Annotated in this window: 49 protein-coding genes, 1 riboswitch and 2 other annotated features (2 of these 52 only partly in view); of the genes, 44 read left to right on the forward strand and 5 right to left on the reverse strand. The window is 49.6% G+C overall.

The window, feature by feature from the left end; all coding sequences use genetic code 11:
- The 10 genes from ispG to cobA form a co-directional block, all read left to right on the forward strand.
- Nucleotides 1-653: the 3' portion of a flavodoxin-dependent (E)-4-hydroxy-3-methylbut-2-enyl-diphosphate synthase gene (ispG, locus tag CZ379_RS11325; protein ID WP_110931723.1), read on the forward strand. The gene continues 472 nt to the left of window position 1, outside the view; the window shows 653 of its 1,125 coding nt (coding positions 473-1,125); its start codon lies beyond the left edge, outside the window; its stop codon occupies nucleotides 651-653.
- A gap of 656 nt (nucleotides 654-1,309) precedes the next feature.
- A complete protein-coding gene (lonB, locus tag CZ379_RS11330) occupies nucleotides 1,310-3,019 on the forward strand; it encodes an ATP-dependent protease LonB (RefSeq protein ID WP_110931724.1) in 1,710 nt (569 codons plus the stop codon).
- Nucleotides 3,020-3,385: 366 nt separating this feature from the next.
- A complete protein-coding gene (gene lon / locus CZ379_RS11335) occupies nucleotides 3,386-5,722 on the forward strand; it encodes an endopeptidase La (protein ID WP_110931725.1) in 2,337 nt (778 codons plus the stop codon).
- 16 nt (nucleotides 5,723-5,738) lie between these two features.
- Nucleotides 5,739-6,359 carry a ribosome biogenesis GTP-binding protein YihA/YsxC gene (gene yihA / locus CZ379_RS11340; RefSeq protein ID WP_110931726.1) on the forward strand — a complete coding sequence of 207 codons (621 nt, stop codon included), beginning with the start codon at nucleotides 5,739-5,741 and terminating at the stop codon, nucleotides 6,357-6,359.
- Between the two features lie 210 nt (nucleotides 6,360-6,569).
- Nucleotides 6,570-7,157 (forward strand): non-ribosomal peptide synthetase module, encoded by a 588-nt coding sequence (locus CZ379_RS11345; RefSeq protein WP_110931727.1) that lies wholly within the window; start codon nucleotides 6,570-6,572, stop codon nucleotides 7,155-7,157.
- 312 nt (nucleotides 7,158-7,469) lie between these two features.
- Nucleotides 7,470-7,868, forward strand: a complete 399-nt coding sequence (gene speD / locus CZ379_RS11350) for an adenosylmethionine decarboxylase (RefSeq protein ID WP_110931728.1) — start codon at nucleotides 7,470-7,472, stop codon at nucleotides 7,866-7,868.
- A gap of 241 nt (nucleotides 7,869-8,109) precedes the next feature.
- On the forward strand, nucleotides 8,110-9,522 hold the full coding sequence (gene hemA / locus CZ379_RS11355) for a glutamyl-tRNA reductase (protein ID WP_110931729.1): 1,413 nt from the start codon (nucleotides 8,110-8,112) through the stop codon (nucleotides 9,520-9,522).
- 285 nt (nucleotides 9,523-9,807) lie between these two features.
- Complete coding sequence (locus tag CZ379_RS11360) at nucleotides 9,808-10,461, forward strand: precorrin-2 dehydrogenase/sirohydrochlorin ferrochelatase family protein (RefSeq protein WP_234404889.1); 654 nt, start codon at nucleotides 9,808-9,810, stop codon at nucleotides 10,459-10,461.
- A 2-nt stretch (nucleotides 10,462-10,463) separates the two neighbouring features.
- Nucleotides 10,464-11,432, forward strand: a complete 969-nt coding sequence (hemC, locus tag CZ379_RS11365; protein ID WP_110931731.1) for a hydroxymethylbilane synthase — start codon at nucleotides 10,464-10,466, stop codon at nucleotides 11,430-11,432.
- Nucleotides 11,433-11,441: 9 nt separating this feature from the next.
- Nucleotides 11,442-12,986 (forward strand): uroporphyrinogen-III C-methyltransferase, encoded by a 1,545-nt coding sequence (gene cobA, locus CZ379_RS11370; RefSeq protein WP_110934333.1) that lies wholly within the window; start codon nucleotides 11,442-11,444, stop codon nucleotides 12,984-12,986.
- Here the strand turns inward: cobA and CZ379_RS26640 are convergent.
- Nucleotides 12,983-13,333, reverse strand: a complete 351-nt coding sequence (locus CZ379_RS26640) for a hypothetical protein (RefSeq protein ID WP_110931732.1) — start codon at nucleotides 13,331-13,333, stop codon at nucleotides 12,983-12,985. The two genes, cobA and CZ379_RS26640, sit on opposite strands and share 4 nt — an antisense overlap.
- 111 nt (nucleotides 13,334-13,444) lie before the next feature.
- On the opposite strand from CZ379_RS26640, the gene hemB reads away from it, so the two are divergent.
- From hemB to murC, 10 genes are all read left to right on the forward strand, one after another.
- Nucleotides 13,445-14,449 (forward strand): porphobilinogen synthase, encoded by a 1,005-nt coding sequence (gene hemB / locus CZ379_RS11380; protein WP_110931733.1) that lies wholly within the window; start codon nucleotides 13,445-13,447, stop codon nucleotides 14,447-14,449.
- A gap of 72 nt (nucleotides 14,450-14,521) precedes the next feature.
- A complete protein-coding gene (hemL, locus tag CZ379_RS11385) occupies nucleotides 14,522-15,823 on the forward strand; it encodes a glutamate-1-semialdehyde 2,1-aminomutase (protein WP_110931734.1) in 1,302 nt (433 codons plus the stop codon).
- Between the two features lie 11 nt (nucleotides 15,824-15,834).
- A complete protein-coding gene (locus tag CZ379_RS11390; RefSeq protein WP_234404890.1) occupies nucleotides 15,835-16,728 on the forward strand; it encodes an RluA family pseudouridine synthase in 894 nt (297 codons plus the stop codon).
- Nucleotides 16,729-16,898: 170 nt separating this feature from the next.
- On the forward strand, nucleotides 16,899-18,260 hold the full coding sequence (locus CZ379_RS11395) for a LysM peptidoglycan-binding domain-containing protein (protein ID WP_110931735.1): 1,362 nt from the start codon (nucleotides 16,899-16,901) through the stop codon (nucleotides 18,258-18,260).
- Between the two features lie 435 nt (nucleotides 18,261-18,695).
- The gene (locus tag CZ379_RS11400) at nucleotides 18,696-20,876 is read left to right on the forward strand and encodes a glycoside hydrolase family 6 protein (RefSeq protein WP_110931736.1); all 2,181 of its coding nucleotides are present in this window, start codon (nucleotides 18,696-18,698) and stop codon (nucleotides 20,874-20,876) included.
- A gap of 372 nt (nucleotides 20,877-21,248) precedes the next feature.
- Nucleotides 21,249-23,459: an endo-1,4-beta-xylanase gene (locus CZ379_RS11410; RefSeq protein ID WP_110931738.1), complete on the forward strand. Its 2,211-nt coding sequence runs from the start codon at nucleotides 21,249-21,251 to the stop codon at nucleotides 23,457-23,459.
- 28 nt (nucleotides 23,460-23,487) lie between these two features.
- Nucleotides 23,488-25,818, forward strand: a complete 2,331-nt coding sequence (locus tag CZ379_RS11415; RefSeq protein ID WP_199925578.1) for a glycoside hydrolase family 9 protein — start codon at nucleotides 23,488-23,490, stop codon at nucleotides 25,816-25,818.
- Between the two features lie 144 nt (nucleotides 25,819-25,962).
- Nucleotides 25,963-26,248 (forward strand) — a binding site (T-box leader).
- 82 nt (nucleotides 26,249-26,330) lie between these two features.
- Complete coding sequence (locus tag CZ379_RS11420) at nucleotides 26,331-29,000, forward strand: valine--tRNA ligase (protein WP_110931739.1); 2,670 nt, start codon at nucleotides 26,331-26,333, stop codon at nucleotides 28,998-29,000.
- 118 nt (nucleotides 29,001-29,118) lie between these two features.
- Nucleotides 29,119-30,495: a bifunctional folylpolyglutamate synthase/dihydrofolate synthase gene (locus CZ379_RS11425; RefSeq protein WP_110931740.1), complete on the forward strand. Its 1,377-nt coding sequence runs from the start codon at nucleotides 29,119-29,121 to the stop codon at nucleotides 30,493-30,495.
- 59 nt (nucleotides 30,496-30,554) lie between these two features.
- A complete protein-coding gene (murC, locus tag CZ379_RS11430; protein ID WP_407668702.1) occupies nucleotides 30,555-31,874 on the forward strand; it encodes a UDP-N-acetylmuramate--L-alanine ligase in 1,320 nt (439 codons plus the stop codon).
- A 69-nt stretch (nucleotides 31,875-31,943) separates the two neighbouring features.
- Here the strand turns inward: murC and CZ379_RS11435 are convergent, their stop codons facing one another.
- The 4 genes from CZ379_RS11435 to CZ379_RS11450 are packed head-to-tail and all read right to left on the reverse strand — an operon-like array spanning nucleotide 31,944 to nucleotide 35,810.
- Nucleotides 31,944-32,753 carry an energy-coupling factor transporter transmembrane component T family protein gene (locus CZ379_RS11435; protein WP_110931742.1) on the reverse strand — a complete coding sequence of 270 codons (810 nt, stop codon included), beginning with the start codon at nucleotides 32,751-32,753 and terminating at the stop codon, nucleotides 31,944-31,946.
- The gene (locus CZ379_RS11440; RefSeq protein ID WP_199925579.1) at nucleotides 32,750-34,573 is read right to left on the reverse strand and encodes an ABC transporter ATP-binding protein; all 1,824 of its coding nucleotides are present in this window, start codon (nucleotides 34,571-34,573) and stop codon (nucleotides 32,750-32,752) included. The genes CZ379_RS11435 and CZ379_RS11440 overlap by 4 nt, the downstream gene beginning before the upstream one ends.
- Nucleotides 34,573-35,172: an ECF transporter S component gene (locus CZ379_RS11445; RefSeq protein WP_110931744.1), complete on the reverse strand. Its 600-nt coding sequence runs from the start codon at nucleotides 35,170-35,172 to the stop codon at nucleotides 34,573-34,575. The genes CZ379_RS11440 and CZ379_RS11445 overlap by 1 nt, the downstream gene beginning before the upstream one ends.
- Before the next feature lie 2 nt (nucleotides 35,173-35,174).
- Nucleotides 35,175-35,810 (reverse strand): YkoF family thiamine/hydroxymethylpyrimidine-binding protein, encoded by a 636-nt coding sequence (locus tag CZ379_RS11450; protein ID WP_110931745.1) that lies wholly within the window; start codon nucleotides 35,808-35,810, stop codon nucleotides 35,175-35,177.
- Nucleotides 35,811-35,938: 128 nt separating this feature from the next.
- Nucleotides 35,939-36,053, reverse strand: a riboswitch (TPP riboswitch).
- Between the two features lie 137 nt (nucleotides 36,054-36,190).
- Here CZ379_RS11450 and CZ379_RS11455 point away from each other — a divergent pair.
- From CZ379_RS11455 to CZ379_RS11570, 24 genes are all read left to right on the forward strand, one after another.
- The gene (locus CZ379_RS11455; protein WP_234404891.1) at nucleotides 36,191-37,300 is read left to right on the forward strand and encodes an SPOR domain-containing protein; all 1,110 of its coding nucleotides are present in this window, start codon (nucleotides 36,191-36,193) and stop codon (nucleotides 37,298-37,300) included.
- 177 nt (nucleotides 37,301-37,477) lie between these two features.
- Nucleotides 37,478-38,089, forward strand: coding sequence for a Maf family protein (locus CZ379_RS11460; protein ID WP_110931747.1), 612 nt, complete (start codon nucleotides 37,478-37,480; stop codon nucleotides 38,087-38,089).
- Nucleotides 38,090-38,235: 146 nt separating this feature from the next.
- A complete protein-coding gene (gene radC / locus CZ379_RS11465) occupies nucleotides 38,236-38,925 on the forward strand; it encodes a RadC family protein (protein WP_110931748.1) in 690 nt (229 codons plus the stop codon).
- Between the two features lie 39 nt (nucleotides 38,926-38,964).
- The gene (locus tag CZ379_RS11470) at nucleotides 38,965-39,996 is read left to right on the forward strand and encodes a rod shape-determining protein (RefSeq protein WP_110931749.1); all 1,032 of its coding nucleotides are present in this window, start codon (nucleotides 38,965-38,967) and stop codon (nucleotides 39,994-39,996) included.
- Nucleotides 39,997-40,128: 132 nt separating this feature from the next.
- Nucleotides 40,129-41,004 (forward strand): rod shape-determining protein MreC, encoded by an 876-nt coding sequence (gene mreC / locus CZ379_RS11475; protein ID WP_110931750.1) that lies wholly within the window; start codon nucleotides 40,129-40,131, stop codon nucleotides 41,002-41,004.
- Nucleotides 41,004-41,537, forward strand: a complete 534-nt coding sequence (mreD, locus tag CZ379_RS11480) for a rod shape-determining protein MreD (RefSeq protein ID WP_110931751.1) — start codon at nucleotides 41,004-41,006, stop codon at nucleotides 41,535-41,537. Before mreC ends, mreD begins: the two co-directional genes overlap by 1 nt.
- Before the next feature lie 76 nt (nucleotides 41,538-41,613).
- The gene (gene minC / locus CZ379_RS11485; RefSeq protein ID WP_110931752.1) at nucleotides 41,614-42,276 is read left to right on the forward strand and encodes a septum site-determining protein MinC; all 663 of its coding nucleotides are present in this window, start codon (nucleotides 41,614-41,616) and stop codon (nucleotides 42,274-42,276) included.
- A 3-nt stretch (nucleotides 42,277-42,279) separates the two neighbouring features.
- Nucleotides 42,280-43,074, forward strand: a complete 795-nt coding sequence (gene minD, locus CZ379_RS11490) for a septum site-determining protein MinD (protein ID WP_110931753.1) — start codon at nucleotides 42,280-42,282, stop codon at nucleotides 43,072-43,074.
- Between the two features lie 6 nt (nucleotides 43,075-43,080).
- A complete protein-coding gene (locus CZ379_RS11495) occupies nucleotides 43,081-44,229 on the forward strand; it encodes an FtsW/RodA/SpoVE family cell cycle protein (protein ID WP_199925580.1) in 1,149 nt (382 codons plus the stop codon).
- Between the two features lie 178 nt (nucleotides 44,230-44,407).
- The gene (locus tag CZ379_RS11500; RefSeq protein WP_110931754.1) at nucleotides 44,408-45,328 is read left to right on the forward strand and encodes a M23 family metallopeptidase; all 921 of its coding nucleotides are present in this window, start codon (nucleotides 44,408-44,410) and stop codon (nucleotides 45,326-45,328) included.
- Nucleotides 45,321-46,178 (forward strand): M50 family metallopeptidase, encoded by an 858-nt coding sequence (locus CZ379_RS11505; RefSeq protein ID WP_110931755.1) that lies wholly within the window; start codon nucleotides 45,321-45,323, stop codon nucleotides 46,176-46,178. The genes CZ379_RS11500 and CZ379_RS11505 overlap by 8 nt, the downstream gene beginning before the upstream one ends.
- Nucleotides 46,179-46,240: 62 nt before the next feature.
- On the forward strand, nucleotides 46,241-47,434 hold the full coding sequence (locus CZ379_RS11510) for an Rne/Rng family ribonuclease (RefSeq protein WP_110931756.1): 1,194 nt from the start codon (nucleotides 46,241-46,243) through the stop codon (nucleotides 47,432-47,434).
- A gap of 75 nt (nucleotides 47,435-47,509) precedes the next feature.
- Nucleotides 47,510-47,592, forward strand: a sequence feature (ribosomal protein L21 leader region).
- Between the two features lie 13 nt (nucleotides 47,593-47,605).
- Nucleotides 47,606-47,917 (forward strand): 50S ribosomal protein L21, encoded by a 312-nt coding sequence (rplU, locus tag CZ379_RS11515; RefSeq protein WP_110931757.1) that lies wholly within the window; start codon nucleotides 47,606-47,608, stop codon nucleotides 47,915-47,917.
- Between the two features lie 14 nt (nucleotides 47,918-47,931).
- Nucleotides 47,932-48,264 carry a ribosomal-processing cysteine protease Prp gene (locus CZ379_RS11520; RefSeq protein WP_110931758.1) on the forward strand — a complete coding sequence of 111 codons (333 nt, stop codon included), beginning with the start codon at nucleotides 47,932-47,934 and terminating at the stop codon, nucleotides 48,262-48,264.
- Nucleotides 48,265-48,282: 18 nt separating this feature from the next.
- A complete protein-coding gene (gene rpmA, locus CZ379_RS11525) occupies nucleotides 48,283-48,594 on the forward strand; it encodes a 50S ribosomal protein L27 (RefSeq protein ID WP_019638294.1) in 312 nt (103 codons plus the stop codon).
- Nucleotides 48,595-48,769: 175 nt separating this feature from the next.
- Nucleotides 48,770-49,534, forward strand: a complete 765-nt coding sequence (locus tag CZ379_RS11530; RefSeq protein WP_110931759.1) for a Spo0B domain-containing protein — start codon at nucleotides 48,770-48,772, stop codon at nucleotides 49,532-49,534.
- On the forward strand, nucleotides 49,525-50,835 hold the full coding sequence (gene obgE, locus CZ379_RS11535; RefSeq protein ID WP_110931760.1) for a GTPase ObgE: 1,311 nt from the start codon (nucleotides 49,525-49,527) through the stop codon (nucleotides 50,833-50,835). Before CZ379_RS11530 ends, obgE begins: the two co-directional genes overlap by 10 nt.
- Before the next feature lie 280 nt (nucleotides 50,836-51,115).
- The gene (locus tag CZ379_RS11540) at nucleotides 51,116-51,553 is read left to right on the forward strand and encodes an ACT domain-containing protein (RefSeq protein ID WP_110931761.1); all 438 of its coding nucleotides are present in this window, start codon (nucleotides 51,116-51,118) and stop codon (nucleotides 51,551-51,553) included.
- 62 nt (nucleotides 51,554-51,615) lie between these two features.
- Complete coding sequence (locus CZ379_RS11545) at nucleotides 51,616-52,902, forward strand: homoserine dehydrogenase (protein WP_110931762.1); 1,287 nt, start codon at nucleotides 51,616-51,618, stop codon at nucleotides 52,900-52,902.
- A 37-nt stretch (nucleotides 52,903-52,939) separates the two neighbouring features.
- Entirely contained in the window at nucleotides 52,940-54,010 is a 1,071-nt protein-coding gene (gene thrC / locus CZ379_RS11550) for a threonine synthase (RefSeq protein WP_110931763.1), read from the forward strand.
- Nucleotides 54,007-54,975 carry a homoserine kinase gene (thrB, locus tag CZ379_RS11555; RefSeq protein ID WP_110931764.1) on the forward strand — a complete coding sequence of 323 codons (969 nt, stop codon included), beginning with the start codon at nucleotides 54,007-54,009 and terminating at the stop codon, nucleotides 54,973-54,975. The genes thrC and thrB overlap by 4 nt, the downstream gene beginning before the upstream one ends.
- Nucleotides 54,972-55,871, forward strand: a complete 900-nt coding sequence (gene pheA / locus CZ379_RS11560) for a prephenate dehydratase (protein ID WP_110931765.1) — start codon at nucleotides 54,972-54,974, stop codon at nucleotides 55,869-55,871. Before thrB ends, pheA begins: the two co-directional genes overlap by 4 nt.
- Nucleotides 55,871-56,749: a branched-chain-amino-acid transaminase gene (ilvE, locus tag CZ379_RS11565; RefSeq protein ID WP_110931766.1), complete on the forward strand. Its 879-nt coding sequence runs from the start codon at nucleotides 55,871-55,873 to the stop codon at nucleotides 56,747-56,749. Before pheA ends, ilvE begins: the two co-directional genes overlap by 1 nt.
- Before the next feature lie 158 nt (nucleotides 56,750-56,907).
- On the forward strand, nucleotides 56,908-57,671 hold the beginning of the coding sequence (locus CZ379_RS11570; RefSeq protein ID WP_110931767.1) for a LysM peptidoglycan-binding domain-containing protein. The gene runs 799 nt beyond the window's last position; only the first 764 of its 1,563 coding nucleotides appear in the window; its start codon is at nucleotides 56,908-56,910; the stop codon falls past the right edge of the window.

The raw sequence follows: 57,671 nt of genomic DNA on the forward strand, positions 1-57,671 counted from the left end.
TGTTCCACATCGGAATTTTGGAAGAGCTTGATTTTCACGATATCATTGTGTCGCTCAAAGCATCCGACGTACCGATGGCTATTGCTGCCTACTCCAAAGCGGCCGAGGTCATTCCTTATCCGCTGCATCTTGGCATTACTGAGGCAGGGACGTTGTTTTCGGGCACCGTTAAAAGCGCTGCTGGTATAGGTGCGCTGTTATCGATGGGCATTGGTTCTACGCTTCGCATTTCCTTGAGCGCTGATCCTGTAGAAGAAGTGAAGGTCGCTCGGGAACTGCTTAAGACCTTTGGTTTAATTTCGAACGCTGCCACCTTGGTTTCCTGTCCGACCTGCGGCCGTTTGGACATCGATCTGTTTGCGATCGCCAACGAAGTAGAGGATTATATAGCCAATCTAAAAGTACCGATTAAAGTGTCTGTGCTTGGCTGCGCGGTGAATGGGCCAGGTGAAGCGCGTGAAGCCGATATCGGGATTGCCGGAGCACGCGGCGAAGGTCTCCTGTTCCGTTACGGGGAAATGATTCGCAAAGTGCCGGAAGCGGATTTGGTATCGGAATTGAAGAAAGAAATCGACCACATCGTGGAAGTCTATGAAGCAACAGGGGAAATTCCCGGCCGTAAAGAGCATCGGGCGGCTAACGCTAAGGCATAAGCAATCAATGGGCATTAATTAGGTATAATACCGGGGGGCTAAGCGGGCTGCCTGCATATAGTTCTCAAATAGTATGAGCATCATCCAAGCATGGCTAAGTTTTTGAGTTAAATATGCGTTAGTAGAAAGCGCCAGATAAGCAACAGAAACCGTAAACTGTACACAGTGCAGTTTACGGTTTTTTGATTTTTTATGATTGTGGGGCACATTGTATTTATAAGCTTCCTTCTATCACGGGGGATTTTTAGCCCATTGGGAACTTCATGTTAGTCGTAGATCTCTCTATTCATAGTAGCTCCGTTCAACAGCAGTTGGCGTTACAGGTAATTTGACGAAATGCATGACAACGAAATGCATTTTACACAGTTAGTTAACCTCTTTTCTTCGAAAATACTTGTGCTGGATGGAGAAATACATTTAAAACACCTTGATCTTGTCGCGTCTCCTTATGCCAATTTAAGTCAGATTGTAATTGTCTAAAGTCAGTCAGATCCGCAACGCACTGAAGAAATTCCGCCAGTCGAGCTCTAATTCTTAAGTAAGCAATGAAGAAGAACGTTATTCTTAATTACATTTTTAGCTTACATTTGCGTTTTATGAAGAACGAATAGGGCAATACTACCATGTATCAGTAAAAGTGTGGGAGGCTCTGTGTGATGGAACTAAATGTGATTTTGATGTCTGTTCAGATGTTTTTTGCCGTGGTGATCGGTCTTTATTTTTGGAATCAACTTCGTAGCCAGAGGGGAAATCGCACCGCGGTAGATAGAGAATCGCGGAAAGAGATGGAGAAGCTGCGCAAATTGCGGGCGGTTTCATTGACGAAGCCATTGGCGGAGCGTACCCGTCCCGCTACAATGAATGACATCGTCGGTCAGAAGGATGGGCTTCGGGCACTTAAGGCAGCATTGTGTAGCGCTAATCCCCAGCATGTCATTATTTATGGCCCGCCAGGGGTCGGCAAGACAGCTGCGGCTAGAGTAGTGATGGAGGAAGCGAAAAAAAATCCGATATCTCCATTTAAAGCTGACGCCAAGTTTATTGAAATGGATGCGACGATTGCCAGGTTTGATGAGAGGGGGATTGCCGATCCGCTCATCGGGTCGGTACATGATCCGATTTATCAAGGGGCGGGCGCTATGGGGGTTGCGGGAATTCCCCAGCCGAAACCGGGTGCGGTGACGAAGGCGCATGGCGGCATCCTGTTTATTGACGAAATTGGGGAGCTTCATTCCATTCAAATGAATAAAATGTTAAAGGTGCTTGAGGATCGCAAGGTATATCTGGAAAGTGCCTACTATAATTCTGAGGACTCCGGGACTCCGGCGTATATCCACGATATATTCCAAAATGGATTGCCTGCCGATTTTCGCTTAGTTGGAGCGACGACGAGGTCTTCGCATGAAATACCTCCGGCTCTTCGCTCACGCTGCATGGAAATTTACTTCCGTCCGCTGCTGCCGGATGAGATCGCACAAATTGCTGAGGATGCGGTAAAAAGAATCGGCTTCCAGCCCTGTCCCGAGGCGATCGAGGTTATCAAGAAATTCGCGACCAATGGGCGGGAAGCCGTTAATATGGTTCAGCTTGCCGCAGGTCTTGCTTTGACCGAACAGCGTGACCATTTGCTTGCCTCGGATCTGGAATGGGTTGCTACAAGCAGTCAGCTTGCACCGCGCCCGGATCGTAAAATCAATGAGCAATCGGAAATCGGTGTAGTTAATGGGCTTGCCGTATATGGGCCTAATATGGGGACATTGCTGGACATTGAAGCTACGGCTGTCCCCGTCCAGAAAGGCAAGGGCGTCTACACCATCACGGGTGTGGTCGATGAGGAAGAGATTGGCGGCGGCAACCGGACGCTGCGGCGGAAGAGCATGGCCAAAGGCTCGGTGGAGAATGTGCTGACTGTATTGAAAAGCATCGGACTCCATCCGGCAAACTATGATCTTCACATCAATTTTCCCGGAGGAACGCCGATCGACGGCCCTTCCGCTGGAATGGCTATAGCTACAGCGATTGCTTCGGCGATCAAGCGAGTGCCTGTAGATAATCGGATTGCGATGACAGGCGAGCTTGGCATACACGGGAAAGTGAAGCCAGTCGGCGGAGTGGTCGCCAAGGTCGAAGCAGCTTTTCAAGCAGGAGCGACAACCGTGCTCATTCCTAAGGATAACTGGCAGACGCTATTTGAAGGCCTGCAGGGATTAAGGGTCATTCCGGTAGAATCGATATCGGAGGTATTCCGCCATGTATTTGGAGCAGAAGCAGAGAAGAATTTTGACCTGTCGCTAAGCGGGGATTCTTTCGTTCCGGCACCGGCTCCGTTTCTTCACGCAGAATCCCCGCGAGGAGGCACGCTTTAGTTTTAGTCCTAGGAGGTCTAAAAGTTCCGCATTGAAATCTGCATGGATAGAGCCCTAAGTCTACTCTCAATGGATTCCGTTTGGAGAGGAGTCCTAGGTCTTTTCTTAACGGATTCTGCTTCAATGGGAGTCTAGGTCTATTCGTGTCGAAACCTGCTGGAATAGAAGTCCTAGGTGTATCCGCATCAAAATTTGCTTGGAATCTGACCCGCAGCTAGGCATCGCTGGGGCTTATTAGAGGGCTTTACAGTCGGAATAGCTTACAGGGGCGGCTGCATGTAGCAGCCGCTCTTCGTTGGTGTTTTCAAGAAACATTTGCTAAAATAGGACTAATATCTAACGAGAACGTTTGGAGGTGCGAAAGCGATGGGATCCCTTAAATCCAAAAGCCGTCGTTTTCCTTTGTTGCCCTTACGCGGTCTTCTCGTCTATCCGAGCATGGTTTTGCATTTGGATGTAGGCCGGGAGAAATCCGTTAAGGCATTGGAAAAAGCGATGGTAGACGACAATTTGATTCTCCTCTGTTCTCAATCCGAAGTGAACATTGAAGAGCCGACCCAGGAAGATATTTTTCGTATTGGTACAGTTGCGAAAGTTCGGCAGATGCTGAAGCTCCCTAACGGAACGATCCGTGTACTTGTTGAAGGAGTCGAACGCGCCGAAATTATTGAATATTTGGACAATGATGAGCATTACGAGGTGCTTGCGCAGGAGCGTCCTGAAGAGGAAAGACTTGATCCTGAGGTGGATGCGCTGATGCGTACCGTATTGACTCAATTCGAACATTACATTAATTTGTCCAAAAAAGTCACGCCGGAGACGTTGGCCGCAGTGTCTGATATTGAAGAGGCTGGGCGTCTGGCGGATGTCATCACAAGCCACTTGTCGCTTAAGATCAAGGATAAACAGGAAATTCTAGAAACGATCGATGTAAGAAAACGGCTGGAGAAGCTGCTGGATATTTTGAACAATGAGCGTGAGGTGCTGGAACTGGAGCGCAAGATCAGCCAGCGCGTCAAGAAGCAAATGGAGAAGACGCAGAAGGAATACTATTTGCGCGAACAGATGAAGGCGATCCAGAAGGAACTCGGCGAGAAGGAAGGCCGTACGGGCGAAGTAGAGGAACTTCGCGCCCAACTGGTGGAGAAGAATCCGCCGGAGCATGTTCAAGAGAAGATCGAGAAAGAAATCGACCGGCTTGAGAAAATGCCTGCTAGCTCTGCGGAAGGCGGTGTCATTCGCAACTATGTTGATTGGCTGCTTAGTTTGCCTTGGCACGAGAGAACAGAAGACGACCTTGATCTGGCCAAAGCAGAGCAAGTGCTTAACGAGGATCATTACGGCCTGGATAAGCCGAAGGAGCGCGTGCTGGAGTATTTGGCCGTGCAGAAGCTGGTGAAGAAGCTTAAAGGGCCGATACTCTGTCTAGTCGGGCCGCCAGGAGTCGGAAAGACCTCGCTAGCTCGCTCGATTGCAAGATCGCTTGGTCGGGAATTCGTGCGGATTTCATTGGGTGGCGTAAGGGATGAAGCCGAAATTCGCGGCCATCGCCGCACTTATGTGGGAGCGATGCCGGGTCGTATCATTCAAGGCATGAAAACGGCAGGCACGTTGAATCCCGTATTCCTGCTTGATGAAATCGATAAAATGGCTTCCGATTTTCGCGGTGACCCTTCTTCGGCACTGCTTGAAGTGCTTGATCCCGAGCAGAACAATACGTTTAGCGACCACTTTATTGAACTGCCTTTCGACTTGTCGAACGTGATGTTCGTAACGACAGCGAATGCGGTGCATAACATTCCCCGTCCGCTGCTGGATCGGATGGAAATGCTCTATATTCCGGGATACACCGAACTGGAGAAGCTGCAGATCGCTTCCCGTTATCTGCTTCCCAAGCAGAAGCGAGATCATGGGCTCGCCCCGGAGCAGCTGGAGATTAGTGAGGAAAGCTTGCTTCGTACAATTCGGGAATATACTCGGGAATCGGGCGTGCGTAACTTGGAGCAGCAGGTCGCAGCTTTATGCCGCAAAGCAGCCAAGAAAATCGTATCCGAGAACGTGGAGAGCATTGTCATTGAACCTGATGAGATCAAGGACTATCTGGGCGTTCCGAAATACAGGTACGGCGTGGCGGATCTGGAGGATCAAATCGGCACCGTAACAGGTCTGGCCTGGACGGAAGTCGGCGGTGAAACCCTCGTGATCGAGGTAACGGTCGTTCCGGGAACCGGGAAGCTCACCTTGACCGGCAAACTTGGCGATGTGATGAAGGAGTCGGCTCAAGCCGCATTCAGCTACACAAGATCAAGAGCCGCAGAGCTGAATATCCCGCTTGATTTCCATGAGAAGAACGATATTCACATTCATATTCCAGAAGGAGCCATACCGAAAGACGGCCCTTCCGCCGGCATTACGATAGCCACGGCGTTGATTTCCGCGCTGACGAACCGCTTCGTCTCCAAAGATGTCGCGATGACCGGAGAAATCACGCTGCGTGGACGTGTGCTGCCGATCGGCGGCTTGAAAGAAAAGTCGCTGGCAGCCCACCGGGCCGGGTATAAGAAAATACTGCTGCCTAAAGATAATGAACGCGATTTGCGCGATATCCCGGACAGTGTGAAGGAAGACGTTGTATTTGTCCCTGTGTCCCATATGGATCAGGTGCTGGAACACGCCCTCGTAGACCAATCCGGGATCCATTAGAGAGGAATTTTAACGTATGAAAGTAACGAATGCAGAATTTGTGATCAGTGCGGTACGCCCTGATCAATATCCAGGAGACGCCCTGCCGGAAATTGCTCTGGCCGGGCGCTCCAACGTTGGCAAATCATCGCTGATCAACCGGATGATTAACCGCAAGAACCTGGCGCGAACCAGTTCGACGCCGGGAAAGACGCAGCAATTGAACTATTATCGCATTAACGATCAATTGTATTTCGTCGATTTACCAGGCTACGGATATGCCAAGGTATCGAAGACACAGCGTCAGGTATGGGGGCAGATGATCGAGAAGTACTTGCTAGAGAGGGATCGCCTGAAGCTGATCCTTCTTGTCATTGATTTAAGGCATCCCCCGACGAAAGACGATGAAATGATGTATGATTGGCTGAAGCATTACGACCTGCCGATTTGCGTGGTCGGCACGAAGGCGGATAAAATACCGAAATCGCGCTGGCAGAAGCATATTAAAATTATTAAGGAGTCACTTGTTCTGCGAGCGAGGGATGAGTTTGTCATGTTCTCTTCGGAAGAGGGGATCGGCAAGGACGAGCTCTGGAGCCATATCAGCCGCCATATTCTACAAGAGGAACAGGCGGCAGAGAAGGACGTTCAAGAATGAAAAATTAATAATAATCGGTGGATGATAAAGGGATTTGAAGAAGTTTCAGCAGGAAAGTGAGCATGCAGGGGGATTTTTGCAGCTGAGAACGGATTAATCCGTTTTTTTCTGAAATATGGCGGGAATTCACGTTTTGAACGCTGAGCAATACCTTGAATGAGTAGTGTATAATTATGATTAAGGATTGCTAAAAGAATTGAGGAGATTTTTATGGCTCAGCGGTTAGCCACAGAATATGTTAATGCCAGTTTACGATTGTCGGAAGTTCAGATGTCCCAGTTTATTCACAAGGTATATGATCCTCATGTGCGCCAGCGGGTTAAGGTATTGGATAATGGCGGCCAAGAGGTGGTGCTGGAGGATGATAGCGGAGAAGAAGTTCATCTGCCTTTTGACCGTAAGGACGGATATTATGTCTGTGAATTGTCTTTCCGCTTGGAAAAACCCCATTTAACCAATGTTATGCGATTGTTGTTTGCTGCTTTCAAAGGCTCGGGCATGGTTACACGCATTTATAACGGATTCATGATGATGTATTATTATCAAGAGGGTCGTGTACGTAAAATCGTAGAGTATTCACGTGATTCCTACAAGTTGATCTATGAGCATAAGGATACGGTCGGCGAGCTTCAGCGCATATATCGCAATAATGATGTCGAGCGGGAAATTGAATGGATTCATCGTGATGTGAACGCCCTGTTGGATCAGCGCTTTGTTGCACAAGACTCCGCGGAACTGCAGCGGATTGACGGAGAACTGCGCAAGCATACCCGTCGATTGTTCGTTCTCGAAGCCTAAACGGCTATAAATAATAAATTATAGACGGCTGTCACCAGGGACAAGGAAATGACATAAAGTGGTAAGGAAGGCTACCCTAAAGCTAGGGTAGTTTTCTTTTCCGGCAAACAAACAAAACTTTTTTTGCGAAAAGTGTTGCATTTGTTACGGATAGATGGTATTTTTAATCTCGTTGAAAAGAATATAGGAACCAGGATTCACTCAGGACATGGAGATGTTGCGAGAGATTTTTCCCTCGGGAAGTGAATGACGTAGGTCCTAGCGGATGAAATTTTTTCAAACATTTTATTCCTAGGAAGGGGGAGCCGAAGGATGGAATATTCAACTTTCGGAAGACACGTTGCTGTTGATACTTGGGGAGTCGACTTTGAGGTACTGAACAATGCAGAGCTATTGCAAGCTCATTTGGTGGAAGCTGCTGAATCTTGTGGAGCCACGGTATTGTCCGTGCAATCCAAACAGTTCGAACCGCAAGGTGCGACGGTACTTGTGTTGTTGTCGGAGAGCCATCTCTCGATTCATACGTATCCTGAGAGAGGGTTTGCTGCTATTGATTGCTATACTTGTGGGGAGACAGTTGATCCGCAATTGGCAATCGATTACCTGGTGTCCGTATTGAAGCCGGAGAAAGTGTACGCGAAGAAGATCATTCGCGGGATGGGTGAACTTGAGGTTGTAACGCCGGATATGAATCAAGTGGAGTTCGTATAAAGAAGAAATCAAAGACTCAGTGGTTTCGTAACTCATAGTTTGCGGAAAATTGGGCACAATAAGATAACCATGGAGCAATTCCATGGTTATTTGTTTTTTTGCGGAATAACCTGGATATTTTCATAAAGAGTTCATAAAAGGCTCATCAAACGATCAGGTAATCTGCTATTCGTGTGATATAATTAACATAGTTTGTTTTCGAATGATGGTATGACATCTTAATAAGGCAGGTGAACTTGCAATGCACATCGTCGTAGTCGGGTTGAACTATCGAACAGCGCCTGTGGAAGTCAGAGAACGTTTTACTTTTGCCGAACGGGATTTGCCGCAAGCGTTGCAAGAGTTGAAACGCACCAAGAGTGTATTGGAAGGCGTCATTATAGCAACCTGCAACAGAACGGAAATTTATGTCGTCGTTGACCGTTTGCATATGTGCGGCTACTTTATCCGCAGCTTTATGGAACAATGGTTCGGGATTCCGAGACAAGAGTTTACCCAGCATTTGTATATGTATGAGGATGATCAAGCCATTCGCCATTTATTCCGGGTCGCATGCGGCCTTGATTCCATGGTGCTTGGCGAGACGCAAATACTAGGTCAGGTTCGCAGCTCCTTTTTGCTATCTCAAAGCGAGAAGGCTACAGGTACATGGTTTAACATGCTCTTTAAACAGGCGATAACTCTTAGCAAAAGAGCCCATTCAGAAACGGCGATCGGCGAGAGCGCCGTATCGGTGAGCTATGCCGCCGTTGAGCTCGGCAAACGGGTCTTCGGCAGCTTCGAGGGCAAGAAGGTGCTTATCCTTGGCGCAGGCAAAATGAGCGAGCTTACGGCGAAGCATCTAAGCGGAGGCGGTGCAGCTGAAGTATTGGTTGCCAATCGAACTTTCGGCCGTGCCCAGGAGTTGGCCGCCAAATTTGACGGCATTCCCTGCTCGATGCAGGAAGCGATGCAGCGATTGCAGGATATTGATATTCTAATTAGTTCTACTGGGGCGGATGGCTATGTAATTACATCGTCCCAAGTTCAAAACGGTATGAAGCAGCGGCCGGAGCGGCCACTGTTTATTATAGATATAGCTGTGCCTCGCGATATTGATCCTTCGATAGGAGAGCTCGATAATGTGTTCCTGTACGATATCGACGACCTGGAAGGAATCGTTGAGAGCAATATGGAAATGCGCCGCAGCGAAGCTCTCAAAATCGATTGGATGATTGAAGAGGAGATGGGTGTATTCGCCAACTGGCTGCAGACACTGGGAGTTAGACCGGTGATTCGCGCCCTTCAGGAGAAGTCGTCTTCGATTCACGAGAGCACGATGGAAAGTCTGTTCAATAAGCTGCCTGAGCTGGATGAACGGCAGCGTAAGGTCATTCGTCGCTTGACCAAGAGTATCGTGAATCAAATGATGCATGATCCGATTAACCGGATCAAAGAGCTTGCGGGAGAAGAGCAGGGCGCGGATGCGCTTGAGATGTTCACGCAAATATTTGCGCTGGAAGAGCAGCTTGAAGCGCTGTCCGAATCCTCTGCTTCAAAGGATAAGCAGATTGATGCGATCCAAGAAGCTCCTTCCCAGGAACAAAAGGAGAAGAAGAAAGAGCCGTTATTGGAAGAGGAGCCTGCTCTTTCACTCGTGCAAGTGTCAGTATAAAACGATACGCATTTCTAGATCTTCATCCTTGAATATATGCCGGGATCATATTTGTATGCCCTGAGCCTTCTGTTTTATTTCTCGTATTGCATTAGGGTGCAATCCGGAAACGGAGGGTGCAGGGCATTTTTGATTTGCGGGAGGCTAGCCCCAGGCGGCTTGCAGTTAAACATAATTCAACCGGGGAACGTGGCAAAATAAAGGATGGTAGGTTATGCTATTATCAATATAAAATCACGATAAAATAAGATTCTTTTTCCATGTTTGGATTGAGGAGTGGTAGCCATGGCTATGCCGCATTATATACCTGTGATGCTGAACTGTGCGGGAAGACGCTGCGTCGTCGTGGGCGGCGGGAAAATTGCCGAGAGAAAAGTAAGTGCGCTGCTGGCCTCATCGGCGGAAACGATTGTGATTAGTCCCTTGCTAACCCCTTATCTGACGTCCTGTTATGAGAAGGGACAGATATATTGGGTAGAGCGGGGATACCGGGAAGGGGATTTGCAGGGGGCTTTTGTAGCCTATGCGGCTACGGATAATGGCCAGATTAATAAAGCCGTCGTAGCGGAAGCAGAATGCCGGGGAGTGCCTGTGAATGATACCAGTGACGGGGCGAGAGGCTCTTTTATAACACCAGCCTCGCTTCGCAGGGGCGGCCTTATCGTCGCGGTGTCAACATCCGGTGCAGGCCCTGCGGTTTCCAAGAGGCTATGTCAGGAAGTAGATGCGATGTTTGGAGAGCATTACGAGGCTTATATAGATTTTTTGAGTAAGATGAGGATACAGATTAAAGAGCGCGTGCCGGATCAGGGCAAACGCCAGCTGTTATTTAAAGCGCTAGCTGAAATGGATTTATTGACACAAATTCGTGAGGAATGCTTTCGTCCTTGGAGTGTAGCTGAAATGACTTCGTGGATTGAGACATATCGGGAGGAATGAAGATGAGGAAACGAACGATTGTTGTTGGAACGAGACAAAGTCAATTGGCGCTGACGCAAACAGGCCAGGTCATTGATGCGCTGAAGGGAATCTGCGAGGAGCATGGGCTGCCCTATGATTTTGAAATCCGTAAAATTGTGACCAAAGGTGATCGCATTCTGGATGTGACTTTATCGAAGGTCGGGGGTAAAGGCTTATTCGTCAAGGAAATCGAGCAAGCGATGCTCAGCGGCGAGATTGATATGGCGGTACATAGCATGAAGGATATGCCATCCGAGCTGCAGGACGGCCTCACCACCGGCGCAATTCCGCGCAGGGTAGATCCTCGGGATGCGCTCATTTCAAGGAATGGCTTGAGTCTGGATGAGCTTCCGGAGGGAGCGAAAATCGGTACTAGCAGTCTACGCCGCTCCAGTCAATTGAAGAAGCATCGCCCAGATCTTAAACTGGAATGGATCAGGGGCAATATCGATTCCAGGCTTCGTAAATTGGAGACGGAAGGCTTTGACGCCATTATTCTTGCCGCAGCAGGTTTATACCGAATGGGCTGGGAGGAGCGGATCACCTCTTTTTTGCCGGTAGACATATGTTTGCCTGCTGTTGGCCAGGGCGCGCTTGGTATTGAATGCCGTGAGAATGATGAAGAGGTTCGTCATCTTCTCTCGTTGTACAACGACCCGGATACCGAGTTGACCGTTACAGCAGAGCGTCAATTCCTTCGCGTATTGAACGGGGGCTGCCAGGTGCCGATAGGGGCGTATGCTACGCTGGTACGGGATAAGACCGGGAAGGCCGGAGCCGGAGGGGGAGCAGGACATATCGAATTGACGGGTATGGTAGGGACTCCGGACGGACGGCTTGTTCTAAAGGATATCTTGATCGGGGAGGATCCGCTGAAGCTGGGCGAAGAAGTCGCGGGCAAGCTGATCTCCAGAGGAGCAGACGAAATTTTGGCGGAAGTCAGGGAGTGAGTGATGGGGATGGCTGGCAAGGTATATTTAGTCGGGGCGGGACCCGGTGATGCGAGATTGATTACAGTGAAGGGATTGCAGTGTCTGGAGAAGGGCGATGTCGTCGTATACGACCGTCTGGCCAACCCTAGCTTGCTGAGGAAGATGAAGCGCGGGGCGGAGAAAATATATGTGGGCAAGCTGCCGGATCGTCACACGATGAAGCAGGAAGAGATTAATCAGCTGCTTGTGGATTTGGCGCTGACGGGGAAGACCGTTGTCCGCCTCAAGGGCGGAGATCCCACGATCTTTGGACGGGTGGGCGAAGAGGCTGAGCTGCTGCGCAAACATGGCATCCCTTATGAAATTGTGCCTGGAATTACGGCGGCGATTTCGGTGCCTGCATATGCGGGTATCCCGGTGACTCATCGGGATATGGCTTCCTCCCTTTCTATTATTACCGGGCATGAGAGCCCGGAAAAACTGGACAAGTCCATCAACTGGGAGAAGGTGACGAATGCTACGGGGACGCTTGTTTTTATGATGGGCGTAGCCAAAATAGGCTATATCAGCAGACAGCTCATTACCTACGGCAGGTCTCCCGACACACCGATCGCTCTGGTACGCTGGGGAACGCGGGCGGAGCAGGCAACCTTGACCGGGACGCTGGAGGACATTGAACGCAAAGTGCTGGAGGCCAATTTTCAGCCCCCGGCTGTCATTGTTGTAGGCGACGTCGTAACGCAGCGCGAGCATTTGAAGTGGGCGGAGTCCCTCCCTTTGTTCGGCAAACGCATACTTGTTACTCGCGCCAGGAGCCAAGCCAGCGAGCTTGCCGCGCAAATCGAGGACTTAGGCGGCGAGCCGTATGAATTCCCTGTGATCGATATACAATTGCCTCAGGATGAGAAGCGGATTGCCTATACAAATGCGGCATTGAGCCGTCTAGAGGCGTATGATTGGGTGTTCTTCACAAGTGTCAACGGGGTAGAGTATTTCTTTACGCACTTGGAAAAACTGGGACAAGACATTCGTTCGCTTCATCGTGCAAGAATCGCCGCGGTTGGCCCGGCAACGAAGGAAGCTTTGCGCTCCCGCGGGATTGCCGCCGAGGAACTGCCTGGGCAATTCCAGGCCGAGGGCATGTTCGAGGCATATGGCAATGAGATGCTCGCCGGCCAGCAGGTGCTGCTGCCGCGCGGGGATCTAGGCCGCAACTTTCTGCCGGAGATGCTGCGGGAGAAGGGAGTAACCGTCACCGATGCGGTCGTTTATGAGAACGTCCCTGCCAGCGAAGACGACGATGAGCTGCTGAAGCTCATCGAGGAGGGCGGCATTCATGTCGTGACCTTCACCAGCTCGTCTACCGTAAAAAACCTTGTTGCAGCCTTGAAAGGAATGGGGCTTGCAGACCCGGTTCAAGCTTTGTCCGGCGCTACGATTGCCTGTATCGGCCCGCTTACCGCGCAAACCGCGAGAGATGTCGGCTTCAAGGTCGATATCATGGCTGAGGAGTCCACGATCAACAGCCTCGTCCAATCTCTTTGTGATTGGCGGGCCAGCCAGCGGGATTAATTGGCACTAAGGCGGGTTATCATAAATTCCACTTTTTGCATCTCAGTAAGCGTATCTCTGAAGGGGACAGCGCCTTCTATAGCTGACGTAACTTCATATACAATTAAATGAACTCCACCCACCCAACAGTAGGCGCGCCTAACGTAGAGCGGGCCCGTCAGGGCGGCAAGCGGCTGGATCGCATGCAGCTGCTCGGGGGCATCTCCCGTTCCAAAGTTGAGCAGCATGTTTGCCCAGGTTACCCAGGGGCGCCAAAAGTAAGGCGTACCCGAAGGGGGAAAAGTGTGCCAAGCACAGACTAAGCGCATCCCCGTTAGGGGAAAGCGATGCAGGAGCGCCTCTATCACACCTACGTTACCCCACCTGCGGGAGTCCAGAGGGCGCGGCCCCTGGAGCCCTCCCTTAAGACAAGGGAGGGGTTGGGTGGGTCGGGATCAATCGAAAGGATGAGCAGCACCATGACATTTCCAATTGTAAGACATCGCCGTTTGCGGCAATCGGCTGCGATTCGCGGCATGGTTCGCGAAACGGTAATCACGGTCGACGACTTCGTGCAACCGATATTCGTTGCCTACGGCAGCGGCGTGAAGAACGAAATATCATCTATGCCGGGCGTGTATCATTTTTCATTGGATCGATTGCAGGAGGAAGTGAAGGAAATTGTCGATCTTGGCATTCCTGCAGTCCTTCTTTTTGGCATACCAGAGCAAAAGGACAGCGTAGGAACGTCGGCATTTGTGGAGAATGGCATCGTTCAAGAGGCAACTCGATTGATTAAATCATGGTATCCCGATTTGCTGGTCATTGCCGATACATGCTTATGCGAGTTTACGGATCACGGTCATTGCGGCATGGTTCATACCTTTGAACGGGACGGGCATGTTTGCGGCGATGTACTGAATGACGAATCCCTGGAGCTGTTAGTCAAGACTGCCGTATCGCAGGCTCAAGCGGGCGCGGACATTATCGCTCCATCGAACATGATGGACGGATTCGTACAAGCCATTCGTTCCGGATTGGATGAAGCGGGCTTCACCCACGTGCCGATCATGTCGTATTCCGTGAAATACGCCTCCGCATTCTATGGCCCATTCCGGGAAGCTGCGGACTCGGCGCCGCAATTCGGCGACCGCAAGACATATCAGATGGACCCGGCAAATGTGCGCGAGGCGCTGCGCGAAGCGGAGACGGATGTACTCGAAGGTGCGGACATGCTCATGGTGAAGCCGGCACTCGCTTACATGGATGTCATTCGGATGCTTCGGGATCAGTTTGACCAGCCGATTGTCGCCTACAATGTAAGCGGCGAATATTCGATGGTCAAGGCTGCTGCCCGTCAAGGCTGGATTAGCGAGCGGGCTATTGTCAGCGAAATGCTGCTGGGGATGAAGCGGGCCGGTGCTGACATTATTATTACGTACTTTGCCAAAGACATGGCCAGTTGGTTGCGCGAAGGGAAGTAGAGCGCCCTTATAAATAGCTGAATAATCTAACGCAGATCACAGATCAATGATGAAGCAGGGAGTGTGACGTCAATGAGTACAACTATAGGACGCAATGGGGAAGAATTATCTCATCAAGCTTTTGAAGAAGCGAAAAAGGTGCTGCCTGGCGGAGTGAACAGTCCGGTGCGCGCGTTCAAATCCGTTGGGCTTACGCCGATCTATATGGATCGCGGGGTTGGCTCGCATATTTACGATATCGATGGAAATAGCTATATCGATTATGTGGGTTCATGGGGCCCGTTAATTATGGGGCATGCGCATCCTGAGGTCGTAAACGCTCTGCAGGAGACGGCCGCAAAAGGGACGAGCTTTGGGGCGCCTACTCTGCTGGAGACGCAAATGGCGCAGCTTGTTGTCGAGCGCGTGCCATCGATCGAGATCGTCCGAATGGTCAATTCCGGTACGGAAGCAACGATGAGTGCGATACGGCTGGCTCGCGGGTACACGGGACGCAACAAAATCATGAAATTTGAAGGCTCCTACCATGGCCATGCCGATAGCCTGCTGATTAAAGCTGGCTCTGGCGTAGCTACTCTTGGTCTTCCGGACAGTCCGGGCGTGCCTGAAGGCGTAGCATCGAATACGATTACCGTCCCTTATAACGATTTGGAATCCGTTCAGTTGGCCTTTGAACGCTTCGGAGAAGAGATCGCAGGCGTAATTGTAGAGCCGATCGCAGGGAATATGGGCGTCGTTCCGCCGCAGCCTGGATTTCTGGAAGGCTTGCGCCGCATTACGACAGAATATGGAAGTCTGCTTATTTTTGATGAAGTCATGACCGGTTTCCGTGTCCATCTGCACTCTGCGCAAGGATTGTACGGAGTGACGCCGGATTTAACCTGTCTGGGTAAAGTGATCGGCGGGGGGCTGCCGGTTGGCGCCTATGGCGGCAAACGTGAAATTATGGAACAAATTGCACCGTCCGGGCCAATCTATCAGGCCGGAACGCTGAGCGGCAATCCATTGGCTATGATTGCTGGGTTCACTACGTTGTCATTGCTGACACCGGAGGTCTATGAGCGGCTAGAGCTATTGTCAGCCAAGCTTCAGGCGGGTCTTGAAGCCAATGCGAAGGAAGCGGGGATTCCGAGCGTAATTAACCGTGTAGGTTCTATGGTTTGCCCATTCTTTACGGATGAGCAGGTCGTTAACTATGATACGGCTAAGAGCAGCGACTTGGATTTGTTCCGCCGTTATTTTGCGGCAATGGTGCAAGAGGGAATCAACATCGCCCCATCTCAGTTCGAGGGCATGTTTGTCTCTGGCGTTCATAGCGAGGAGGACATCGGCTCCACGATCGAGGCGCATCGTCGTGCGCTGCAGAAGCTGTGAGTTCTCAGCTTATGGGGCAAAGACGGGGAGAATGGCTGGAGCTGATGCCCGGCAAGCTGTCTTCGCCGGAAGGCGGCGACCGCTTTAACGCTGCTTTAGCTTGGCTGGAAGGCGTATTAGGCCTTCCCCCCAAGCTGCAGCGCACGCTTGAAGCTGAGCAGGGCATCAAGCTGGCGGGGGATCGCCTGCGTTTGCGGCTTTTCCCGCCGAGGATTTCGCAGTATGAGCCAATGCAGCCAAAGCATCCGTTAAAGATATTGTTCGAGGATGATTTTTGCCTCGTCGTACATAAGCCGGCAGGAGTCAAGGTGCATCCGGATGGTCAAAGCCATCAGCCTACTTTGGCTAATATGGTGGCAGCAATCTATTCGGAACGCGGGGAGCAGATTGCTCCTCAGCATATTCATAGGCTCGACGAATTCACGTCTGGCCCGGTGCTCTATGCCAAGAATGTTTATTCCCAGCTTAAGCTGGATGCAGCGATGGGGCGCAAAGAAATCGGCAGAGTCTACGTTGCCTTTGTTCAGGGGTTGGTAAGTCCTTCGCTACGTATGATTGATGCACCAATTGGCAAGGATCGTCATCATAAATCACGACGGCGCGTATCCCCGTCGGGCCAACGAGCAGTAACTCATGTGGAGCTGATAGAGGCCTATACAGATGCTAGTCTCGTTCGTCTGACGCTGGAGACTGGACGTACTCATCAGATTCGCGTTCACATGAGTCATGCGGGCCATCCACTCATCGGAGACGCTTTATACGGAGGGAGCACGAAGCACCTGTCCTATCAAGCGCTTCATGGCGAGAGCCTGAGCTTCGCGCATCCGCTGACAGGGGAGAATCTGTCTGTGTCAGATCCTTGGCCTTTAGGCTGGAGTACGCTGCAAAAGCAGCTGCAAAGCTAACTTCTAGTAAAATAGATTATGTACGGGATGCCTGATGAAGACAGATTGATCGGTAAAAAGCAGGCATGCACTCCTTTTTTAAGCATATAGATAAAACGAGCGATGATTTGGGCCATTCAATAATATGGGATGCGAATCATGTTTGGAAATGCTGAAAGGAGGTATCATTCTTGGCTGATCAATCCTATGGTCTGAGGTTTGATATTTATGAACGAGTTCATTTATCGGAAGATGTAGTTGGAATTGAAGAATTGGAGGAAATAGAGCTCTTTCCTAAAATCCAGGTCATCCCGGGCGAGGAGTATGCCGCGCTTCGTGGTCATTTGCTGCTGTCTGGGCTTTACCGGGGACAGGGGGAGAGCTGCAAGCTGGAGCACTGGATTCCGGTCGAAATTACAATTCCTCTTAGCCGGGTAAACAAGCTGGAAGAGATCGCAGTTGAAATTGAGAATTTTGACGTAGATCTGCTAAGTGCTCGCAGCTTGAATATTACCGGAGTTTTGTCGTTGCAAGGCATTGAGACGACGACATTGACGGGAAGCGGAGAATGGAAAGACAGCGAATTCATTGCAGCGCATGAATCAGGGCAGAATAATCAGGGCGAGGCTGATTTTGCAGAGGATTTGCCTGCGAGAGCATGGACGGAAGAGGCAGATGCAGAGGAGCAGGGGGATGAGCACGTACGGTCGCTAGAATCTTCACTATCGGAATTCAGTGAGGAAAGTACTCCTGAATGGGATAATTCATTCAAATCTGCAGATCTGTCGGAACTCCCGGAGGCTGCACATCAGAACGTTATTTCCTGGACGGAGGATTCGCCGCTTTCCGCCTCCACGCTTTGGACGGACAAGGAGCCTATTATAGCTAAGACTGCGGACGATGAGCGGGATGGAGAGCAGTATAACTTAGGAAATAATGCCTGGTTCAAGGAAGAATATGCTGAGCGCAGATACGCAGAAGCCGCATCTGGACAGGACGACAATGCCGTAGGGGTCGTACAGGCTGTTCCAAGAGAATTGGATTCTTCAGAGCTGCAGGAGCCTGAGTTGACATCGGAAGCCGCTTCCTCTGCTGCCCCTATCGAAGCGGAGACGGTGGAGGAATTTGTTCAGGAAGAGGCAGATTCAGAGATTCGCCCCCAGCCTGAGGAGAAAAAAGAACTTAAAATAGCCTTGAACAGTAAAAAGAGCGATGACGCGGCGCTAGGAGATGACATTGGCATAAGCAAACTGTTATCTGTCCCCCGCCCGAACAGAGACCCCGTGAGCTTGCTGGAGCAGGAAGAAGGAAATGAGAAGCCGGCGGCAGAAGGCCAGGGCGATGAGGATGAAGAGGTTCGTTGGAAAAACCTTTTTATCGGTAACTCGGAGGATCAGTCCCCGTTTCGAAAAATCCGGCTTGTCATCGTTCAGCGCGAAGAGACTTTGGATGAAATTGCGGAGCGTTACAATCTCAGCACCCGGGAGTTGCAGCTCTACAACCGGCTAGCCGAGCACAGTTTAACAGAAGGCCAAGTGTTATATATCCCATAAAGAGCTGCCTCGGGTTTATATAAATTTATACTAAATCTATTAGACTGCGCGAATTACGCGCAGTTTTTTGATGTGAATTTTAGGCTTGATTAAAATAAAATGGAGAATATCCTTGTATTATTTTTACTATTTATGGTATATTTGTGTCTAGATGGTGAACAGTGTGTTTTTTGGCAATTGTTTGTCGTCTGTAATCTCTTTTTAATGTCGTTTCGTCGGATCATCCGCCCGCGTAAATGACAAAATACTTAACGGAAGGAGTGGAAAGCGAAGCTGTTTTCTAGTTTGAAGTTAATTTTAGGATGAGTTAAGAAAGGAGAGTAGGGTACGACGGATCAAATAGCATAAATTTCGAAAGGCTACATTTTGAGAGCGCATACATTTCCCAGGCGAATGGCTATAATCTATGAAAATTTATTATAGGAGCTGAAAGAAATGGTAAAACACTTGCCCAAACGAACTGCAATGTTAGCATTAATCTCGGCATTGGTTATCACGATGTTCTCACCTTTTGGGAGTCAGAAGATTCAAGCGGCGGAGCCTCATGTAGACAATCCGTACGTTGGCGCGACAAAATATATCAACCCAGACTATGCTACTTTGATTGATTCATCTATTGCTCAAGTAAGCGACGCTACGTTGAAAGCAAGAATGGAGACCGTCAAATCCTACAACACTTACGTTTGGCTCGATCGCATCGCAGCGATTTATGGCGGAGAGAACAATGGCAATCGCCGCAGTCTGGAGGGACATCTGGATGCTGCCCTAGCCCAGAAGCAAGGCAACACACCGATCGTTGCCGAGTTCGTCATCTATGATCTGCCCGGCCGCGATTGTCATGCTCTTGCATCCAACGGAGAGCTGCCCTTGACGCAAGCAGGCCTGCAAACGTATAAAACGGATTATATCGATGTAATTGCTGATATATTCTCTAATCCTAAATATCAAGATATTCGGATCGTTACGGTTGTTGAACCGGACAGCCTTCCGAACCTGGTTACTAACCTTAGCACCCCAGCATGCGCGGCAGCTAACACTAGCGGCATTTATGTTGATGCTATTAAATATACACTTAATAAGTTGGCTGTCATTCCTAATGTGTACACTTATGTGGATATCGGCCATTCTGGATGGCTCGGTTGGGACGATAACCGCCAAGGAGCGGTTCAGCTTTATACGCAAGTGGCTCAAGCTACCAATGCCGGCTTTGCCAGCATCGACGGCTTTGCTTTGAACACGGCGAATACGACGCCTTTGGTAGAACCGAATCTGCCGGATCCAAATCGCAATGTGAATGGAATGCCGCTCAGATCCTCCAGCTTCTACGAGTGGAATCCGTATTTCAGTGAAGCTGAATTCGCAGCGGGCCTATATTCCGGCTTCGTGTCCGCGGGCTGGCCGAGCAGCATCGGCTTTATTATCGATACCTCACGCAATGGCTGGGGCGGCCCTAACCGACCGACCAGCGCTATTGGCTCCACGGTGGATGAGATTGTAGATTCAGGCCGTGTGGATCGCCGAGAGCATCGTGGCTTGTGGTGCAACAATAGTGGGGCTGGAATGGGAAGAGCGCCAGAAACCGCTCCATCTGGATTTGCAGCTTCTCATATCGATGCATTTGTCTGGGTCAAGCCTCCGGGTGAATCTGACGGCTCCAGCTCTGAAATACCGAACAACGAAGGCAAAGGGTTCGACCGGATGTGCGATCCAACTTATCAAACTCAGTACGGAATTTTAACGGGTGCGCTACCTGACGCTCCAGTATCCGGCCACTGGTTCCATGATCAATTCGTGATGCTTGTTCAAAACGCGTATCCGGCTATTCCGACAAACGGCGGGGGAGATCCGGTAGATCCGCTTCCAACGGCACCGGCTGCACCAGAAGGCTTAAGCGCTACGGCTGGCAACGGGCAAGTATCCCTGAGCTGGGACGCTTCTGAAGGGGCAACCAGTTACACCGTCAAACGTTCCACGACGAACGGCGGGCCTTATACAACTGTAGCTGCTCTTAGCGGCACGAGCTATACGGATTCTGCGGTCACTAACGGAACAACGTATTATTACGTGGTCAGTGCAGCGAATAGCGTCGGTTCCAGCGCGAATTCAACCCAGGCCTCAGCGCTTCCGCAAGGCGGAGGAACGAATCCGAATCCGTCGCCAACCGGGGATTTAGTCGTCCAATACAAATCTGGCGATACGAATGCAACCGATAACCAAATAAAACCGCATCTCAACATTGTTAACAACGGAACGACGCCTGTGGCACTAAGTGAGTTAACACTCCGTTATTACTTAACGGCGGATGACCAGTCACTGCAATTCAATTGCGATTGGTCGATGATCGGGTGTACGAATCTAACTGGTACATTTGTAAAGATGAGCGAAAGTAAGGCCGATGCGGACAGCTACTTGGAAATCAAATTCAACGCTTCGGCTGGAACGCTTGCGGCAGGAGGAAGCACGGGCGATATCCAAACCCGCAGTCATAGCAGCAATTGGACGAATCTAAATGAGAGCAACGACTATTCCTATGATCCTACCAAAACGTCCTATGCTAATTGGGATAAAGTGACGCTATACCAAAATGGAACACTGGTATGGGGAAATGAACCTTAATGAATGAGCGGGAACGGCGTCTTATGGCGCCGTTTCATTTCACTATGGGCTGTTTTCAAGGAATGAATTAAATCCATAAGGAATGGGGGAGCACGGATGTTTGCTGCTAGAAAGCGCATTAGTCTGGCGATGGTTTTTGTCCTGTTAGCCACAATAGGGCTAGGCTTATATCCTGGGGGCAAAACGCTGGGTCAAGCTACTGCCGCATCGGCGAATTTATTGACTAATCCCGGCTTCGAATCTGGAACGACAAGCGGGTGGGAAGGAACGGCGGGGGCCAACACGGGAAACGGAGCCAGCAATACGGGGTTTGAAGGCTCTTATAGAGNTTTCAAGGAATGAATTAAATCCATAAGGAATGGGGGAGCACGGATGTTTGCTGCTAGAAAGCGCATTAGTCTGGCGATGGTTTTTGTCCTGTTAGCCACAATAGGGCTAGGCTTATATCCTGGGGGCAAAACGCTGGGTCAAGCTACTGCCGCATCGGCGAATTTATTGACTAATCCCGGCTTCGAATCTGGAACGACAAGCGGGTGGGAAGGAACGGCGGGGACAGAAACGGTAAGCGTGGCTAGCAATCCGGTTTTTGAAGGCTCTTATAGCGCTCTAGTTGAGGGGAGGCAAAGCGAGTGGCACGGTATAGCCCAAAGCCTTCTCGGTAAGCTTGCGCCAGGACAAACCTATGATATTACCGCCTCTGTACGTCTGAAAAGTGCATCTAGTGGGCGGGTATTACTCACGATGCAGCAAAGTGACGGTAGCGGCGATGACTACCTTAGGGTAGCTGAGTCCCCTGTGACAGATAATGCATGGAGCACATTAAGGGGCTCTTTTCTATACGAGCCTTCGGGGACGGTAACGTCGCTGAAGCTGTATTTTGAAGGCCCGGGGGCAGGCGTGGATTTTTACGTAGATGATGTTGTAGTGGTGGAAAGATCCGCGATCGATTGGAAAGCAGAAGCTAATGCCCAGATCGATCAGCTGCGCAAGGACGATGTGCAGATTTTGGTAACCGATGAGCAGGGTCGTCCGATATCGGGAGCAAATGTCGAGGTACAGCAAACCAGACATGGTTTTCCCTTCGGCTCGGCGATGAGCAGCACGGTGCTGTCTAACAGCCAATACAGCAATTTTTTCAAGGATCACTTCAACTGGGCTGTATTCGAAAATGAATCGAAATGGTATTCCAATGAAACCAGCAAAGGCAATGTCAACTATAGCACGGCTGATCGCATGATGGAGTTTGCCGAAGCGAACGATATCACGGTACGGGGTCATACGGTGCACTGGGAGGTTGAACAATATCAGCCTAGCTGGGTTAAAAACTTGCAGGGCAGCGAGCTGCGCCAGGCGATGGATGACCGGATCACTAGCGTAGTCAATCATTTCAAGGGAAAATTCGTTCATTGGGATGTGAACAACGAAATGATGCACGGAAGTTTTTTCAAAGACCGGCTGGGAGCATCGATTTGGCCTTACATGTACCAAAAAACGAAGGAGCTTGATCCGGATGCCAAGCTGTTCGTGAACGATTATAACGTGATAAGCCAGCCCGGAGACAATGATTACAAGCTTCATATCCAGGAGCTGCTCAGCGAAGGAGCGCCCATCGACGGCATCGGCGTACAAGGGCACTTCGGGGCAACGATTGATCCGATCGTGGTGAAGCAGAGACTGGATAATTTGGCGACTCTGGACTTGCCGATTTGGATAAGCGAGTACGACTCTACCCAGCCTGATGAGAATATAAAGGCGGATAATCTCGAAGCGTTATACAGAACCGCTTTCGGCCATCCAGCTGTAGAAGGTATCGTGATGTGGGGGTTCTGGGCCGGAAACCACTGGCGGGGCGCTGATGCGGCGATTGTAAACATGGATTGGTCTCTGAATGCAGCAGGGCAAAGATACATGGAGCTGATGGATGAATGGACGACGTCTGAGTCCGGCACAACATCGACCAATGGCCAATATGCTTTTAGGGGATTTCATGGAACGTATGACGTGACTGTAACAAAGGACAACCTCCGTGCGAAAAAATCCTTCGAATTAGTGCCGGGAGACGGCGCGCTATCCGTATCCGTTCAGCTTAAGGATTCCGGCGGCGACCCCGGGCCCGTTCCTACGGGAGACTTGAAGGTGCAGTACAAGGCCGGGGACACGAATGCCACTGACAATCAGTTCAAGCCCCATTTCAATATCGTAAACAGTGGCAATGCCGCAGTTTCGTTAAGCGAATTGACCCTTCGCTATTACTTCACGACAGACGGGAATGATGCTCTCGTATTTAACTGTGATTGGGCCGTTGTCGGCTGTTCGAATCTCAGCGGTAAATTCGTCAAACTGGATACAGCGACAGAGAATGCCGACGTTTATTTAGAAATTAGTTTCAATGCATCTGCAGGCGCCATTTCTGCGGGAGGAAGTACCGGGGAAATACAAACGCGCAGCCATAGAAGCAACTGGACGAATTTAAACGAAAGTAATGACTATTCCTTTGACTCTACAAAAACCTCATTTACAAATTGGGAGAAAGCTACGCTATATCGAAACGGGACGCTAGTTTGGGGAAACGAGCCCCAATAAAATTAACGAATGAAAAGAGGGAGCAGGAATGATTGGCTTTATGGATAGTTCGAGAAGCAATACACGGAGCTTTATAAAAGTAACCGCGATAGTACTCATTCTCATGCTGGCTATATCCGTCTTGATACCGGCGGGGGTTAACGCGGATAGCGATCCTAGCCCAATCCGGGTGAACCAAATCGGTTACTTGCCCGGAGCCAAAAAAATAGCCACGATCGTCAGCAGCTCGACATCGCCGCTTTCCTGGGAGTTGCGGAAGGCAGGAGGCAGCGTAGCCGCCCAGGGACAGACGCATGTATATGGTCAAGATCAGGCTTCTGCCGATCATATTCACCACGCGGATTTTTCATCCATTACGGAACAAGGGACTTATAAATTATGGGTTTCGGGGTTGGGAGAAAGTATACAATTTGCAATTGATGGAGACTTATACCCGAACTTGCCGAATGAAGCAATGGAATATTTCTATTTCCATCGAATGGGAATGGATATTGAGGCGCAATATTTGAGTAATTCAGCCTTTGCCCATAAAGCGCTGCATCCGGGGGACGGCTCGGTTGGCTGTTTCAACAACTGGTGCGGAAACGAAAGGCTCAATGTGAAAAATTCCTGGGCGGACGCGGGGGATTTCGGAATCTATCCCGTGAATCAGGCAATATCAGCTTGGACGCTGCTGAATCTGTACGAGCGTTATCCAGCAGTGTTCCCGGACGGTTCCCTTAACATCCCGGAGAGCGGGAACGGAATTCCCGACATTCTCGATGAAGTTTTGTTCGGCTCTACTTTTATGAAAGGAGTTATGCCTTCGACAGGGCTTGCCTCGCATAAAATTCATGGTGATAACTGGAGTGCGTTCCCAGTAACGAACATTGATGAGGAAAACAGCATGAATCGCCAGGCCCAGCCGCCATCTACGAATGCGACCTATGCGGTTGCCCGCAATCTCGCACATTTGGCTCGCCTTATTGAACCGTACAATGCAGCGGAGGCCGCTGAAATGTGGAGCATTGCTAAGGAGGCCTGGACAAGGGCTTCCGCTAATCCGAATGTTCTCTATACCTCGCAAACGCCGGACGCTCCGGGCGGCGGGGATTATGACGATGTTCGGACAAGCGATGACCGGTATGCGGCAGCTGCAGAGCTATATTTGACGGCCTATGCGTTCGGTGAGAGCAATGCCTCTTCCTACAAAGCAGCAGTAACTTCATCTCCACATTACGGCGAGATATCCGAGTTCGGTTGGCAGTCTACCGCTGCGACAGGAACGCTCTCTTTATTATCGGCTCCCAGCGATCTGTCCGCCTCTGATCTTCAGGCGATGAAGACGAGTGTGTTGAATCAGGCGAACGCATCGCTGTCAACGCTCAACGGGGAAGGGTATCCCGTGCTGCTGCCGGGAAACAAAGGTTATGATTGGGGCTCCAACTCCATCATTGCCAATAAAATGATATTTCTTGGCTACGCCTATGACTTTAGTCAGAATCTTGATTATTTGAAGGCGATGAATCAAGCGATGGATTATTTTATGGGTAACAATGCGATGAGATTGTCCTATATTACGGGATATGGTCAATACTACGAGACCGATACGCATGATCGTTGGGCTTGGGGCAAATACCAGAGCGGCGTCTCGTATCCGAAAGGCTGGCTGTCCGGAGGGCCAAACAACACGGTGATCAACGATTCGGCTACGCCGACGGGCATGCCTGCGGCTAAATCGTATGCACCAAAAAACACGGCGCCCGATGCTTGGGTATCCAAAGAGAATACGATTAACTGGAATGCGCCGCTTGTATGGATTTCCAAGTATATGCAAGATCATAGAGATCCGTTGGGAGGAAGTGCGAACCCGAATCCAAACCCAGACCCAGAGCCGAACCCTGATCCAAATCCAGGACCGGAAGGAGATTTGGCCGTCCAATATAAGGCCGGGGATACGAATGCTACGGATAACCAGTTCAAGCCGCACTTTAATATCGTAAATCACGGTTCTACGGCAGTGCCCTTAAGCGAATTAAGCCTTCGTTACTATTTTACCGCCGATGGAAATGAGCAAATGGAGTTCAACTGTGATTGGGCGATGGTAGGCTGCTCTAACATAAATGGTAACTTTGTCAAAATGAGTTCAGGAAAACCGACGGCAGATACCTATTTGGAAATTTCATTCAAGGCGGCGGCGGGCTCACTGCTGCCAGGCGGACAAACCGGGGATATCCAGACTCGCAATCACAGCAGCAGCTGGGTGAATTTAAATGAGAGCAATGATTATTCCTTTGATCCTACGAATAGTGTTTATACGAATTGGGAGCGCGTAACGTTGTACCATAACGGGATATTAGTATTCGGAACCGAGCCTTGATCGGCGGAACTCGCGATTGTCTTGAACTCAGGTATGCTGTAATTGCCTAAATTCGAGCTGATTCGATAAGGATAGCCAGACCAAATATTGACTCCTACTCAATTTCACGCTATGATAATAAGGATTAACTTAAAATAAATGCGTGGAAAGACATAGAACGGGAAGAGTAGGCAGTGTGCCCTTCAGAGAGCGGGATTGCAGCGCTGGAAGATTCCGCAGGATGCAGCTGGCCGAAGTCACCCGGGAGTCGCTTGTTTGAGCAGCTATGTAGCATGTAGTCGTTAGAACGGGCCGGTTGCAGCCGTTATCTGTACGAGTGTTGCGAGTTTTTCAGCTATTCTTCAGCTGTTCCAGATGAAGAGGAATCAGCTTGAAGCGAACCCGCAAAACAAAGGTGGTACCGCGAAAGTAAAGCCCTTTCGTCCTTTGAGACGAGGGGCTTTTTGTATTTTTTAAGCAAGACTATCCTGATTACGCTAAGGCAATGCTGAATTGTAACGGAGGTTGAAATTATGTCAGAGATCCAAGAGCATTCATCGGCAAGTATGCCGACAACGTATGATCCCAAGGCTGCAGAACAGAAATGGTATCGTTACTGGATGGAGGGGGGCTTCTTCAAAGCGGGACAAAGACCTGAAGCTACGCCCTACACCATTGTCATTCCACCACCGAACGTAACCGGTATGCTTCATATCGGGCATACGCTTGATTTTACACTGCAGGATATATTGATCCGCACGAAACGGATGCAGGGTTATGATGCACTGTGGCTTCCAGGTTCTGACCATGCCGGAATAGCTACGCAAACGAGAGTAGAGCAGACGCTGCGGGCAGAGGGGATTTCCCGCTACGACCTAGGTCGAGAGAAGTTTCTTGAGAAGGTATGGGAATGGAAAGAACATTACGCCGACACGATTCGCGAACAATGGGCCAAAATGGGCTTCTCTCTCGATTACTCCCGCGAGCGGTTTACATTGGATGAAGGGCTATCGGAGGCTGTACGCGAAGTCTTCGTGAAGTTGTACGAGAAGGGTCTGATTTATCGCGGCAAGTATATCATCAACTGGGATCCTGCTGCTCGCACGGCTCTCTCGGATATTGAAGTGGAATATAAAGAGGTCAACGGTCATTTGTATCATCTCCAATATCCGCTTAAGGATGGCAGCGGATTTATTACGGTAGCCACGACGAGACCCGAGACGATGCTTGGGGATACGGCTGTTGCCGTTCATCCCGAGGATGAGAGATATCGTCACTTGATCGGGCAATCGCTTGTGCTGCCGATCGTTAATCGTGAAATTCCGATTATTGCCGATGAATACGTCGATAAGGAATTCGGAAGCGGAGCGGTAAAGATTACGCCTGCTCATGACCCGAATGACTTTGAGGTTGGTCTTCGTCATGATCTGCCGCAAATTACCGTCATGGATGAAAGCGGCAAGATGAACGAGGCGGCTGGGAAATACCAGGGACTGGATCGCAGCGAATGCCGTAAAGCCATCGTGGCTGATTTGAAAGAATCCGGGGTGCTCGTGCAAATCGAGGATCACGTTCATCAGGTTGGGCACAGCGAACGTTCCGGCGCTGTAGTAGAGCCTTACCTATCGACGCAATGGTTCGTAAAAATGAAGCCTTTGGCAGAAGCGGCGATTGCTGCCCAAAAATCCGGCAAAGGAGTCCACTTCGTACCGGAGCGATTTGAAAGAACCTACCTGCACTGGATCGAGAATGTTCGCGATTGGTGTATTTCCAGGCAATTATGGTGGGGACACCGCATACCGGCCTGGTATTGCGAATCCTGCGGCGAGCTGCATGTCGCAAGAGAAGCAGTAGATACTTGCGCCAAATGCGGCGGGCATAGGCTTGTACAGGACAACGACGTTCTTGACACGTGGTTCAGCTCTGCGCTGTGGCCATTCTCCACATTGGGCTGGCCAAATGAGGACAGCGAGGACTTCAAGCGCTACTTCCCAACGGATGTTCTCGTTACCGGATACGACATCATTTACTTCTGGGTAGCGCGGATGATTTTTACCGCTCTTGAGTTTACCGAAGAAATTCCGTTCAAGGACGTACTGATGCATGGATTGGTGCGGGACAGCGAAGGCCATAAAATGTCCAAATCCTTGGGTAACGGGGTGGATCCGCTTGAGGTGATCGAGAAATATGGCGCAGATGCCATGCGTTATATGATTTCAACGAGCAGTACCCCTGGCCAGGACTTGCGCTTCCACTGGGAGCGTGTCGAGCAGGCTCGCAACTTTGCGAATAAAATCTGGAACGCCTCTAGGTTTGCATTAATGAATCTGGAAGGTGTAACATTTGACGATATCGATATTCAAGGAAAGCTGTCGACTTCCGATCGCTGGATCCTCCATCGCTTCAATGAGACGGCACGCAACATTACCCGTCTGATCGATGCTTATGAATTCGGAGAGACCGGCCGGGAACTGTACAACTTCATTTGGGATGATCTATGCGACTGGTATATCGAATTCGCTAAACTGTCATTCTATGGTGAAGATCCAGTAGCTAAAAAGAATACGCAGTCCGTTCTTGCTTACGTGCTTGACCGTACGCTGCGCTTGATCCATCCTTTCATGCCGTTTATTTCCGAGGAAATATGGCAGCATTTGCCGCATCGCGGCGAGACGATCACACTCGCGGAATGGCCGCAGTATGATCCGGCGCTAGAGGCACCGGATGCCGTGCGGGAAATGAATTTGCTGATCGACATGATCCGTTCCGTTCGGAATATTCGTGCGGAAGTGAATGTACCGATGAGCAAGCAAATCGAATTGATCGTGAAGCCAGGCTCAGCTGAGCAGCTTGATATCGTGGAGCGTAACAGCCACTATATCCGTCGATTCTGCAACACTTCGCAATATGAAGCTTCACTTGAAGCGACAGTACCTGAGAAGGCAATGACGGCGGTAGTGACGGGAGCTGAGCTATACTTGCCATTAGCGGGCCTGATCGACATCAGCCAGGAGATTGCCCGTCTTGAGAAGGAACTGACTCACCTGAACAAAGAGGTGGAGCGTGTAGAGAAGAAGCTGGCAAATGAAGGCTTCGTAGCCAAGGCTCCAGCGAAGGTCATCGAAGAGGAGCGTGCCAAAATGGCCGATTACTCTAGTAAACGTGATAAAGTGCTCGCCCGAATCGCTGAATTGAAAGGTTAGAAAACGTGTAATATCCTTAGTACAGCAGGAGCTAAAAGTCGTTAATTTCAGCTCCTGCTGTACATTTCCTTATTGCAGCAGCATTTTAGTTCAATACATTAATGAAGGTGAAAATGACATGGGGGTTAATCTTTCAAAGGAGATTCAGCTGCCGCTTACAAGCTATTCAGATGCGGTCGAATGGATCAACGGCTTAATACCGTTTGGCATCCGTCCGGGATTAGAGCGGATTGAACGGATGATGGAGCATTTTGGGAACCCGCATCGAAGACTTAAATTCATACATGTCGCAGGAACGAACGGCAAAGGCTCCTCCTGTGCTTTTTTAAGTTCAACGCTCAAGGAATGCGGATATGATGTAGGGATGTTCACTTCCCCTTACATTACGAAGTTTACAAACAGATTCCAATTCAATGGAGAGGATATACCGGAAGAGACGCTGTTAAGCTTGTCCAACCGGCTGGCTCCCGTTGTGAATGAGATCGCTGCCAGTGAACTGGGATCACCTACGATGTTTGAAGTGAGCACGGCACTCGCAATTCTATATTTTGCGGAAGTATGTTATCCCGATATCGTAGTATGGGAGACCGGGCTCGGGGGTAGAATGGATGTTACGAACTTGGTCACGCCGATCGTCTCGCTCATTACGAATGTAGGCATGGATCATACCGATATTTTAGGGGATTCCCTGGAAGAGATTGCTCGTGAAAAAGCGGGGATCATCAAACCGGGTGTACCCGTAGTGAGCTGTGCCAGCCAGCCTTCTGTTATTGCTGTTTTGCAAGAGACAGCCAAAGAGAAAGGCGCGACGCTTTACTTGCTAGGCGAGCAGTTTCATTATGATGGCGGCGGCTTAAACGGACGAACCCAGAGCATTCTTTTTAAAGGGCCTTTCCGTGACATAGATTTAGAGCTCTCAATGCTAGGCAAGCATCAATGCACGAATGCGGCCGGGGTTATGATGGTGCTTGAGATTTTGCGCCAATATATGGCCTTTGTTCTCGAGGATGAGCAGGTGCTGGCCGGATTCAAAAACGCCTTCTGGGCAGGACGGCTTGAGCAAGTGGCGGAGCAGCCGCGAATTGTACTGGATGGTGCCCATAATCCGGAGGGGGCAGAGGCGCTTGTTAGAAGCCTTCCAGAAGCGTTTAGCTATCGAAAGCTGAATTTGATGATGGGGATGCTGGCTAATAAGCATCATAGTGAATACTTGAAGCATATATTACCAATAGTGGATACGCTTATTCTGACCGAGCCCGATTTTCGCAAGAAAATGGATGCGGATTCGCTGTATCAGCTTGTGGAGCAAATGCGCGAGGATATAGCGAAGGCGGATCTGGAAGTCATTGTGGAGCGTGACTGGAAGAGTGCGCTGGCACTGCTTCAAGCACGGACGGAACGGGAGGATCTTGGGGTAGTTACAGGCACGCTCTATATGATTTCGGACGTGCGGGCAACCCTTTTGCATCAAACCGATTCTGAAAAAGGCTGGTGACTATATTGTTGAATACGACAGAACAACATGTACATTTTATCGGGATCGGTGGCTATGGAATGAGCGCTATTGCCCGCGTTATGCTGGAAATGGGCTACACCGTTACCGGATCGGATGTCGCTTCCCAGGAGTTGACGGAGAAGCTGGCGGCCAAAGGGGCAAAAATCTATATCGGACATACCAAAGAGCAGGTTCACGGGGCAGACTTAGTCGTATACTCGACAGCACTGCCGAAGGACAACGTTGAGCGGGTTGAAGCGGAGGAGCAGGGCATACCGGTTCTTCATCGTTCACAAATGCTGGCAAGATTGCTGAACGAACGTACAGGCGTAGCTGTCGCTGGAGCGCATGGCAAAACGACGACCTCCTCCATGATCGCCCTAGTGATGGAACAGTGCGGAACGGATCCCACCTATATTATAGGCGGCGAAATTATGGACATCGGTACGAATGCCAAGGCAGGTCAGGGCAAATGCGTCGTTGCGGAGGCGGATGAGAGCGACGGTTCTTTCCTCCAGTATCATCCATCGCTCGGCATCGTTACGAATATTGAGGCAGATCATTTGGAGAATTATGGCGGAGATTTCGGCAAGCTCAAGGATGCTTACGTGCAATTTTTGAATCAAATCAAGCCGGAAGGCAAAGCTGTCGTCTCCGGTGATGACCGGAATATTCGTGATTTGCTGCCTAAGCTGGAATGCCAAGTGGTCACTTACGGAATTGAGTCGGCGTGCGACTACATGGCTACGGATATCAAGCTCGGTGATCGCAAGGTTGTGTTCACGATGAACCATGGTCAGCAGCCGCTGGGTCAAATCAAACTCTCTGTTCCGGGAAGACACAATGTCTACAATGCGATGGCAACGGTGATTGTCTGTCTTGAGGCAGGCATTCCTTTTGCGGATGTTGCTGAGGCGATCCAGCATTTCCATGGGGCTAAACGCCGGTTCCAGGTGCTTGGTGAAAGCCGCGGCATACTCGTGATTGATGACTATGCGCATCATCCGACGGAGATTGAAGCGACGATTGCTGCGGCGAAGGCGACGGGCAAACGAATCATTGCCGTTTTTCAGCCGCAGCGGTATTCGCGCACCTTCTTCCTTCTCGATGCGTTTAGCCGGGCATTTGGCGGAGCGGATGAAGTGATTATTACCGATATTTACTCCCCTGCAGGAGAGAAGCAGATTGAAGGGGTCAATTCTTCGAAGCTGGTGGAGCTGATCAAGGAAAACAGCAATGCCGGTGCAAGATATTTGCCTACAAAGCAGGATGTTATTGAGGACTTGCAAGGACGGCTGCAAACTGGTGATCTCGTCATTACGATGGGCGCTGGGGATATCTGGAAGGTAGGGCATGAACTAGCCAAGACCCTTCTCTAGAAACGAATGATAAAGGAGCTGTCCCGTGTGCAGAATTGTCTGCCACGGGACAGCTCCTTTTGATATATTCTAAAGCTGTCCTCCATACCAAGTTAAGGTACCTAAGGCGTAAGATATGGAATATCCTAATAGGATGCCGGACAGCACGATACCCATAAAGATCCAATCCCGCCAGCGAATCTTCATTTGAAAGTAGAAATCGCGCTTGCCGCCGGTAAAACCGCGAGACACCATAGCAACGGCTACTCGTTCGGATTTACGGATCGCGCTTGCGAGAAGAGGAATGCTGTATCTCTTAAAGGCATGGAGCAGCGAACGAACATCTCGCTTCTCCCGCCATATGCCCCGCATTCGGTGAGCCTGCTGCATAATGCGCAGCTCTTCGCGAAACAAGGGCAGAAAACGAAATCCAGCCAGTATGCCGTATGCAAGCTTGGGCGGGAGTTTACATTGCTGCATGAGACTGAACATGAACTTCACGGGCTCCGTCGTCAGGACGAACATGAGTGAAAGCGCCGAGAACATTAAAGTGCGCAGGGCGAGCGAGAGAGCCAGGCTGAACCCAGCCTCCGTCATCTGCAGCGGTCCCCATGATAGGAGTAACTTCGAATCCTGAGGCAAATCGGAACGTGGGAAGAGCGCTGCCGTCCAGAAATAACCGATAGCCATAATGAAGAAAGGCAGGAACAACAGCAGCCATCTGCGCCAGGAAATCCGGCCGAATATCACCGTTACCATCAAAACATAAATTAGACTAACGGAGATCGTGATCGGATCAAAGGCGAATGATAACAAGATTACTCCCAAAATGACCGTAAGTCCCTTAAGGGATGGATTCATTTCATTCAACAGCTCGCTAAACGCGCCGGATGTTTTCATATCAGCACCTCCTCGCAAGCTTCCCGCATCTCCTGGAGCGATAATCGCAGCTTATTTTTTAAATAAGCGGAGAGAGGAGGAAGTAGCTTATGTGACAGTAGCTGCTCCTCGGGCCAATCCCACAAATCTATCGGACTGCCGTCCCACTGAATGGCTCCTTGGCTCAGCACGATTACCCGATCGGCAAATTGCTGGACGAGCTCCATATCATGAGTGATCATGATGACGGTAAGCCCGCGATCCACTCGGGCGCGCAGCGAATTCATCAGCTCCAAGGCAGAATATGCGTCCTGCCCGAAGGTGGGCTCGTCGCATAGCAGAATCTGCTGTTCTTCGGACAGCATAGCAGCTACGCTCAAGCGGCGTTTCTGCCCTTGACTAAGCGCGAAGGGGCTGAAGTCTCTGCGGTGCTGCAGCCGATATTGATCGAGCAGTGCATTAACTCGCTCGGAAATGGTTTCTTCGGGCAGCTTTTGCAGCCGCAAGCCGAAGGCTAGTTCGTCGTAGACGGTATCTGTCACGAATTGGTGCTCCGGATGCTGGAATATGAGGCCGATGCGCTTGCGCAGCTGCTGCTCCGGCCAACCCGTTAGTGCCTTGCCGGATAAGCGGATCATTCCAGAGGAAGGCTCTAATATTCCCGACAGGAGCGCGGCCAAAGTGGACTTGCCCGCACCGTTCGGGCCGACCAGAGCAATAAACTGTCCGGCAGGAATGGATAGGGAGAGCTGATCGAGAATCCTTCGCCCGCCGCTGCGCTCAAAGGAGATATTATCGATATGCATTAAGCTTTCCGCACTGCTTCCATTTGCTGATTTACTGTTAATCTCTGCTGCTTTTCTAGTTTCGGCTGCTTGTTCCAACTGCTGGAGAACTGCATGCTTTACGGAGTCGGGTTCGTTCAACCACAATTTGGCGAGCTCATCTCTAGTCAAAGGCTGCCATGCTGATTTTAGTTTCGCTTCCAGTTGCTCGTGAAGGCGGACAGCTCCCGGCATCCATATTCCTAATTGCCGTGCTTCTTCTTTAGAATTAGCGAAATAAGCCCTTGGCTCGCCTTCGTAAATCAACTTTCCTCCTGCGCCCATTACGGCTAGGCGGTCTACATAGGGCATCCATGCGTCCAATTGATGTTCGATGAGCAAGACGCTCATTTGGCGCTGTTTGCGTATTGAGTCGATTAGATTCGATAAATTCCAGCAGGCTTCCGGATCCAAGTTGGATGTCGGCTCGTCGAGAATGAGCACCTCGGGGTTCAGTACCAGGGCACAAGCCAGCGCTAGCCGTTGCTTCATTCCCCCGGATAAGGCATGAATATGCGCATCCCGCCATTCAGTTAATTCGACGAGCTCTAGTGCTTCGTCGATTTTTGCACTAATTTGCTCCCGTGGGCATCCGATGTTTTCCAGGCAAAAGGCAAGTTCCTCCTCCACCTTCAGCATACAGAACTGACTGTCCACATCTTGGAACACGATCCCCACCTGCTGGGCAATCGTCCCGGGATCTTGCCCTTCCAAAGACTGGCCGTGCAAATAAACGCTGCCATTAACGACGCTGTCAATGGCTGAAGGGTATACCCGGTTCAAGCATAGAGCCATGGAGCTTTTGCCGCAGCCTCCGGGGCCAAGAAGCAGCATGAGCTCACCTTGATGCAAGCGGAGGGAGAGGGAGGAGAATACAGGCTCCTCGTCCTCCTCGCTAAAAGCTAGCGACAAATCTTTGGTCTTCAGAACAATCGGCTTATCCATCATTTCCTCATTCGTACCCATCGTGCGCATTGCTTTCTGTTCGCGCGATGGACATTGAAGTCCGGTATTCATTATAGCTTCACCGAAGATTGTTTCTGGCGTGCGGCTTGAGCCGCTTCTTTGCCGATCGGGAAGCTTCTCAATACACCGGTACGAGCCAGCGCATCGGAAATCCATTTCCCAAGCAGGCCCGCGAGAACGGCTCCGCTGATCACGCGCATGATGAACATTGAAATGACGAGCCCCGTGGATAAAGCGGCGAATCCGGACTGGAAGAAGCCCCAAGCAAAACTGAATACGGCTGCGCCTACACCAGCACCTATTAATACAGGCGTGTTGTAGTAACGATATCTGACAACGGCGAATGCTGCTTCCGCCCCGAGACCCTGAATAAAGGCGGACAGGATCAGAATTGGGCCGGTGACGTTACCGATGAGCACTTCGATGGTACCGGCAATCGTCTCAGACAGCAGGGCTGCTCCAGGCTTGCGCAAAATATAGGCAGAAATGATCGAGACGATAAACCAAATTCCAAAAATGACCTCGTACCCCATCGGGCCCATAAAACCAACAAGAACATTTCCGATTTGCAGAAAAACTAAATATACGACAGCAAAAACGACGGATAATGAACTAAGAACAATAATGTCACGAAGCTTCCAGGACGACATCGTTATTCCCCCCTATTTTGCAGATGTTCTGGTTTGGCGGACGGACTGTTACATGAAAAGGTAGCTGTCATTACAAGATGAGAAGTCTGCGTGCTCGACGTTACAAAGGCGTTCTCCAGCGACCGGAATACTTCGTGGGCGTCTCCATCCAAGCGGCTGGCGTAATGAATGCCGCCGGAGAAAGTTCCCTCTGCCTCAGCAGATTTTACCGCGTCATAAATGACATCCATATAGTGCGGCACACCCATCGGGTAGAGCGCGAATTGTACTGCAGTGTCAATGGCAAATCCGCTAGCCTCATTTAAGCGGACATCATCCTCGGACATGAAAACGTCGCCCTCTGTGTCCCCAGGGCAGCCGACAGAAAATGTTGCACTAAGGACAACGTGCTCCCCGCTTTTGGCTGCTTGAAGAAATATAGATTTGACCACGTCGAATACATGCTCATGGCGACCCCGTACGCAAGTACTCACATCATCGCTTTGGATCCAGACTTTGGACGTATCGGTATTCTTCAGGGCGCCAAGAATGACAGGCACGAAGCGATCAGTCATTGGAAATAATGAAAAGCGGCAGCCGACAATGCGGCTGCTGCCGCATGCTGCGGGTTTAACTTGTTCGTTGAATGAATTGCTCATGATACTTGTTCCTCCCTTGATAAGTTAGTAAGTGTCGATAACGACAAAAAAACCGCACCCGAAGAGTGCAGTTGTATCGATACAGGCTAGTTCGCTTTAGCATAGCAAAGCAATCATGCAGCGCCGTTCATCGTTTCCCCGCACTTCCCCACGCTAGTATGATCTAGATCGGGTGTAAAGGGTTAACCGTATCCTTGATCAGGAACGATCTCTCAGCCAGTAAAGGCACCCCTAGTGCTTGATTCGTTATGCGGTTTTCAATGGTTCCCATTATACAGAGTTCCTTTGAATTGTAAAGCCCTTGTTCGAATGAACTGGTCTATATTCTTGCAAAAATTCATATTGTATCGTTAGAAGAGAGGACAAGGAGCGTGCGGATCGTGAACAAGGCGAAGATGACATTCCGGTTCGATGAACAAGGGCGCGTAGCCCGATATGCGGGGGCGGCAGGCGAGAGCCAGAAGAATGAATCATCCCCGGCCAGATCTACTCGAGAAGTATATGAAATCTCAGGTGAAAGTCGAATTCCCCCCCCCCTAACCTATCGTGCAGTGGAATCAGCAGATTATTGGGGGGACCCATTGACGGATCAAGCTGCTACGGGGATAGCTGTATTTCCTGAGCATGAAAAACCGGATGGCGGTAATTATTACTTCCAGAGAACGAGAACCTCATGGTGGAAGGTGGTCGGTTCTTTGACCGGCGCTGTTGTAACGGGGGCGCTTTTTGGATTTGTCGTCCTGTCCATGTTCAATCAGGAAATAACGGTACCTATACCTGGCATAGGCGTACCGAAGCAGGAAGCTGCCGGGGAAGCGGCGGATATCCCCGTGCTGGGCAGTGTGATCAGCAAGGAGCAGATGCCGCTCGTTCAAGTCGTTTTACCTTCGCAAAGCTATCATTTCCTGCAATATGGCGTATTCAGCACGGCGGAGGGGGTAGAGCTGGCTCAACAGCAATTGCGTGATTCAGGCATCGCCGCTGCACGGGATACGCTGGATGAAAAACGGGTGTATGCAGGAGTTTCTCCTGATCGCGAGGAAGCTAAATTGTTGAGCGGCAGGTTGAAGACAGGGGGCGTTCATCTTATATTGCACGAGATATCTTTGCCGGAATCAGCTACGGTTGAATATAACGGAGACGCAGCCTCCCTTCAGCAATATTTAGCGCAAAGTGCGGATCTAGTATATATGCTCAGCTCTTCCTCAGCAGCTTTATTGGGAGAAGCTTCGCCTACACGGCAGAGTCAAGAGGAGACGGGGCAGCTTCGGGAAAGTCATCAGCTATGGACTAAAAGCGCTGCCTTGATTCGGGGCAAGCTGTCGGCTTCAGCAGAGGGCGAGGTGAAGGAAATGGAGAAAGCGATGAACAGTGCGGTCGAGGCCATGGGGGAATTTAATGAGAAGGGCGAGCAGACGATGCTCTGGGAAGTGCAAAATGAAATGATGCGATTTATAATGGCCGAACAGAAATTGGTAGGGAATCATTGAGCGAAGGAAATTTTGGCAAGGCAGGGAAATTTGGAAATAGTTCCCCCTGCCTTTTTTATGTTTGTATTGCCGATCAATTAACCTTATAATAATGAAGTGCCAAAGTGTCAAAAAATGGCGAGGTGACAAGCTCTGCGAGCTTGCCCTACGAACGACGTATAAAGGAGAATCCGAACCTTGGAATTTGCAGCTTCATCAGCACGACATGTCGTGTTGGCCTCGACTTCACCACGCAGACGGGAACTGCTGGCTTCTCTACATATTTCGTTTGAAGTCATGCCGAGTGATGCCGATGAGACAACGCCGGATCATTGGGCGCCGGAGCAGATCGTCACGGAGCTGGCGCTGCGTAAAGCGAAAGCGGTTCATGCAACGCTTGGGCCAGCCTCCCGCCAAGCCGTTATCCTCGGCAGTGATACGATTGTTGTCCTGGACGGACAAGTGCTTGGCAAGCCCCAGGATGAAGCGGAAGCAGCCTCAATGCTGCGCTCTTTGCAGGGACGAAGTCATCATGTATACACTGCCGTAGCTTGTATTGATGCGATTACAGCAAGAGCGGAAGTCGAATATCGCTCCACTCTGGTTACGATGAGAGCTCTAACAGAAGATGAGATCGTCGCATATGCCAAGACCGGGGAAGGTCTGGATAAAGCGGGGGCTTATGCGATCCAGGGACTCGGGGCTATTTTTGTCACGGGAATCGATGGTTGTTACTTCAGCGTCGTAGGATTGCCGCTGTCATTGGTCAGTGAAATGCTTGGCCGCTTTGGAGTCCACGTTCTGAAGTAATCCAATCAAACGAATGTTGTAACAAATAACTTCATATTTACGTTGTTAAGAAAGAGGAAGAGATAAAGCATATCCTTCCGCCATGAATTTTGCTGGCAGCCGGCTAGCCGGACATCTGCCTAATTATTCGGAAGCGAGGGATATAAATGAATATGCCGCAATATTTACTGCGTGATATGCCTAGTGAGGAAAGACCGAGAGAACGCATGATGCAATATGGAGCGGGCTCGCTCAGTCATGCTGAACTGCTGGCAATTCTATTTCGGACAGGTACTCGGGATGAATCGGCTGTTCATTTGGCTCAGCGCGTTCTCAGCAATATAGGCGGAATACGCAATCTTGTAGATATTAGTTTGGACGAGCTGGTGAAGCTAAAGGGCATCGGCCCCGCCAAAGCCGTGCAGCTTAAGGCGGGAATTGAGCTGGGCCAACGGCTTGCCAAAGCGAGGCTTCCGGAAGCTCAAGTCATTCGCAGCCCCCGCGATGCGGCGGATATCCTCATGGAGCAGCTGCGTTATTTGCAGAAGGAACATTTTGTCTGTTTATTTTTGAATACGAAAAATCATATCATTGCTCAGGAGACGCTTTCCATCGGAAGCTTGAATTCTTCAATCGTCCATCCACGAGAGGTGTTTCGCGCAGCGATTAAATGCAGCAGCGCCTCTGTCGTATGCGCCCACAATCATCCAAGCGGAGATCCAACGCCAAGCCCGGAGGATATCCGGATGACGGAGCGCCTGTGCGAAGCCGGGGAGATCGTCGGAATCGACGTGCTGGATCATATCGTGATCGGGGACGGGGAATTCATAAGTTTGAAGGAGCAAGGCTTGATGTAATATAATAGACCAGATACAGAAGGAAAGGAAGATTACAGCATGTTAGGTGGTTTCACGAAAGACTTAGGGATTGACTTGGGTACGGCGAATACGCTCGTTTATATTCGAGGTAAAGGAATTATTGTAAGAGAACCGTCGGTAGTTGCGATGAATACAGATAATAAGAGCATTGTAGCGGTCGGAGAATCGGCCAAGAAGATGATCGGTAGAACGCCAGGCAATATCCGTGCTATCCGTCCGATGAAGGATGGCGTTATTGCCGACTTCGACACGACTGCAACGATGATAAAATATTTTATTCGCCAGGCTCAGAAGCAGCGTTCCTTGTTCCAGCGCCATCCGAATGTAATGGTATGTGTGCCGTCCGGGATTACGGCTGTAGAGCAGCGGGCGGTAGAGGATGCCACGAAGCAGGCGGGAGCACGTGAAGCCTACACGATTGAAGAACCTTTTGCGGCAGCTATTGGAGCCGATCTTCCCGTATGGGAGCCAACCGGCAGCATGGTTGTGGATATCGGCGGAGGTACGACAGAAGTTGCTGTAATCTCTCTCGGAGGCATCGTCACCAGTAAATCTGCTCGTGTAGCGGGCGATGATATGGATGATTCCATCATTCAATATATCAAGCGCCAATATAACCTGATGATCGGCGAAAGAACATCGGAGCAGTTGAAGATGGATGTAGGCTCGGCGCTTCCGCTTGAGCAGGTGGAAACTATGGAAATTCGCGGGCGGGATCTCGTGACCGGCTTGCCGAAGACGATCTCCATCACATCGGATGAAATTACCGAGGCGCTCGGCGATACGGTGAATGCGATCGTCGAAGCGGTGAAGGTAACGCTGGAGAAATGTCCGCCTGAGCTGGCGGCCGATATTATGGATCGGGGCATTGTGTTGACTGGCGGCGGTGCGCTGCTCCGCAATCTGGATAAGCTGCTGGCCAAAGAGACGGGTATGCCTGTCATCGTGGCCGAGCATCCGCTCGATTGTGTTGCCATCGGTACGGGGAGAGCTCTCGATAATATCCATTTGTTCAAATCAAGAAGCAGTTCGGCTCTGCGCAAACGCTAATTTTTTATCATTGGCGAATGGAGAACACGAACTTTGATGATAAAACGGCGCCGTCCTGAATTGGACGGCTGTGCCGTTTTTCTATAGTAAATAGAGTGGACTCGTGGAGAGGAGAATTTGTAAGGTTGGAGGGTGCTTAAACTGTTTAAGCTGCTTGGCAACAAAAGATTGTTTATTTTGCTCATGGGACTCATTCTTTTTATCGCCATAATGGGATTTACGCTCGGGCCCCGGGCGAATTTGTCATGGCCGGAGAAGTTCGTGAAGGATACGGTAGGCTTTGTGCAGTCTGTTTTTTATAAGCCTGCTTCTTATATCTCGGGCTTGATCGAAGATATCTCCAACTTACGCTCTCTGCAAGAGGAGAACGAACAACTCAAAATCGCCTTGTCTCACTACACTAGAGATAAGGCCATCTATAATCGGATTGAGCAGGAGAACGCCCGTCTGTACGAATTGCACAAATTTACGGAAGCCCAGAAGAATCAATACAACTACACCTACCGGATCGCCCAAGTGGTAAGCGTGAACAATGATCCGATTAACCGAACGATTAAAGTGAACCTGGGGAGCAAGGACGGCGTCAAGGTGGGGTATGCTGTTATTTCGGCTGAAGGACTTGTGGGTACGGTCAGCCGGGTCAGCAACTTCACTTCGACCGTGAAGCTGTTGACAACGATGGATGCGAAGGATCCGAATTCCAATGGAATTTCGGCAACGGCGCAAGGCAAAGAGAATGAAGTATTTGGAGTCGTTGAGACATTTGATAGCAACAAGGGCATGTTCCTGATGAATAAAATCGACGATCCTTCGTCGATAGCCATTGACGACACGATTGTGTCGTCCGGCGTCGGCGGTGCCTTCCCGCGAGGGATGGTCATCGGCAAGGTCAAAGATATTCAAGTTGGAGAGTATGGCATGACCTATACGGCATTTATCGAGCCGGCAGCAAGCTTCACGGATTGGAAAGAGTTGATTGTGGTGTACACACCGGAGGTCTTGGAGTAGTGAGGAGCAAACGCAAACAAATATTGATCCTGCTATTGTTCGTATTGTTTATTATTGAAGGAACGATCATTCCGTGGATTATTCCCGATTCGTGGCAGACGCGGGTTGTTCCTCATCTGGCCTATATCGCGATTCTGTTCATTACCGTTTACGACAATCGGCACAGCGGCTTAGTGCTTGGGCTGCTTTTCGGCTTGCTGCAGGATGTTGTATTCTACGGCTCGATCATCGGGGCTTATTCCTTTGCCATGGGACTGTCCAGTTACTTGCTCGGTCTCGTATTCCGTTCTCCGAGGGCCCCGCTTCCGCTGATGATGATTGTTATCATGATCGGAAGCATTTTGCTGGATTCAATCCTGTTCGCGACGTACTCATTATTTGAGCTGACGCATCAACCTTATACCTGGGCTTTAATGAATCATATTATTCCGAACGTGTTCGTTCACATTGTATTCGCCCTGGCTATTTACGTTCCTCTTAGACGCCAGCTCGAGCTGATTACCAAGCGCCGATCCTCCGAGAGCCAGGCCTGACATTTCGTGCTTTTCCTTAGGGAAGCAGGAACTTTGATGCTCCTGCACGAATTGAATAGGAGGGAGGGACAGGCTTATGACAGTGAAATCTAACCACGTTACGATCAAGGGCATCAAAGATGGCCTGGTTTTCCTGCTCGACGATGAGTGTGATTTGCAACAGCTTGTGGATGAGCTGCGCTATAAGGTAGAGCATAGCCATCAGAACATACTGACAGGTCCGATTATTCATGTTGATGTCAAACTGGGCAAGCGAATTGTGACAGATGCGCAGAAGGAAATGATCCTTGATATATTGAAGCAAAAAGGCAATTTGCTGGTTCGATCCGTGGACTCTCCGTTGGCGGAAGAAGATCAGCCGAAGGAAGGGACGCTAACGACGCTAAGCGGTATTGTTCGTTCCGGCCAGGTTTTGCATCATGACGGTAATTTACTGTTTCTTGGAGACGTCAATCCAGGAGGGACGATTTCCTGTACTGGCGATGTGTTCATTCTGGGCGCTTTGCGGGGGATGGCTCATGCCGGGGCAGAGGGCAAACAAGATTCCATTATAGCAGCATCTTATTTATCGCCGACTCAGCTGCGGATTGCCGAGATATATAGCCGTCCACCTGATGAATGGGAGCATCGTGAGAGCAGTATGGAATTTGCGTATTTACTTGATGGGAAGATGCAAATTGACAAAATAACGAACATAACCCGGGTGCGTCCGGACTTTAACGTGTTCAGAGGGGTGTAAACTATGGGAGAAGCTATCGTTGTCACTTCGGGGAAAGGCGGCGTCGGCAAGACGACAACTTCCGCAAATATCGGTACGGCTCTGGCGCTGCTTGGCAAAAAGGTATGTCTTGTTGATACGGACATCGGCCTGCGAAATCTGGATGTGGTCATGGGGCTGGAGAACCGGATTATTTACGACTTGATTGACGTAGCCGAAGGGCGCTGCCGCTTAAATCAGGCTTTGGTGAAGGATAAGCGTTTTGATGAGCTGTATATGCTGCCGGCTGCACAGACGAAAGATAAAAATGCCATCTCCGCAGAGCAGGTCAAAGATATTGTTCTTGAGCTGAAGAAGGAATATGAATATGTCATTATTGACTGCCCTGCCGGCATAGAACAGGGTTTCAAGAATGCCATCGCTGGAGCAGATCAAGCAATCGTTGTTACAACGCCGGAGCATGCTGCAGTTCGTGACGCGGATCGTATTATCGGCCTGCTGGAGAGCTCGCATATCGGTTCGCCGAAGCTTGTTGTCAACCGGATCAAAGTGGATATGGTGAAGTCTGGCAGCATGCTGGATATTGAAGGCATATTGCAAGTGCTCAATATCGATCTGATCGGTGTCGTGCCGGATGATGAGCTTGTCATTAAAGCGGCGAATAGCGGAGAACCCACCGTAATGAATCCTGACTCCAAGGCAGCAATCGCTTATCGTAACATTGCGCGGCGCATCTTGGGAGACACTGTTCCTTTGATGCTGCTTGATCAGAAGAAAGGCATGTTTACACGCTTTAAGAAGTTTTTCGGAATGGGTTGATCCTAGTTGTTCTTTAAACTTAAAAAAATCGATTGGCTTATGGTTGCGATCCTAGCCATCTTCATGATTATGAGCACCTTGCTCGTCCACAGTGCAATTGCCCCTTATGCGCCTGATTTCAAAAATTATGATCTGAAGACTTTGATTTTCTATGGCCTTGGCTTCGCAGTGGTATTCGGTATGTCAGTTGTCGATTACCGCACATTGCTTCGTTATAGCTGGTACATTTACGGAACGGGCTGTTTACTGCTCGTTCTTGTCTTCTTATTTGCACCGGAAATTAACGGTGCGCGCAGCTGGTTTGAGCTGCCTGGAGGACTGCTGTTCCAGCCTGCCGAGCTGGTTAAAATTATATTAATTATGATCACCGCCTATTTGCTTGGCAAACGGGAAGGCCGGCTGCTCAGCTTCCGGCGGGACGTCATTCCGATTACAGCGATAACGCTACTCCCCTTTATGCTGGTTCTGATCCAGCCGGATTTAGGAAATGCGATCATCTATCTTGTGGTGCTCTGTGCCATGCTTTGGATCGGAAATACGAAGTATAGCCATGTGCTTGTTGGTCTGACGGCACTCGTTGCCTTTCTGATTGTGTTCGTCACCTTGTTCAATATTTATAATCAGCAGATTCATGATTATTTGGACGATAAGGGGAAATTGCACTGGTATCAACGGATTAATACGTTTATTAATCCGGACGAAGCATCGAATGATGCCAAGCATCAGTCTAGCTACGCTAAAATTGCCATCGGCTCCGGCGGACTGATGGGGGATGGATTTTTGCAGGGAGAGCTCAAGAACAAACGGTTTGTACCTTACCCGTATTCGGATTCGATTTTTGTCGTTATTGGTGAAGAGTTTGGTTTCGTAGGGTCATCGATCCTGATGCTGCTATACTTCCTGTTTATTTATAGGATGATTCAAATTGCGCTTCGTTGTATAGATAAGCGGGGAGCTTATATCATCGTAGGGATTGCGGCGATGTTCCTATTCCAAATTTTTGAGAATGTAGGCATGATGATCGGCCTGATGCCGATTACGGGCATTACCCTCCCGTTCATCAGCTATGGAGGGACATCATTGCTTCTGAACATGCTGTGCATAGGTTTGGTGTTCAGCATCAAGCTGCATCAGGAGAAATATGAAGTAGATTAGAACCGGCGCTCATCACGCTGGTTTTTTGCGTTAAAATCGGGGGTGCCATCGCTGCTAAGGCTTGTTCATATTCCGCCGCTGCTGCTCATAAACTAAATACAACATGTCTACCGGGTACAGCTTTGAATTAATCGTATTCGGGATGAGCGCCTGATGCTATCGGAGAGGAATGAGAGCGATGGACGTAAAGTCGAATGTGAAGCGGCGGCGGGAAGAGCGGATCAAGCAATTAATTATTGGTGAAGCTGGAGTCCCCGCCGCAACGTCTCCGTTTGCCAAGAGAAATAGTTACGAAGCAGCTGATTTTAACCATATTATTGAAGAGCAGCGCATAGAGGAATTCCGTCGAAATCCAAAGGGCGCAGATGAAAGAGAGCAGGATCCCGAATGGATGTGGAAGCACGGACAAGGACGATGGAAGGATTCCGACCTATTTGGAGGGCAGATGCCTCCCATGCTGCCGGATGAAGGGAAGCGCTCTTCCTTTTGGAGTATGTTGTTTATTCGCCTAAGCATCAGTGTGCTGCTTTTCATCGGTATTTGGGCGATTAATCGCTATGAACCTCCTTGGTCGGGATCGATCCGTTTATTTGTAGCCCATTCCTTAACTCATGAAATGGACTTCGGAGCGGCAGAGGCATGGTATAAACGAAATTTTGGAGGAGCCCCGACCTTTATTCCGATATTCAAGCAAAATGAAGATCATGGGGTCAAAGTCAACCATTCGAGCAGCTTTACGGTTCCGTTGGAAGGAAAGATCGCTGGGGCCTTTGCGCTCAGTTTAAAGGGAGTAAATATTGTGCCTGCCAGTGATTCGAATACAGGCTTACAGGTTAAAAGCGTAGAAACAGGCAGAGTGCTTAGCGTCAGCAACGACGCCTTTACAGGGCAGACGGTTACTGTTCAGCATGCCAACGGGTATGCGTCAATTTATGGCCACCTGCATCAAGCTTTTGTGGAAAAAGGGGATTGGGTGGAGTCCGGAGATTTGATCGGGAAGCTTGAAGCGCCGTTTGAGCAGGGGCTGCCAACCCTTTATTTTGCATTGCAAAAAGATGAGCGCTATATTGATCCGGCGGATGTGATTCCATTTGATTAGATGGGGCGGCATTACGATATCCTTTCACCCGTTATTTGTTCTCGTCATGCTGGCTTCAGTTATTACTGGCCACTTTGTGGAATTGATTACGCTGTTCGCGATCGTATTTATTCATGAATGGGGGCATGTTGCCGCAGCAAAGTGGCTTGGCGTTAACGTTGCTTCTGTGCAGTTGCTGCCTTTCGGCGGCGTCGCTGTGATGGAAGATACCACATTTTTGAGCGCAGGCCGCGAAATGCTCATCGCCCTTGCCGGGCCTTTGCAAAATGGGCTATTGATCAGTTTGGCCTGGCTCCTTCATGTCTGCGGATTGTGGAACGGGCCCTTCTATGAATATTTTGTGCAGGGGAATATATTGATTGCTTTATTCAACTTGCTTCCGGTGCTGCCGCTGGATGGGGGGAAAATATTTCAGTCCCTGTTCAGCATCATTTTGCCGTATCATTTGGCGTTAGTCTGCTCGCTGCGCATTAGCTTATTATTCAGCTTGATCATTATTGGATATGCACTGTCCCCCTTTTTGCTGCAAACTGGTGTGCTGCAGTTAAACTTGCTATTGATTGGCTTGTTTCTTCTCTACTCCAATTATGTGGACTACCGCAACATCCCTTATCGATTTATGCGCTTTCTGATGAACAGGGATCGTTCGTTCTCGCATCATCTGTTGCATGGCAGCCTGGCTCAGCCGATTGTAGCGGATAAAGCGCAACCTTTGGAGCATATTTTGCGTCTATTTAAAAGGGAAAAGTACCATTTTATTTATGTAATGAATGGACGAGGCAAAATTATTGCGGTCTTGCCGGAACAAAGGGTAATTTCTTCCTATTTTAAAGGTGGGCCTGCGACGTAGCATCCTGCCGTGGTATAATCAGAAAATATAATCGTGGTACAACGCAGACAGAGGGTGAGATCATGAAACGGATGATTGTTCACTGCAAATCCGGCTCAACCGAGATGGCACTGCAGGAAGATGGCAGACTGGTGGAATATGCTGCCGAGCGCTGCCAGGCTAGAGGGCTTGTTGGCAGTTTTTTTAAAGGGCGCGTAGTTAATGTGCTGCCCGGCATGCAAGCTGCATTTGTAGATATCGGACAGAAGAAGAATGCCTTTCTATATATTGATGATGTGCTCCATCCCCATTTGGAAAGACAACCGAAGGTGAAGCCGCTCATATCCGAGCTGCTTCAGCCCGGTCAGGATGTGATCGTGCAGGTCGTGAAGGACGCTATTGGCAATAAAGGGCCAAGAGTTACAACGCATTATTCCCTTCCAGGCCGCTGGCTCGTATATATGCCGTCAGCCGCCTATGTTGCAGTTTCTAAGAAGATTATAGACGAGGAGAAAAGGCAACGTTTAAAAGGAATAGGCGAGCAGCTGCGGCAGGAGGAAGAGGGACTTATTCTCCGGACGGTAGCCGAGCTTGAGGAGCTGGAGGCGATCTCTCTTGATTTGTCGCTGCTGCGGAAGCAATGGGCTGCCATTTTGGAGAAAAATAAGATTAGCCTCGCGCCGGCTTTGCTGCATCAGGATCTTAGCATGGTTCAAAGGCTGATGAGGGACGTTTACAGCCCGGAGACGGATGAGATTATTATGGATTGCCCTCAACGGGCCGAGGAAGTCGCTTCGTTTCTGGAAATTATGCTTCCCGGAAATCCGCAGCCTATCAAAATCTATAAGAAGGACATTCCCTTATTTGAATTTTACGGTGTGCAAAACCAGTTGGATAAGGATTTTCAGCGGAAGGTGTGGCTGCCGGGCGGGGGATATTTAGTCTGGGATCAAACAGAGGCGCTTACGGTCATTGATGTGAATACTGGAAAATACGTCGGCGGGAACTCACTGGAGGAAACGGTGTTCCAGACCAATCTGGAGGCGGCGGCCGAAATGGCCAGATTGATTCGTTTACGGGACACTGGAGGAATTATTATCGTCGATTTCATCGACATGGATCAAGACGAGCATCGCGACGCTGTACTGGACAAGCTTCACAGCTGCATGCAGGGCGATCGAACTCAGCATCATATTCTCGGCTGGACAAGGCTTGGATTGCTTGAAATGACACGGAAGCGAATTCGGGAAGAAACGGCTACTTCAAGCATGGATTAAATTTAACGAAAGTAATTGATTTTAGCTATACCCCATGATATTATATTAGGGTATGTGTCATAAGTGTAGCTTGTGCACATGCTGTAACCGCTCCGATCAGGTCAACAAGATCGTCGCATCTCGCGGCGCACCTGAATTAGGCGAGTCTGAGACATGAGGAGGTGCAAGCAAATGTACGCAATTATCGAAACTGGCGGTAAACAATACCGTGTTCAAGAGGGCGATGTTCTTTACATCGAGAAATTGAACGCAGAGGACGGCACAAGCGTGACGTTCGACCGTGTATTGGCCGTATCCAAAGGCGAAGGTTTGGTAGCGGGAACTCCTGTAGTAGCCGGTGCTAGTGTGACAGCGAAAGTTGAAAGACATGGCAAAGGCCGCAAGGTTGTCGTTTACAAATACAAACCAAAGAAGAACTACCACAAGAAACAAGGTCATCGTCAACCATACACGAAAGTGACCATCGAGAAAATCCAAGCGTAAGAAGGTGACGTACCTTGATTAGCGTCTCCATATTGCGTCGCAAGGATAACGACATACATGGTTTCAAAGTGGAAGGTCATGCCCATTACGCTGAGCCAGGTCAAGACATTGTGTGTGCCGGGGTATCAGCCGTTACCGTTGGTACGGTTAATTCCATCGAATCGCTAACCGGAATCGTGATGGATTCCAAGATGAAGAACGGGTTCTTGAACGCGAGTCTTCCTCTTGTCGAGCAACCGAAGGCTCAAGAGCAGGCGCAACTGCTTCTTGCTTCTATGGTCGTTATGCTGCAAAGTATCGAATTATCATACGGTGAGTATATTCAGATACAAGATATCATTATTTAAAGAAGGAGGTAGACTATAATGTTGAAATTGGATCTCCAGTTATTCGCATCCAAGAAGGGTGTAGGTTCCACAAAGAACGGTCGTGACAGCATTGCTAAACGCCTTGGCGTAAAACGTGCTGACGGCCAAACTGTAACAGGCGGAAGCATTCTTGTTCGTCAACGCGGAACGAAGATTCATCCGGGAACCAACGTAGGAATCGGTAAAGACGATACGCTGTTTGCAAAAGTAGATGGCGTTGTTAAATTCGAACGTTGGGGACGTGATCGCAAGAAAGTGAGCGTCTACCCTGTGGAAGTTGCTCCTGTAGCAGCTGCAGTCGAAGCTTAAGTGCTTCATCTGCCATAGCTTGGCTTATGAGCCCTCGGCACTCGTGCCGAGGGCTTTTTTATTCAAATATCCTTTATTTAATTCCTTGCCGGGACAAGGATTGTGATATACTGGTTAAAGATGTTAAAAGTATAGTAAGGTCTTGTTATCCAAATGAAGAGGAACGGGGAAATTCATGAAACATCGGTTCGCAGTGCCGGTCATTGCCGGAACACTTACGCTTGCTCTGTTGGTAATATTGTACTTCGTGGATTCGACAGTATGGTATGTTGTGTTGTGCGTATGTTTGCTGGCGGTGTTATGGGGTTATATCAAGTATTTGAAGGAACAGGCGGCTAATGAGCGCAAGCAGCTGTTAGAGTCGGTTCAAAGAACTGCGGCCGCTACGCTGGGCCACCATCGGCATGACTGGATGAACGACCTGCAAATATTGTATGGATACATTCAACTGGGCAAAATTGATAAACTGGCCAGCTGTGTGGACAGAATAAAGGAAAGGATGGCTGTGGAGAGTAAAATATCCCGCTTAGGCATCCCTTCATTGGTTTTTTATTTGCAATCGTTTCGTGAAGTAAATAGTTCAGTTCAACTTGCGGTAAATATCGAGGGTGATTTGGAGCTCGGCAAGCTGCTTACCACTGAAGACGCTGAGGAATTGACAGAGGCCATTATTGCGACGATCCGTGCTTTTCAGTTCACAGGCCGTTCTTCCTGGGGAGAAATGCTCCAGCTTAGCATGTCGATATGCCTTGAGCATAATGAGGTGCTGATCAGCTTTGAACAGGAAGGAACATCGGGAAATGCGGAAATTCTTATGAAACGGCTGGATGAGATTGTATCAGGGAAGCGAATCCGAGCCGAGCGTGGGAATTCCACATTAGCCTCTGTTCGATTGCGAATGCTGTGCGGAAATTTAAAAGAGGTGAACGCATGTTTATAGATAAAGCGAAAGTATATGTAAAGGGCGGCGACGGTGGCGATGGCATCGTTGCTTTTCGCCGGGAGAAATATGTTCCGGAAGGCGGCCCAGCGGGCGGTGACGGCGGTAAGGGCGGCGATGTGATATTCCGTGTCGATGAAGGTCTTCGCACGCTGATGGATTTCCGCTATCAACGTCACTTTAAGGCGGATCGAGGTGTCAAAGGACGGAATAAAAGCCAGCATGGCGCAAACGCAGAGAACATGATTGTGCGGATTCCGCCAGGCACGGTCGTTATCGATGACGACACTCAAGAAGTGCTCGCTGATTTGACTAGACACGGCCAGCAGATCATTGTGGCTAGAGGCGGCCGCGGGGGACGGGGGAATACTCGCTTTGCGACACCGAGCAATCCGGCTCCCGAACTCGCCGAGCACGGAGAAGAAGGCCAGGAGCGATGGATCGTGCTGGAGCTGAAGGTTATGGCCGATGTAGGTCTCGTGGGTTTTCCGAGCGTGGGCAAATCTACGCTGCTATCAGTTGTGTCGGCAGCTCAGCCTAAAATTGGCGCGTATCATTTTACGACGATAACACCGAACCTCGGTGTAGTGGACGTCGACGAAGGGCGAAGCTTCGTGATGGCTGACCTTCCGGGCCTGATAGAGGGGGCGCATGAAGGTGTTGGACTGGGTCATGAATTTCTCCGTCATGTTGAGCGAACGCGCGTAATTATCCATGTAGTCGATATGGCTGGGTCTGAAGGCCGCGATCCGTTCGACGACTGGCTGAAAATCAATGAAGAGCTCAAGCTGTACAACGCTGACCTGGAGAAACGTCCGCAAATTGTAGCCGCCAACAAAATGGATATGCCTGAGGCGGAGGAGCATCTCGCAAAATTCCGCGAACAGGTAAGCGAGGTTCGTCCCGATCTGGAGATTATGCCGATTTCTTCGTTAACTCGGCAGGGTGTTAAGGATTTGCTCTATAGGACAGCCGATTTGCTGGATCAGATTCCAGAGGAGCCGGTGCTGGAGGAAATTACAGATTTGAACGAGCGCAAAGTTTATAAGCTGGTCAAAGAAGAAGAACAAGACTTTATCATTCGTCGCGAGAACGAGGACTTTGTCGTCGAAAGCGCGAAGATCGAAAGAATGATGAAGCGAATGCAATTGAATACGCATGATGCGATTCTGAAGCTCGCGCGTACGCTTCGCCATATGGGCGTAGATGACGAATTGCGTAAACGCGGTGCAAAGGATGGAACGATCGTTCGAATTGGCGATTTTGAATTCGAATTTGTCGAGGGAAGCAGCTACTATTGATGCTTTCCTTGAGAGGAGCACCTGTTGGGTGCTCTTTTTTTGTAAAGATATTTAAGAAAGTATCTAATCCGGAGACTTCGCTTCCTGATAACGCTTGACATACTGCCGCTAAAATACGATCTATCTTCTTTGAATGTACGTCGACAGACATTTTCCTTATCTCCAAAGCATGTGGAAGAAAATCCGCAAAAATCTGTGCGGAAAATAGGTTGCCTCCGGACATTCTTTCCGTTATAATGTCCACTATACGAAAACAACAGTCTTTAAGGGGAGGACGTTTGTGAAGGAGCGTTATTACTTGGTTCGTGAGGATATTTTGCCGGAAGCGGTGATCAAGACGCTTCAAGTGAAGCAACTGCTAGCCGCCGGAGACGTCAAAACTGTACATGAAGCGACGCTGCAGGTCGGGCTTAGCCGCAGTGCTTTTTATAAGTATAAAGACGGCATTCATCCATTGAATCAAATGGAACGGGAAGAAATCGTCACGATATCGTTCGACTTGGAGCACCGCTCCGGTATCTTATCGCAAGTGCTGTCTTTGCTTGCCGGATCGGGCGGAAATGTACTCACGATTAATCAGAGCATTCCTTTGCAAGGAAGAGCCAATGTCGTCATTTCCGTAGAGACCTCGCGGTTGACGGAGGAACTCGATAAGATGATGAAGGCTCTGCAAGAAATCTCCGGCGTTAAGAGAATTCAAATTGTCGGTCAAGGATAGGTATCTCCCGCAATAACACAATATCGATAATAACCCGTATTGGGAATAGGAGGGGACTCATATTGAAACCCGTTAAGGTAGGATTACTGGGGCTTGGCACTGTAGGAACTGGCGTGGTACGCATCGTTGAAGGTCACCAGGAGGATCTAAGCAGCCAGGTTGGATCTCCGATAATCATTGAGAAGGTCTCGGTCAAAAACCTGGACAAGGCTAGGAGCATTGAAATCGAGCAAAGCAAGCTTACGGAGGATCCTTGGGAAGTCATTCGCGATCCAGAAATCGACGTTATTGTCGAAGTGATGGGTGGTGTCGACCAAACCAAAGAATATATTCTCGAAGCATTGGATCGCGGTAAACATATCGTGACGGCGAACAAAGATTTAATGGCGCTTTACGGCTCGGAAATTATGGCTAAGGCGCTGGAAAAGCAATGCGACGTATTCTATGAAGCAAGTGTGGCGGGAGGCATTCCGATCATTCGGACGCTGATCGAAGGTTTCTCTTCCGATCGAATCGTTAAGATTATGGGGATCGTCAATGGGACGACGAACTATATTCTGAGTAAGATGAGCCAGGAGGATGCATCTTATGGGGATGTCCTTAAGGAAGCTCAGGAGTTAGGCTATGCAGAAGCTGATCCTACTGCTGACGTGGAAGGTCTGGATGCGGCCCGGAAGATGGTCATCCTGGGATCTTTAGGCTTTCGCACGAATGTTGAGCTTAGCGATGTTGATGTCCGCGGCATTTCCAGTGTATCCAAAGAGGATATCGCCTATGCGAAAAAGCTCGGTTATGAGATGAAGCTGCTCGGCATCGCCGATCGTCAAGATGATGAGTTTAGCGTCAGTGTACAACCTACGATGGTGAAGAAGAATCATCCGATTGCGGCCGTTAACGGCGTGTTCAACGCAGTCTACGTCCATGGCGAAGCGGTTGGCGAGACGATGTTCTATGGCGCAGGCGCCGGTGAAATGCCCACGGCTACTTCCGTGGTAGCAGATCTCGTAGCGGTGGTGAAGAACCTGAAGCTGGGGGTTAACGGTTTGAAAGCGATGGTTCCTTATAAACAGAAGAGGCTGAAGACCGACGAGCAAATTTCTTATAAAAACTTCCTGTTGCTTGAGGTCGACGACAAAGCGGGTGTCCTCGCTCAAATCACCCAGGTATTCGGGGAATATGATGTAAGTCTGGAATCGGTCGTTCAATCGCCGAACGAACATACGCCAGATGCAGAAATCATTATTGTTACGCATCATGCTACAAAAGCGAATATGGATAAAGTGTTGAAGCATTTCGAGACGCTGAAGGTCATTCGCCGGATCAAGAGTTTATATCGTGTAGAAGGTTAAGCTAGTTTATTCCTAATATAAAAGGGGTTTTTATTTCATGAGATATCTTGGATTGCTGCATACGTACAAACAATATTTGCCGGTAAACGACAAAACACCGCTGCTCACTTTGCATGAAGGCAATACGCCGCTCGTTCGTGCGGACAATTTGTCTGAAGAATTAGGACTCGATTTGTATTTTAAATATGAAGGCCTTAACCCGACGGGTTCATTTAAAGACCGGGGAATGGTCATGGCAGTGGCTAAAGCCATTGAAGAAGGCAGCAATACGATTATGTGTGCTTCTACCGGAAATACATCCGCAGCAGCGGCAGCATATGCAGCTCGCGCAGGACTTAACTGTATCGTCCTGATCCCGAACAATAATATTGCTCTAGGCAAGCTGGCTCAAGCGATGATTTACGGAGCCAAGGTAATCGCAATTGAAGGAAACTTTGACCGTGCGCTGGAGATTGTCCGCGACATCACCGCGAAGCATCCGATCACTCTGGTGAACTCGGTTAACCCTTATCGTATTGAGGGGCAGAAGACGGCGGCCTTCGAAGTCTGCGATCAGTTAGGGAAAGCTCCGGACGTGCTTGCTATTCCGGTCGGCAATGCCGGAAACATATCAGCCTATTGGAAAGGCTTTAAGGAATATCATGAGCTAGGAAAGAGCGGTTCACTTCCTCGTATGGTGGGCTTTGAAGCCGAGGGAGCTATGGCCATCGTTAAAGGGGAGCCGATTCTGGAACCTGAAACGGTAGCGACGGCGATCCGCATCGGTAATCCGGCAAGCTGGAAAACAGCGGTAGCTGCGGCTGAGGAATCCGGCGGCCAAATCAATTACGTAACGGATGAGGAAATATTGACCGCTTATAAGACGATTGCTTCTCGTGAGGGAATTTTTGCTGAGCCTGCATCGGCAGCATCTGTAGCGGGCGTGTATAAGCTTCATCGCGAAGGTTATTTCAAGGGCGGAGAAACTGTAGTTTGTGTCTTGACTGGCCATGGATTGAAAGATCCTAACATTGCAATTAAGAGCATTGGCAGTGAACCGCTCGTGGTGGAGGATACAGAGGAAGCGGTTATGGCGGCCATTGCGAAGCTGCAAGGTGAGCAGGAATGATATCCGAAGCGGGCGTTCGCGTAAAAGTACCTGCTAGTACGGCAAATTTAGGGCCAGGCTTCGATACGCTCGGCATGGCTCTATCGCTTTACGCCTGGATCGAAATGAAGCCTGCGAATGAGACGGAGATTCATTTATATGGGGATCAGATGAAGGGGATCCCGACAAATAAAAGCAATCTTATCTATGAGGTAGCTCAATCTGTATTTCGTGAAGCAGGGGTGTCCCTTCCCGAGTTGGAAATCTCCATGTATTCGGATATTCCGCTCACAAGAGGTCTTGGCAGTAGTGCATCGGCAATTGTCGGTGCGCTCGTCGCTGCCAATGAGCTGATTGGTTCACCGTTGAATGATGCTAAGCTGTTCGATATGGCGACTGCGCTGGAGAAGCATCCGGATAATGTGGGCGCCTCTCTGTTCGGTGGGGTGATCACGGCTGTTTGGGATGGGACGCACGCCGAATATTTGCGAATCGAACCGCCGGCTGAACTAGAGGTTCTGGTCGCGATTCCCGAATTCCAGCTTTCTACCTCCAAGGCGCGGCAGATTCTCCCTGAACAAGTTAGCTTAGAGGATGCGATATTTAATATTAGCAGAACTTCTTTATTTACTGCCGCGATGGCTTCCGGCAGATTGGATCTGATCCGCTCAGCGATGCAGGATCGCCTGCATCAGCCTTTCCGTGCGCCTCTTGTTCCGGGCATGGCGCGTATATTGGCTGAGGCGACAGAGCATGGGGCTCTCGGTGCTGCGCTTAGCGGAGCCGGACCTACGCTGCTTGCGCTGATGGATCAGCGTGAGAAGCGGGGAGCGGAATTAGAACGCTTTTTAATAGAGGTGCTTAGCGAGCAGGGGATTAAGGCTCAGACGATTTGGCTAAAACCTTGCACACAAGGCGTTGAGACGCTTACTATAGAGAAAGGCGTAAAATTTATCGATTCCATTAAAGGGGAAGTCAAAGCATGAAAGTGATAGCGTTGCTGCCGGAAGGCTCGGTGTCTCATGAAGCGGTTCTCCATCTGTTTGGAGATGAGCCGATTCAACTGCTCCACTGCAAGCAGATTTCCGATGTATTTCTGGCGACGGCAAGTGGGGCGAGTCAGTATAGTGTCATTCCGATCGAGAATACGATTGAGGGTTCCGTCAGCTTGCATATGGACTGGCTTGTCCACGAGGTGGATATCCCCATGCAAGTGGAGTGGGTTTACCCGTCCATTCAAAATTTGATTGGCGACAGGGAAGAGTTTATATCTGATTCGGATTCGAAAGTACTTGATTATTCGAAAGTGACCAAGGTGCTGTCTCATCCGGTAGCGATGGCGCAGTGCATGCAATTTTTGAAAGCTCATATGCCCCAGGCAGAGCTGGAGCATGTTGCAAGCACATCAGAAGCCGTAAAGCTGGTAAAAGAACGGCCTGGCGAGGGCTGGACGGCGATTGGCACCGCGCTTGGAGCCAAGACGCATGGTCTGGATATTTTGGCGAACCGGGTTACGGATCATGATAACAACTATACCCGCTTCGTTCTAATCGGACAGGAGCCGCTCCAGTTGAAGCATAATGATTCGGCACAGGATAAGACGAGTGTCCTCGTTACGCTCCCCGAAGATTTTCCGGGTGCTCTCCATCAAGTGCTGTCGGCATTCGCCTGGCGTAAGTTGAACTTATCTCGCATTGAGTCGAGACCGACGAAGAAACGGCTGGGAAGTTACTATTTTTACATGGATGTCCTGTCTTCCCTTGAATCTGTGCTGCTGCAGTCAGCCATTGGGGAGATCGAGGCATTAGGCTGCCAAGTGCGAATTCTCGGATCTTACCCGAGTTATTCTATTAAAAATCAAAAGCTGGAGGTGCGAAAATAATGGCAGAACAATTGATTTATTTAGATGGACAATTCGTAACAAAGGAAAATGCAAAGGTCTCCGTGTATGATCACGGTTTCTTATACGGCGACGGGATATTCGAAGGAATTCGCATCTACAATGGGAATATTTTTAAATGCAAAGAGCACTTGGATCGCTTGTATGACTCCGCAAAATCCATCATGCTGAACATTCCCTTAACGTATCAGGAGATGGAGGATGCGCTTGTTGAGACGCTTCGTCGCAACGAACTTCGCGATGGGTACATCCGTCTTGTTGTGTCCCGCGGTGCCGGCAACCTAGGGTTAGACCCGAATCGCTGCCCTAAGGCCTCTGTCATCATCATCGCTGAGCAGCTGGCGATTTATTCTGAGGAGGCATACAGAACTGGCTTGAAGACGGTATCCGTCTCCACGAAACGAAATATTCCGGATGCGCTGAATCCGAAAATCAAATCGCTGAACTACCTGAACAATATTTTGGTCAAAATCCAATCGAATCTATCAGGAGCGGGAGAGGCGATTATGCTGAACTCGCAGGGCTATGTGACTGAGGGTTCCGGAGATAACATTTTTATTGTGAAAAACGGGGTTATTACGACTCCTCCCTGCTATTTAGGGGCGCTTGAGGGAATTACTCGGCAGGCGATTATCGACATTTGTCATGAGAAAGGCTATAAGCTTAAGGAAGAGCCGTTCACTCTCCATGATGTTTATGTGGCTGATGAGGTGTTCCTGACGGGTACGGCAGCTGAGGTCATTGCGGTTCGCGAAGTGGACGGACGTATTATCGGTGAGGGACATGCTGGGCCGATCACGCTTCAATTGCTTGAGGAATTCCGCAGCATTGTCGATAAAGATGGCTTAAAAGTTTGGTAATCGAGTTGAACGGGAAGAACCTATCCTTTACTTAATCAAAGAGGATAGGTTTTTTTCATTACATGGATGTCAAAAGCCGGGCTTCTGCATAGGATGTATTAAATGGGCCCCGGGCGAAGATCACGGTCCGGAATAGAAACCTAGGAGGTTTTTAGCGCGTGAAAATACACATTGTAAAAAAAGGAGATACTTTGTTTGACTTGTCAAAAAAGTATAATGTTCCTTTGCAGAAGTTAATTGAGGCTAATCCGCAAATTAGCAACCCAGATGAGCTTAGCATAGGAATGAAAGTGAAAATTCCGACCACGGCTGTTCCTGTAGAAGAGGGGATTATCTACAAGCATACGGTGAAGCAGGGGGATTCTCTCTGGAAGCTGGCGAAAGCCTGGGGGCTGCCATTGCAGGCTTTGGTAAATGCTAATCCTCAATTAAGCGATCCCAATGTCCTTAAAGTTGGAGAGGTTATTAACATTCCAGGCGCCGCATCATCGGGTTCGAACAATCCGCCTGACAATATCGGAGCGAATCCAGCCCCGATCAGTCCAATGGGGAAGAAAAACACGGCTCCAAAGGAGAACATTAAAGCGGAGAACATCAAACCCGAAAATATTAAGCCAGAAAATGTCAAACCGATCGCTGAAAATCCTAAACCTGCCCCGATTGTCAAACCCGAAAGCATTAAGTTGGAAAGTGTCAAGGTTGAGAATATTAAAATTGTTGAAAATGTCATGCCTATGCCCGTCATTCCGCAGCAGCTTCCCCAGATGGAGGTAAAGCCGATGAAATACGAGGAGCCTCCATGTATGCCGAAACAACCTTGTCCTGAGCTTATTTCCCCATATCAATTTCAAGTCGAGCAGCCTCCTATGCTAATGGCGGAGCAGAAGCTGCCCTATCCTCCGTGCGGGTGCTCAGATCACGG

The sequence above is a fragment of the Paenibacillus bouchesdurhonensis genome, assembly GCF_900155685.1.
GTDB classification, from domain to species: domain Bacteria; phylum Bacillota; class Bacilli; order Paenibacillales; family Paenibacillaceae; genus Fontibacillus; species Fontibacillus bouchesdurhonensis.

Coding starts and splice junctions, on each gene's coding strand:
- lonB (WP_110931724.1), top strand. CDS start 1,310: ATGGAACTAAATGTGATTTTGATGTCTGTTCAGATGTTTTTTGCCGTG.
- lon (WP_110931725.1), top strand. CDS start 3,386: ATGGGATCCCTTAAATCCAAAAGCCGTCGTTTTCCTTTGTTGCCCTTA.
- yihA (WP_110931726.1), top strand. CDS start 5,739: ATGAAAGTAACGAATGCAGAATTTGTGATCAGTGCGGTACGCCCTGAT.
- CZ379_RS11345 (WP_110931727.1), top strand. CDS start 6,570: ATGGCTCAGCGGTTAGCCACAGAATATGTTAATGCCAGTTTACGATTG.
- speD (WP_110931728.1), top strand. CDS start 7,470: ATGGAATATTCAACTTTCGGAAGACACGTTGCTGTTGATACTTGGGGA.
- hemA (WP_110931729.1), top strand. CDS start 8,110: ATGCACATCGTCGTAGTCGGGTTGAACTATCGAACAGCGCCTGTGGAA.
- CZ379_RS11360 (WP_234404889.1), top strand. CDS start 9,808: ATGGCTATGCCGCATTATATACCTGTGATGCTGAACTGTGCGGGAAGA.
- hemC (WP_110931731.1), top strand. CDS start 10,464: ATGAGGAAACGAACGATTGTTGTTGGAACGAGACAAAGTCAATTGGCG.
- cobA (WP_110934333.1), top strand. CDS start 11,442: ATGGCTGGCAAGGTATATTTAGTCGGGGCGGGACCCGGTGATGCGAGA.
- hemB (WP_110931733.1), top strand. CDS start 13,445: ATGACATTTCCAATTGTAAGACATCGCCGTTTGCGGCAATCGGCTGCG.
- hemL (WP_110931734.1), top strand. CDS start 14,522: ATGAGTACAACTATAGGACGCAATGGGGAAGAATTATCTCATCAAGCT.
- CZ379_RS11390 (WP_234404890.1), top strand. CDS start 15,835: ATGGGGCAAAGACGGGGAGAATGGCTGGAGCTGATGCCCGGCAAGCTG.
- CZ379_RS11400 (WP_110931736.1), top strand. CDS start 18,696: ATGGTAAAACACTTGCCCAAACGAACTGCAATGTTAGCATTAATCTCG.
- CZ379_RS11410 (WP_110931738.1), top strand. CDS start 21,249: ATGTTTGCTGCTAGAAAGCGCATTAGTCTGGCGATGGTTTTTGTCCTG.
- CZ379_RS11415 (WP_199925578.1), top strand. CDS start 23,488: ATGATTGGCTTTATGGATAGTTCGAGAAGCAATACACGGAGCTTTATA.
- CZ379_RS11420 (WP_110931739.1), top strand. CDS start 26,331: ATGTCAGAGATCCAAGAGCATTCATCGGCAAGTATGCCGACAACGTAT.
- CZ379_RS11425 (WP_110931740.1), top strand. CDS start 29,119: ATGGGGGTTAATCTTTCAAAGGAGATTCAGCTGCCGCTTACAAGCTAT.
- murC (WP_407668702.1), top strand. CDS start 30,555: ATGAGCGCTATTGCCCGCGTTATGCTGGAAATGGGCTACACCGTTACC.
- CZ379_RS11435 (WP_110931742.1), bottom strand. CDS start 32,753: ATGAAAACATCCGGCGCGTTTAGCGAGCTGTTGAATGAAATGAATCCA.
- CZ379_RS11440 (WP_199925579.1), bottom strand. CDS start 34,573: ATGAATACCGGACTTCAATGTCCATCGCGCGAACAGAAAGCAATGCGC.
- CZ379_RS11445 (WP_110931744.1), bottom strand. CDS start 35,172: ATGTCGTCCTGGAAGCTTCGTGACATTATTGTTCTTAGTTCATTATCC.
- CZ379_RS11450 (WP_110931745.1), bottom strand. CDS start 35,810: ATGAGCAATTCATTCAACGAACAAGTTAAACCCGCAGCATGCGGCAGC.
- radC (WP_110931748.1), top strand. CDS start 38,236: ATGAATATGCCGCAATATTTACTGCGTGATATGCCTAGTGAGGAAAGA.
- CZ379_RS11470 (WP_110931749.1), top strand. CDS start 38,965: ATGTTAGGTGGTTTCACGAAAGACTTAGGGATTGACTTGGGTACGGCG.
- minC (WP_110931752.1), top strand. CDS start 41,614: ATGACAGTGAAATCTAACCACGTTACGATCAAGGGCATCAAAGATGGC.
- minD (WP_110931753.1), top strand. CDS start 42,280: ATGGGAGAAGCTATCGTTGTCACTTCGGGGAAAGGCGGCGTCGGCAAG.
- CZ379_RS11500 (WP_110931754.1), top strand. CDS start 44,408: ATGGACGTAAAGTCGAATGTGAAGCGGCGGCGGGAAGAGCGGATCAAG.
- CZ379_RS11510 (WP_110931756.1), top strand. CDS start 46,241: ATGAAACGGATGATTGTTCACTGCAAATCCGGCTCAACCGAGATGGCA.
- rplU (WP_110931757.1), top strand. CDS start 47,606: ATGTACGCAATTATCGAAACTGGCGGTAAACAATACCGTGTTCAAGAG.
- rpmA (WP_019638294.1), top strand. CDS start 48,283: ATGTTGAAATTGGATCTCCAGTTATTCGCATCCAAGAAGGGTGTAGGT.
- CZ379_RS11530 (WP_110931759.1), top strand. CDS start 48,770: ATGAAACATCGGTTCGCAGTGCCGGTCATTGCCGGAACACTTACGCTT.
- obgE (WP_110931760.1), top strand. CDS start 49,525: ATGTTTATAGATAAAGCGAAAGTATATGTAAAGGGCGGCGACGGTGGC.
- thrC (WP_110931763.1), top strand. CDS start 52,940: ATGAGATATCTTGGATTGCTGCATACGTACAAACAATATTTGCCGGTA.
- thrB (WP_110931764.1), top strand. CDS start 54,007: ATGATATCCGAAGCGGGCGTTCGCGTAAAAGTACCTGCTAGTACGGCA.
- pheA (WP_110931765.1), top strand. CDS start 54,972: ATGAAAGTGATAGCGTTGCTGCCGGAAGGCTCGGTGTCTCATGAAGCG.
- ilvE (WP_110931766.1), top strand. CDS start 55,871: ATGGCAGAACAATTGATTTATTTAGATGGACAATTCGTAACAAAGGAA.